Annotated in this window: 47 protein-coding genes, 1 pseudogene and 1 riboswitch (1 of these 49 running past the window's edge); of the genes and pseudogenes, 39 read left to right on the forward strand and 9 right to left on the reverse strand. The window is 37.7% G+C overall.

Features of this window, described 5'->3' with window-relative positions; translation table 11 throughout:
• Positions 1 to 221 precede the first annotated feature (221 nt).
• The gene (locus LI954_RS11965) at positions 222 to 938 is read left to right on the forward strand and encodes a Fic family protein (protein WP_202068414.1); all 717 of its coding nucleotides are present in this window, start codon (positions 222 to 224) and stop codon (positions 936 to 938) included.
• A gap of 438 nt (positions 939 to 1,376) precedes the next feature.
• On the opposite strand, the gene LI954_RS16235 is transcribed toward LI954_RS11965, so the two are convergent.
• Positions 1,377 to 1,802: a restriction endonuclease subunit S gene (locus LI954_RS16235; RefSeq protein WP_324254760.1), complete on the reverse strand. Its 426-nt coding sequence runs from the start codon at positions 1,800 to 1,802 to the stop codon at positions 1,377 to 1,379.
• Positions 1,803 to 2,327: 525 nt separating this feature from the next.
• Between LI954_RS16235 and LI954_RS11975 the strand changes: the two genes are divergently transcribed.
• The 7 genes from LI954_RS11975 to LI954_RS12005 all read left to right on the forward strand — a co-directional run bounded on the left by LI954_RS11975 (position 2,328) and on the right by LI954_RS12005 (position 10,156).
• Positions 2,328 to 3,932 carry a hypothetical protein gene (locus LI954_RS11975; protein ID WP_229444588.1) on the forward strand — a complete coding sequence of 535 codons (1,605 nt, stop codon included), beginning with the start codon at positions 2,328 to 2,330 and terminating at the stop codon, positions 3,930 to 3,932.
• A gap of 212 nt (positions 3,933 to 4,144) precedes the next feature.
• Positions 4,145 to 4,474 (forward strand): nucleotide pyrophosphohydrolase, encoded by a 330-nt coding sequence (locus tag LI954_RS11980; protein WP_229444589.1) that lies wholly within the window; start codon positions 4,145 to 4,147, stop codon positions 4,472 to 4,474.
• 1,152 nt (positions 4,475 to 5,626) lie between these two features.
• Positions 5,627 to 5,863 carry a hypothetical protein gene (locus tag LI954_RS11985; RefSeq protein WP_202068420.1) on the forward strand — a complete coding sequence of 79 codons (237 nt, stop codon included), beginning with the start codon at positions 5,627 to 5,629 and terminating at the stop codon, positions 5,861 to 5,863.
• 97 nt (positions 5,864 to 5,960) lie between these two features.
• Positions 5,961 to 6,668, forward strand: coding sequence for a hypothetical protein (locus LI954_RS11990; protein ID WP_229444590.1), 708 nt, complete (start codon positions 5,961 to 5,963; stop codon positions 6,666 to 6,668).
• A gap of 271 nt (positions 6,669 to 6,939) precedes the next feature.
• A complete protein-coding gene (locus LI954_RS11995) occupies positions 6,940 to 7,917 on the forward strand; it encodes a DUF975 family protein (protein WP_229444591.1) in 978 nt (325 codons plus the stop codon).
• Positions 7,918 to 8,469: 552 nt separating this feature from the next.
• The gene (locus LI954_RS12000; RefSeq protein WP_229444592.1) at positions 8,470 to 8,856 is read left to right on the forward strand and encodes a hypothetical protein; all 387 of its coding nucleotides are present in this window, start codon (positions 8,470 to 8,472) and stop codon (positions 8,854 to 8,856) included.
• A gap of 337 nt (positions 8,857 to 9,193) precedes the next feature.
• Positions 9,194 to 10,156 (forward strand): LCP family protein, encoded by a 963-nt coding sequence (locus LI954_RS12005; RefSeq protein ID WP_229444593.1) that lies wholly within the window; start codon positions 9,194 to 9,196, stop codon positions 10,154 to 10,156.
• Positions 10,157 to 10,232: 76 nt separating this feature from the next.
• Here LI954_RS12005 and LI954_RS12010 read toward each other — a convergent pair whose 3' ends face one another.
• Positions 10,233 to 10,931 carry a TIGR00266 family protein gene (locus LI954_RS12010; protein ID WP_202068425.1) on the reverse strand — a complete coding sequence of 233 codons (699 nt, stop codon included), beginning with the start codon at positions 10,929 to 10,931 and terminating at the stop codon, positions 10,233 to 10,235.
• A 195-nt stretch (positions 10,932 to 11,126) separates the two neighbouring features.
• Here LI954_RS12010 and LI954_RS12015 point away from each other — a divergent pair, with 195 nt between their 5' ends.
• The 24 genes from LI954_RS12015 (at position 11,127) to LI954_RS12130 (ending at position 45,050) form a co-directional block, all read left to right on the forward strand.
• A complete protein-coding gene (locus LI954_RS12015; protein WP_229441981.1) occupies positions 11,127 to 12,017 on the forward strand; it encodes an ABC transporter ATP-binding protein in 891 nt (296 codons plus the stop codon).
• A gap of 607 nt (positions 12,018 to 12,624) precedes the next feature.
• The gene (locus tag LI954_RS12020) at positions 12,625 to 15,978 is read left to right on the forward strand and encodes an RICIN domain-containing protein (protein ID WP_229444594.1); all 3,354 of its coding nucleotides are present in this window, start codon (positions 12,625 to 12,627) and stop codon (positions 15,976 to 15,978) included.
• Positions 15,979 to 16,028: 50 nt separating this feature from the next.
• Positions 16,029 to 16,406: a hypothetical protein gene (locus LI954_RS12025; protein ID WP_229444595.1), complete on the forward strand. Its 378-nt coding sequence runs from the start codon at positions 16,029 to 16,031 to the stop codon at positions 16,404 to 16,406.
• Between the two features lie 683 nt (positions 16,407 to 17,089).
• Positions 17,090 to 18,943, forward strand: a complete 1,854-nt coding sequence (locus tag LI954_RS12030) for an LTA synthase family protein (RefSeq protein ID WP_420705983.1) — start codon at positions 17,090 to 17,092, stop codon at positions 18,941 to 18,943.
• 64 nt (positions 18,944 to 19,007) lie between these two features.
• On the forward strand, positions 19,008 to 19,769 hold the full coding sequence (locus LI954_RS12035) for a tRNA lysidine(34) synthetase (RefSeq protein WP_229444596.1): 762 nt from the start codon (positions 19,008 to 19,010) through the stop codon (positions 19,767 to 19,769).
• Positions 19,770 to 20,452: 683 nt separating this feature from the next.
• Positions 20,453 to 23,164 carry a cation-translocating P-type ATPase gene (locus LI954_RS12040; protein WP_229444597.1) on the forward strand — a complete coding sequence of 904 codons (2,712 nt, stop codon included), beginning with the start codon at positions 20,453 to 20,455 and terminating at the stop codon, positions 23,162 to 23,164.
• Between the two features lie 229 nt (positions 23,165 to 23,393).
• A complete protein-coding gene (tkt, locus tag LI954_RS12045; RefSeq protein ID WP_229444598.1) occupies positions 23,394 to 25,385 on the forward strand; it encodes a transketolase in 1,992 nt (663 codons plus the stop codon).
• Between the two features lie 327 nt (positions 25,386 to 25,712).
• A complete protein-coding gene (locus LI954_RS12050) occupies positions 25,713 to 28,313 on the forward strand; it encodes a sigma-54-dependent transcriptional regulator (RefSeq protein WP_229444599.1) in 2,601 nt (866 codons plus the stop codon).
• A gap of 168 nt (positions 28,314 to 28,481) precedes the next feature.
• Complete coding sequence (locus LI954_RS12055) at positions 28,482 to 29,558, forward strand: alcohol dehydrogenase catalytic domain-containing protein (RefSeq protein WP_202068436.1); 1,077 nt, start codon at positions 28,482 to 28,484, stop codon at positions 29,556 to 29,558.
• A 15-nt stretch (positions 29,559 to 29,573) separates the two neighbouring features.
• Entirely contained in the window at positions 29,574 to 30,335 is a 762-nt protein-coding gene (locus LI954_RS12060) for a DeoR/GlpR family DNA-binding transcription regulator (protein ID WP_229441975.1), read from the forward strand.
• A 426-nt stretch (positions 30,336 to 30,761) separates the two neighbouring features.
• The gene (locus tag LI954_RS12065; protein WP_229441974.1) at positions 30,762 to 31,187 is read left to right on the forward strand and encodes a PTS sugar transporter subunit IIA; all 426 of its coding nucleotides are present in this window, start codon (positions 30,762 to 30,764) and stop codon (positions 31,185 to 31,187) included.
• A gap of 14 nt (positions 31,188 to 31,201) precedes the next feature.
• Entirely contained in the window at positions 31,202 to 31,675 is a 474-nt protein-coding gene (locus LI954_RS12070) for a PTS sugar transporter subunit IIB (protein WP_229444600.1), read from the forward strand.
• Positions 31,676 to 31,703: 28 nt separating this feature from the next.
• Positions 31,704 to 32,474 carry a PTS mannose/fructose/sorbose/N-acetylgalactosamine transporter subunit IIC gene (locus tag LI954_RS12075; protein WP_202068444.1) on the forward strand — a complete coding sequence of 257 codons (771 nt, stop codon included), beginning with the start codon at positions 31,704 to 31,706 and terminating at the stop codon, positions 32,472 to 32,474.
• Positions 32,474 to 33,334 carry a PTS system mannose/fructose/sorbose family transporter subunit IID gene (locus LI954_RS12080; protein ID WP_229444601.1) on the forward strand — a complete coding sequence of 287 codons (861 nt, stop codon included), beginning with the start codon at positions 32,474 to 32,476 and terminating at the stop codon, positions 33,332 to 33,334. Before LI954_RS12075 ends, LI954_RS12080 begins: the two co-directional genes overlap by 1 nt.
• A 22-nt stretch (positions 33,335 to 33,356) precedes the next feature.
• Positions 33,357 to 33,800, forward strand: coding sequence for a ribose 5-phosphate isomerase B (gene rpiB / locus LI954_RS12085; protein WP_229442065.1), 444 nt, complete (start codon positions 33,357 to 33,359; stop codon positions 33,798 to 33,800).
• A 382-nt stretch (positions 33,801 to 34,182) separates the two neighbouring features.
• Positions 34,183 to 34,257, forward strand: a riboswitch (Fluoride riboswitch).
• Between the two features lie 129 nt (positions 34,258 to 34,386).
• Positions 34,387 to 35,562 (forward strand): cation:proton antiporter, encoded by a 1,176-nt coding sequence (locus LI954_RS12090; RefSeq protein ID WP_229444602.1) that lies wholly within the window; start codon positions 34,387 to 34,389, stop codon positions 35,560 to 35,562.
• A gap of 927 nt (positions 35,563 to 36,489) precedes the next feature.
• A complete protein-coding gene (vanR, locus tag LI954_RS12095) occupies positions 36,490 to 37,170 on the forward strand; it encodes a VanR-ABDEGLN family response regulator transcription factor (RefSeq protein ID WP_229444603.1) in 681 nt (226 codons plus the stop codon).
• The gene (locus tag LI954_RS12100; RefSeq protein ID WP_229444604.1) at positions 37,163 to 38,269 is read left to right on the forward strand and encodes a sensor histidine kinase; all 1,107 of its coding nucleotides are present in this window, start codon (positions 37,163 to 37,165) and stop codon (positions 38,267 to 38,269) included. Before vanR ends, LI954_RS12100 begins: the two co-directional genes overlap by 8 nt.
• Before the next feature lie 85 nt (positions 38,270 to 38,354).
• A complete protein-coding gene (locus LI954_RS12105) occupies positions 38,355 to 39,293 on the forward strand; it encodes a D-alanyl-D-alanine carboxypeptidase family protein (RefSeq protein WP_229444605.1) in 939 nt (312 codons plus the stop codon).
• Positions 39,294 to 39,726: 433 nt separating this feature from the next.
• Positions 39,727 to 40,770, forward strand: a complete 1,044-nt coding sequence (locus LI954_RS12110; RefSeq protein WP_202068451.1) for a D-alanine--D-alanine ligase family protein — start codon at positions 39,727 to 39,729, stop codon at positions 40,768 to 40,770.
• Positions 40,767 to 41,354, forward strand: coding sequence for a D-alanyl-D-alanine carboxypeptidase family protein (locus LI954_RS12115; protein WP_229444606.1), 588 nt, complete (start codon positions 40,767 to 40,769; stop codon positions 41,352 to 41,354). Before LI954_RS12110 ends, LI954_RS12115 begins: the two co-directional genes overlap by 4 nt.
• Positions 41,347 to 43,476 (forward strand): alanine racemase, encoded by a 2,130-nt coding sequence (alr, locus tag LI954_RS12120; protein ID WP_229444607.1) that lies wholly within the window; start codon positions 41,347 to 41,349, stop codon positions 43,474 to 43,476. The genes LI954_RS12115 and alr overlap by 8 nt, the downstream gene beginning before the upstream one ends.
• A gap of 326 nt (positions 43,477 to 43,802) precedes the next feature.
• Positions 43,803 to 44,393, forward strand: coding sequence for an ATP-dependent Clp protease proteolytic subunit (locus tag LI954_RS12125; RefSeq protein WP_202068456.1), 591 nt, complete (start codon positions 43,803 to 43,805; stop codon positions 44,391 to 44,393).
• Positions 44,394 to 44,615: 222 nt separating this feature from the next.
• Positions 44,616 to 45,050, forward strand: coding sequence for a hypothetical protein (locus LI954_RS12130; RefSeq protein WP_202068457.1), 435 nt, complete (start codon positions 44,616 to 44,618; stop codon positions 45,048 to 45,050).
• Between the two features lie 165 nt (positions 45,051 to 45,215).
• On the opposite strand, the gene LI954_RS12135 is transcribed toward LI954_RS12130, so the two are convergent.
• The 4 genes and pseudogenes from LI954_RS12135 to LI954_RS12145 form a co-directional block, all read right to left on the reverse strand.
• Positions 45,216 to 46,112 carry an ROK family protein gene (locus LI954_RS12135; protein WP_229442783.1) on the reverse strand — a complete coding sequence of 299 codons (897 nt, stop codon included), beginning with the start codon at positions 46,110 to 46,112 and terminating at the stop codon, positions 45,216 to 45,218.
• A 465-nt stretch (positions 46,113 to 46,577) separates the two neighbouring features.
• On the reverse strand, positions 46,578 to 47,345 hold the full coding sequence (locus LI954_RS12140; RefSeq protein ID WP_229444608.1) for a hypothetical protein: 768 nt from the start codon (positions 47,343 to 47,345) through the stop codon (positions 46,578 to 46,580).
• A 114-nt stretch (positions 47,346 to 47,459) separates the two neighbouring features.
• Positions 47,460 to 47,681, reverse strand: a pseudogene (locus LI954_RS16375) (DNA methyltransferase); the annotation flags it as partial.
• Positions 47,682 to 48,442: 761 nt separating this feature from the next.
• Complete coding sequence (locus LI954_RS12145) at positions 48,443 to 50,260, reverse strand: cache domain-containing protein (RefSeq protein WP_202069255.1); 1,818 nt, start codon at positions 50,258 to 50,260, stop codon at positions 48,443 to 48,445.
• Between the two features lie 49 nt (positions 50,261 to 50,309).
• Here LI954_RS12145 and LI954_RS12150 point away from each other — a divergent pair, with 49 nt between their 5' ends.
• Positions 50,310 to 51,020: a response regulator transcription factor gene (locus LI954_RS12150; protein WP_202069256.1), complete on the forward strand. Its 711-nt coding sequence runs from the start codon at positions 50,310 to 50,312 to the stop codon at positions 51,018 to 51,020.
• On the opposite strand, the gene citG is transcribed toward LI954_RS12150, so the two are convergent.
• The 3 genes from citG to LI954_RS12165 all read right to left on the reverse strand — a co-directional run bounded on the left by citG (position 51,017) and on the right by LI954_RS12165 (position 54,069).
• The gene (gene citG, locus LI954_RS12155; protein WP_420705945.1) at positions 51,017 to 51,886 is read right to left on the reverse strand and encodes a triphosphoribosyl-dephospho-CoA synthase CitG; all 870 of its coding nucleotides are present in this window, start codon (positions 51,884 to 51,886) and stop codon (positions 51,017 to 51,019) included. The two genes, LI954_RS12150 and citG, sit on opposite strands and share 4 nt — an antisense overlap.
• Positions 51,882 to 52,577 (reverse strand): GntR family transcriptional regulator, encoded by a 696-nt coding sequence (locus LI954_RS12160; protein WP_202069257.1) that lies wholly within the window; start codon positions 52,575 to 52,577, stop codon positions 51,882 to 51,884. Before LI954_RS12160 ends, citG begins: the two co-directional genes overlap by 5 nt.
• Before the next feature lie 145 nt (positions 52,578 to 52,722).
• A complete protein-coding gene (locus tag LI954_RS12165) occupies positions 52,723 to 54,069 on the reverse strand; it encodes a CitMHS family transporter (RefSeq protein WP_229444609.1) in 1,347 nt (448 codons plus the stop codon).
• Positions 54,070 to 54,480: 411 nt separating this feature from the next.
• On the opposite strand from LI954_RS12165, the gene LI954_RS12170 reads away from it, so the two are divergent.
• The 6 genes in view from LI954_RS12170 to citD are tightly spaced (at most 47 nt apart) and all read left to right on the forward strand, a layout consistent with a single transcriptional unit that may run on beyond the window.
• On the forward strand, positions 54,481 to 54,801 hold the full coding sequence (locus LI954_RS12170; RefSeq protein ID WP_229442725.1) for a hypothetical protein: 321 nt from the start codon (positions 54,481 to 54,483) through the stop codon (positions 54,799 to 54,801).
• Between the two features lie 19 nt (positions 54,802 to 54,820).
• A complete protein-coding gene (locus tag LI954_RS12175) occupies positions 54,821 to 55,210 on the forward strand; it encodes an acetyl-CoA carboxylase biotin carboxyl carrier protein subunit (RefSeq protein WP_229442726.1) in 390 nt (129 codons plus the stop codon).
• A gap of 47 nt (positions 55,211 to 55,257) precedes the next feature.
• A complete protein-coding gene (locus LI954_RS12180) occupies positions 55,258 to 56,373 on the forward strand; it encodes a sodium ion-translocating decarboxylase subunit beta (RefSeq protein ID WP_229444610.1) in 1,116 nt (371 codons plus the stop codon).
• A gap of 15 nt (positions 56,374 to 56,388) precedes the next feature.
• Positions 56,389 to 56,514, forward strand: coding sequence for an OadG-related small transporter subunit (locus LI954_RS16115; RefSeq protein WP_267491487.1), 126 nt, complete (start codon positions 56,389 to 56,391; stop codon positions 56,512 to 56,514).
• Between the two features lie 13 nt (positions 56,515 to 56,527).
• Positions 56,528 to 57,538 carry a [citrate (pro-3S)-lyase] ligase gene (gene citC / locus LI954_RS12185; protein WP_202069263.1) on the forward strand — a complete coding sequence of 337 codons (1,011 nt, stop codon included), beginning with the start codon at positions 56,528 to 56,530 and terminating at the stop codon, positions 57,536 to 57,538.
• Positions 57,535 to 57,671, forward strand: partial view of a citrate lyase acyl carrier protein gene (gene citD / locus LI954_RS12190; RefSeq protein WP_229442728.1) — the beginning only. Its footprint extends 172 nt past the window's final position; the window shows 137 of its 309 coding nt (coding positions 1-137); it begins with the start codon at positions 57,535 to 57,537; the stop codon falls past the right edge of the window. The genes citC and citD overlap by 4 nt, the downstream gene beginning before the upstream one ends.

The raw sequence follows: 57,671 nt of genomic DNA on the forward strand, positions 1-57,671 counted from the left end.
TACCAGACTGTCCTGATCAGACTACCACACACCAACTCACAATCAAATCAACAACGGAACGTAGAGATAACAGACATTTTTCACTTATTTCGAAAAGTGGCTAACTTGTTCTTGAAATTTGGGAAAAAGTATTAGTTAACCAATCAAAAAAGAAAAGTATACTTTGAAAAGCAGAATGTAGTACTAAATAAGAAATAGAGGAATTTTAGGAGGCGGCAAAAGTGAACTTAAGAGCACGATTGACACAGGAAAAAGGTGGAAATTTTTCTGGGGGTCTGTATTATTGGACACAGATTTTATTTGCCTATAATTCCAATCATATGGAAGGAAGTCAGCTTTCAGAGTCACAAACCAAACAAATTTTTGATAGTGGAACTTTTTTCCCTGATGGCAGTAAACCAATAAAAACAGATGATATTTTGGAAACATTAAATCATTTTAAAGCGTTTGATTATATTTTAGTACATGTAAACGAATCATTAACTCATGATTTTGTTAAGCATTTACATAGACTGTTAAAGCAGAATACCAGCCAGGAAGGCAGTGAATTATTCAGCACTGGCGAGTATAAGAGATTTAATAATCAAATAGGAAGCTTAAATGCTGCTCAAACGACCTCAGTAGAAGATGTTGAGAAAGAAATGACGACTTATTTTAAAAAGTACAAAGATATCAAAGATGAAGGAAAATCAATAGCCAAATTTCATTATGATTTTGAAAAAATTCATCCTTTTTCTGATGGAAATGGTCGAATAGGGCGTTTATTATTGTATAAAGAACTTTTAAGGATAGATGGAATACCACTGGTTGTTCGGGATGAAAATCGAGCTTATTATATAAGAGGGCTGCAAGAGTATGAAACAAATCAAGGATATTTGATAGATACGTTATTAAATGAACAGGACTATTACAGGGAATTGATTGAACGATTTAATTGATGTAGGTGAATAAATAGCTGCTTCATAAGATGTCTAAACAAATAAGTAAGGTAAGATTGTATTATTGAGGCTATTGAGTGATTAAGAGAGTAAACAAACTTACTTTCAGAAAAGAAGAGTACAGGAATGAAGAGTGAAAAAGATGCTGAACAGAAAAAAGCTGACTAGTCACTAAGCAGTCCAATATAACTATCCTATAACCCAAAACAACTGGTAATGTGCCAGTTGTTTTTTTGAAATAATAGTTTTTAAAAAATATTCTATTTGGTATCAATTTATGTTATCTATTACAAGGGGAAATTGATACTTTTAATTATCATAAATAAACGATTAGTACCCTGTTTGGAAATATTTTAAAATGAAATAATAGATTCCAAATTCGATCAATTAAACACAAAAGGAAGTTGTTAGAAATTACTTACTCATGATACAATCATGCTATAAATACTCATACTGATGAAGAACGACAGTATTATCAAGTTGTTTAAAGAATTTATCAATTTTATTCTGCTCTTCAATTTTCGGCATCAGTAGCTCTAAGCTATTCAAAATAGTTTGACTAACATTAAAACGGGTACTACCGCCTGCCTTTTTTTCTATTTGTTTTCTGTTGATAGAATTTAATGAAAGTTCAACGAAATGTGGATTAAACTCATTTATCTTCTTCCCTCGAATAGAAAATCCACTATATAAAGCATATTCTTCCTCTAAATAGGCTTTAGCCCATCTTACTTCTTCTGGAACTTCAGATGACCTAACGAAGACTAAAGCTCCATACTCAATTTTATTTTTTGCTTCAATTTTTGCATCAACTTGAACAGAATTTCGAATATATTCATACTTTATAGGCTGATCATCAAGGATATATCATCTTATGACCTTTACCATAATTCTCTTTTGGGGCATTAATACCATTTGAAAATGGCATCAGGCTAGATGACTCATGCAGTTCCCATGCGTTGAAAAATTTTTTTCTGAATAACAAAATCATATAAAAAATCAATTGCCAGAAATAAAGACGGTAATGGAATTCAGTAATTAATTCTTTTCTGTAGGATATTAAATGGGATTAATCCATCTTAAAAAAACTCCACGACACCTTATTCAAATAACTTGTTTTTTTATTACAAATGATAGTTGCTCCAGAAAAATATTAGTCCTGCCCGGTCCTCTTCCCAAAGAGTCCGCCGGCAGGCTTTTTATGTTTCAAGAAAGTTTCTCATTTGTTTAGAAAAAAATGAAAATTCGAGAGATTTTTCTAATGAAATATTGTTATAATATAATTTGAGAAAAGTGGGGAAATGGGAGAGAGAAATAAATCTGGAAGACAAGGACTGCTGTGATTCAAACATCGGAAGGTATAGATATTATAAAAAGGATGCGTGACTTATGAGGAAGGTATGGAAGCTGCATAAAAAACTGATTCTTTCCGGGACAGTGATTACCGGATTAACACTGGCTGCGGTGAGCGGACTCTGGCTTTTTAAATCTGAAGAGAGTGAGAGCCGATCTGGCAGAAATAGTCAGGGAGCAATGGAAACCAAGATAAAGGCATCTGATCAGGAGCTGAAGGATGAATTTCTTGTGTATCATTCAGATGGTTTTATGGGATTGATGGATGAAAATGGAGAAATCGTTCTTGATGCTGAGACAGAAAGAGTAAAAATAATTGAAAGTCTTCCAAACAGCAGCTGGTTTAAGTGTTCCAGAGGGGATTACACAGGATTTTATTTTAATACAAAAAATGAATGGCGAATAAGGACAGAAGAATTTTCGATGGGTGAAACCTCTTTTGTGGAATCGAATTACAGCTCTTATTATAATAGGGAAACTGGAAATTATGGACTTATTAGTAAAGATGGAAAGAATATCATTGAGCCTGGAAGACTCAGCGGACTCGAAACGTTAACAAGTAAGAATAATTATTTTATGACGGCTTCATTTGCTGATGGAAAGCAGGGGGTTTTTAATATAGAAGGCGAACTGTTAGGCAAAAAGTTTGATGATGTGGTTTTGCTTGATACATTTAACGAGCATATAAATGTAGTAGCTGCTCGTATAAATAAAGAGGAGTTTGGTATTTTCCACTCTGAGGAAGGATTAATCCTATCGCCCGAAGAAGTAAAAAAAGAAGGAATAAATTTTATTAATTCATATGGGGCTGCACCGGTTGCTCTCTATTCGACTGTTGAGGGAATGGATGGAATAATTGATCGAGAAGGGAAAATTGTCAGAGATGAAGAAGGAAATAAACTTCTGTTTCATTATATAAGCAATTTCAGCTCCAACGGTTATGCTTCCGCTCGAACACTGGAAGATGAAGCGGTGATTATTGATGAGACTGGTAAAATAGCAGCCAGCAGCTTAAAATTTAGCGAGAAAGAAATTCATAATATTTATGGATTTAACCTGGATGGGAAAGCGATAGCAGTATTTTTAAATGATGGGAAAGAAACATATGGTATGATTGATGAAAAGCTGACGATTCTCTCAACCATAAAGAATAAAGAAATATCTAAACCAAGTTATCTGGGCCAGGATCTGCTGTCAGTCAGAAAAAATTATAATGATGAATCGCCAGCCTTAATCACTTCAACGGGGAAAGAGCTTCTTTCACAGGAGGAGGCCGCAGAAGAAGAGATTATTGAGATCGGTCCTTTTACTAAGAATGGACTTTCCGTTGTTGCCAATGAAGAATATGACGAAGGGCTGCTTGATAAAAAGGGGAAGATACTTTTCCCAATTGAAGACGGAATAGTTATTAGTATTAATCAGATCAAAAATATTTTTGTAATTGAACGCCTAAATGAAAACAATAATACATCAGAGGTTATTTACACCAATATTGATGGTGCACTTCTATACAAAGGGTCAGAAGATGAGCAGCTGTTGATAGGAGAACGCCGGGTGATGATCGTTCATTCAAACGGTGAAACAGAAGTGTTTGACGAAAATGGCAGGACAATGGGTATTGTAAAAGTTGAAGCAGATTAAGAGAGATTAAACAAAGAGGCAGTAGTGAACTAAAGGGTTGGTGCTGCCTCTTTGAACGGCTGTGCAATAAAATCTTGGAGAATATCCACCTCAGCCGCTATTCTTATTTCTTTATGCCAAAGAAAATTACCGACAGTATTTGAAAAATAGAGTAAAATAAATAAAGAATTGTTTTTGGAACTTTAATCATAAATGATAGGAGAGGATGAATCATGGAAGATTTAATCAATGAAATAAATCATTTTAGAGATGAAAGAGACTGGCGTCAGTTTCATCATCCAAAGGATTTAGCGATATCAATCAGTTTGGAAGCTTCTGAATTATTGGAAAATTTTCAATGGTTGACTGATGGTGAGGCGCTTCAGGAAAATACAGAAAATATCCGACAAGAGCTGGCAGATGTGTTGATTTACAGTTTGATGCTGGCTTCTGATTTAAATCTGGATGTAAAAGAAATTATCCGAAGCAAGATGAAGCTGAATGCAATAAAATATCCTGTGGAGAAAAGTAAAGGAACTAAAGAGAAATATACAGAATTATAGACAAAAAGCACCTTGAACAGACGATTTACTGAAAAGTTAGTCGATCCGTACAGGGTGCTTTCAATTATTGAGTTACTGATACTGCAACTCAACCTGATTTCAGAAGAAGTAAAAAGAAAAGGTTGTCTCAAGAAACGGTCCAGCCAAACTTCTAAATGTGAAAGTTTAGTCTCAAATTGGAGTGAACAAAGAAATACTGACTGGAAATTCTCTGTAAAGTTCGGTACAATAGAGAAGCCAGTGCTTAAGTGCTGGTTAGGGCAAACTTGTTTAGAGGGTTGTGGCTGTCTAAACAGGGTTTCAAAGATTGGTTGGCGCCGATCTTTGAGATGCCCTTTTTTTATTTTACCTCTTTTTGAAAAAAGGCAGGATAGAAAGAAAAAACGATACTGGAAATATCCCAATATCGTTTACAATAGTTTTATTAAAAGCAATCACACTTCCCCCCTATTACAGGTGCACCTAAAAAAGCACAGGGTAATGGAGAACTGCAGGCTAATTGGTATACAATTCAGGCAGCGGATTACTGATACTATTGGCAACAGGTCGGGCAATTGTGGTTGTCTCAACATTCTTATGAAATGGTTGGCGCCAAATCAAAAGAGCCAATGTTACTATTAAATTATACTTTCTATCCTACCCTATTAGTATAAACGAACTAAATAAAAACGCAAGACAAAAAGTGAGAAAAATGAAAATGGTGAGGAAAGGGAAATAAAGTATAAGTAACTATTTTTTTTATTTTCCTTTAGTTCTTTTTTTTTGAAAAAGAGTCGACTTTGATGAATATAGATCTTCAATAAAGATTGTGATAATCGCTTGTTTCTGCGAATAGTTAAAGTGATGTTGAACAAATCATTGTGCCATATTTTTCTGATTAAATGGAATAGAACAGCCTGTTATTTTAGGGGAATCTGTAATTTCATATTCAAAATAGCCCTTTTTTCTCACGACTTTTATCCTTTTTGTAAAATTTTGATAAGATAATACAGTTTTTAGTGTTATTATTTTCTTATATTATGTATATCTTTGCTGCTTGGATATAGCAAGAGAAGAATAAGGGTAAATATTTTTAAAAGAGAAGCATAGAACCAAAAGAATAAATTATACATATAGGATGCTTCCTCTTTATAATTTGGAGTGATTATGTTCATGAGAGAAAAACAGGCAGAGCTGATCGTAGAGAATTCTTTAGCAGTATTAGAGCTTCTGGATAGAGAGTATTTTATAAATAGGGATGAGGTTACCACGATAAATGGCAATCAATGTGCACAGGAATCCGTCAATATTGCATTAAAAACAGCAAAAGAGATTCATTTGATTACAAGTAAATCTATTTTTCATTTAAGAGAGTTGGAATTGAGAGCGAATTGGAATGACACGTATTAGGATAAATACTGGTTGGTCGGTTTAATTAGTGCAGGATTAATCTGTTAAAAGTATCGCTGTGCGTTATCCAGGACGACAGAAATTTTAGGAGAGAGCTATGGTTATAGAAATGAATTTAACACTGGCAAGATTGCAGGTTGAAAGTATACGGGAAATGTGTCGGAGCCAATTACAGGTTTACGAACAGTTACAAAAAACAATTAAGCATTTAAGTATAACAATTAGTCGGGAGTCGCCGATGTATGATTCGACACAAAAGTATTTTGTTGCTGTCCTTTTACCTTTAGTCAAAGGAGCGGCTTTGCTAAGTGAACTGATTGTAGAGGCGAATGTGCGATTTATTGAAGAATATCTGGAAAATATAGACGATTGCAGCTTGAACTCAGCTGAGCTGGAAGAACAAATCAAATTATGGGAGCTGCAAATTACGACAAGTCAAATGAGGCTGAGAGCTTTGGCTGATTCTTCTATGGATCCACGAAATAAAGCTTTTCAGATCAGTGAAAATATGATGATTTTAGGAACCTATGGAGGAATTAAGGCAGAGTTGAAACAAAAGCTTGATCAGCTGATAAGTTTTCATAACAGCTCTTCAGCGATCTTTGATAAGGTTAATCAGCTAAATAGTATCTTAGAGCAAGGTTGCAGACAAGCTGACAGCTGTTGGAATGAGCGTGACAGACAATTTGTTCTTCCTCCTCAGGCAGAACTGCTTTGGGCGGCAAAGCTGGAGTATTGCTACTATATAAGAAAAAAACAAAGAATTGAAGACTCCGACGCTGTTCCGATTATCAATAAATTATAATAATGACTGAGGACTTTGCAAGTAGTTTTATTAAGAAAATATGCTGGGTCCTGATTAAGGAAGGCTTATAAGCTTATGAAGCAGCCCTTTTTGAGAGGATTGGATACAAAATGAATGAGCGTCATTAACTGCTTTATGAAAACTAAAATCAGCTTTTTCTGTTGTGCATTTCTCCGATATTCGATATAGTAAAGTTAGGTCCATCCAACAATAGAATGCCTATATTGGATGGGCTCAGAAATTGGTTGTTGAAAAGAAAAGGGGAAATAAAATGATTAGCAGCGAGATAAAAAAGAAAGCCAAACAATTATTGCATAAGAATTATGGACATTGGAGCACGCTTGTGGTAATTCCTTTTGTTTTATTGGGGATTTATTTCTTCTTTATAATGATTTTTTCCATCGCAGCGGCTACAATCAGCAGTCATACCTATTATGATGACAGCAATGTTTATCGTTCGTGGCAGGATGGCGGAACAAATAATAATACATACGGTGATTATTGGGATGGCTATGATGATGGTTATAATGATGGCTGGGACGATGGTTGGGATGAAGGCTGGGATGAAGGCTGGGATGCATATCATGAAGATGACTATTATTATGATGATGAAGAAAGTCCGCTGAATATCCATGTTCCATTGAGTACATCGACAGCAACTTTGTCAAATGAAAGCAGCATGTATCGTTCTTATCATAATTATGGGGACAGATCAGGCTTCATTGGAAGGTTCTTTGTTTTTCTAGTATGGCTATTGATTATGATTGTCATGGTCTTGTATCAGGGAATGATTAAATGGGCAGCTGTTGATAATATTGAAGGAGAACCATTTAGTTTAAAGCTAACCTTTAATAAATTCTTTAATGAAAATCGAAGTCGTGTAGTCAAAGCAAACTTGCTGGTATGGCTCTACACATTTCTGTGGGCGCTGTTATTCTATATTCCAGGAATTGTGAAACGAGTTTCCTACAGCATGACAAATTATCTGCTGCGAAAAGATGAAAAGTTGACGGCACAGGAAGCTATCGCGTTGAGTATGGAGTTAATGAAGGGATATAAGATGGAATATTTTATGTTTACTCTGTCATTCGCTCTTTGGTATTTCTCCGCTTTCTTTAGTATAGGTATTTCATTATTCCATATTATTCCATACTTCAGTGTTTCAGAGGCGTTGTTCTTTGATCAGCTGATTGCCGAAAAACACCATTTGTTCAGTCATGAACTGGAAGCAGGATTTACAGATTTCTAAAGAGTATAAATAATAAAATGATTCTGGGGAGAGCTTGATTTACCACTCAGAATCGTTTTTTTTTGAAAGATGGTATAGTTAGCAGAATGAAAAGGGGGCGGCTACTCGTCGCATGTCTTATGGTTATGTAAGAATTTGCTTCTGCGCTTCTCCGAATGCTTGTCACATGTCTTAGGGTCATACAAGACATGCCAACACTTTTCTAAATAGATGAGCTGCATTTATATTGATGTGGGACGTGTAGATACAAGGATTTTCTGTAGTAAAAAGTCAGTTAGCAGAATTGCCAGTTTTACTGTTACAGGAACATCAAGTGGAATGGTATGCGCAGCTCTGATGGGGATAAATTTGTCAAAAATTTATTCTATATAAAAGGACAGCTGTATGCGAACTGATGATCTCATAAATGTGCAGATATTCACTTTTAAATAGGAGATGGCTAATCACAGAGGTACATAAAGTGGAGTATCATTTATTCGGTTTTTAGGAGATGCGGTATAGTTCCCTTTCTGCACAAATAGTATTTAATTATGTATGAAAGGTGTGTAATAAATGAAACTGAATATAAAAGCATTAAAGAATAAATTCAAACAGGGAAATGTCATTCTTTTTTTAGTGAGTGAGGTGCTGATAAATCTGCTGCTTTTTTATCCGCTTGTATTTGCTGTGTCATTGGCAGAAGCGTCTGTTGGATTTTCCATTTTTAAGCTAATCATTTATCTTCCGTTTATCAGTTCAGCTTCCGGCTTGCTGGTGCTACTGATGACAAAGCCTCGCTGGATAAAACTTTTCTCAGGGTTATTTTTTCTGTCAAAAATCTTGTTGCTGATCTATATCTTCCTAAAGCTTTTTCAAAGCTGGTATGGCTGGCTGCTGCTCTTCTTTATTCTTGTAAGTTTTGGAATTATCGTGAGATTTTTGAAAAAAAAGGTTCATTAAGAATACAGGGATGTATTAAGAATGAATATCAATTATGGAGCTGATCCTCTTCAGATCGGCTTTTTTTGTATTTGTATGAACGGTAAATTTTATTGATATAAATTAATAATAATTGTTATTTTATCTAAATATTTTTCGTGTGAAAAACAGATGAAATTTTAACTATTATTTTATTGACTTCATTTTTTGATGTGGGTATAGTAAGAAAGTGAAAAAAAATAGAGAAATAATAAATATAATTGGGGATTTCTTACGAATATACTTAGTTGTACAGCCGTATAGTAAAAAGGACTTATTTTAGAACAATGGCTGAAAAACACTGGAAAGGGTTTAACCAATGAAAAGAAAAGCTAGAATGAGTATCATTATTTTTTTGTCGGCTGTCTTTATTTTGGATGCACTAGGCTGCTATGCAGCACTTACTTTTTTTAGCGCCAAAGAAAATGCAGAAGCAACAAAGAATAATGACTTTACAGGGGATGATTTACAGAATGATAAAGAGCTGACAATCATGCTGATTGGAACAGACACACGAGATGTTGACGTAGATGACGATGTATATGGTGGTCGTTCAGATACGTTGATGATTGCGCACTACGACACTACCAGTAAGCAGCCGAAGCTAATCTCGATAATGCGTGACAGCTATGTGAATATTCCGGGATACGGCTATGACAAGATTAACTCAGCTTATGCATATGGTGGAGCAAAGGTGATAAAAGAAGTGATAAATGAAAGCTTTGATCTTCCAATAAACTATTATGCAGTGATTGATTTCAGTCAGTTTAGCGGATTGATTGATGAGCTTTATCCAAAAGGGGTATCTATTGATGCTGAGAAAGATATTAATCTGGACGGTGTTGATATATACCAGGGTGAGCAGGTGATGGATGGTCAGACATTGCTTCAATACGCCCGTTTTAGAATGGATGAAGAAGGCGACTTTGGTCGTGTGCGTCGCCAGCAGCAGGTAATGGTTGCTTTAGCGGATCAGTCTAAGGATTTGGTTCCTTTACTAAAACTGCCAAAAGCAGCTGGAAAAGCAGCCGGCAAGCTTGATACAAATGTTCCGACGGATTTGATTATTGATTTGGCGAAGAATTTTCTGATTGGCAGAGTCAAACCATTGGAAATTTTATCAGTGCCTGTTGAAGGAAGCTGGAATTTTAACAATTATACTTCTTCAGGAAGTGTGATTGAAATTGATGAAGCCATGAATGCACAGGCAATAAAAGAATTCTTAAATGGTACTCAGACTGCTGAAAACACTGATCAGCAGATCGCTGACAGTAGACAATAGGAAGTAGTAAAAATAAATAAAAGACCCTTGACGGAGCTTTTTGAAAGTCGTCAAAGGGTCTTTTTGCATCAAACGATTATTTACCGGAAGTAATGAATGGAGAAAGCATTCCAGCCAGAGCTTCAACATTTCTTGTTTGAATAAGAACAGTTCCCCTGCCATGGAATTCATTAACCAGACCTTCACCTGTTGTGAAGCCGAACATACCGGAAGCCGCTTTAATATTGTATTCCAACGACTCAGACCAAGCTACTACGTGCTGGTTATCGATAATAAATGGTTGGCTGCCGTCAAGCTGAAGTTCTACAATGTCACCGTATGCATTAATTAAAAGTGTTCCTTTTCCTGATGTTTCCATAACGAAGAATCCACCGGTGCCACCGAAGAATGCGGTACTTATTTTTTGACGTTTCATTTGATACGAAACTGTTGAGTCGGCTGCCAGAAAAGCACCGTCATTTAAACGCCAATGTTCCAAACCAACATCCAGCTTTTTGATTGCTCCCGGAGTTCCCGGAGCCAAAGCGATTATGGCGTGATCACTCAAGCCTTTTGCCTGTGTAATAAAAAAGCTTTCGCTGCTTGCCATGGAACGCCCTAACGCACGAATTGCTCCGCCCAGACCTGATTGGCCATTGCTGTTCATTTTTCCTTCTAAATTAATTTGCCCATTGTGATAAACCATTGCACCACGTTCTAATTGAATCATTTCTCCATTTTTTAAAGAAATTTCAACCAACGGAAACAACGTGTTTTCTGTCATTTTAAATTCCAACAGTAATCTCCTCCTCGAATATCCTTAATTAAAATTTAACTATTTTTAATAACACATGTGCAAATAATTATAACTTTATTCCAAGATAATTCAAAGAAAATTCTAATTTAGAATCAGGAAATTCATAATAACTCAACAGATTCAAGATAAACTATAAGAGGATGTTGGGAGAAAATGAGGTAGGGAGTGAAAGTAATGAATGAAATACTAAAATTAACCGGTCTTTCCAAAAGCTATGGAACGCAGGAAATTCTTGATGAAATCAATTTTGTGATTGATACACCTGAGATTATTGCGCTTGTCGCACCAAATGGTACCGGAAAAACAACCCTGTTGAATTTAATTGCGGATATTGAGGATTATGATGAAGGAGAAGTGAGAATTTGTGGACGACCAAATTATGACTATCGGATTTTTTATGATATGTCATATCTTCAGGATCCGACAATCCTGTACCAGCATTTAACTGGCTGGGACCATATGGAATTTATTCGGCGGGAATATAAAAAGACAAAAGAAGAAATGACGGCTCTTGTAGAAGAACTTGGCATGACCGATTATATGGAGAAAAAAGTAAAAAATTATTCCTTGGGTATGAAACAGCACTTGCTTCTGGGAATTGCCTTAATGAATGATCCCAAGCTGCTTCTTATGGATGAACCCTTGAACGGTTTGGACCCAGGCAGTATTTTGCAGGTTAGAGAAATCTTAAGTAAGCTCCATAAAAAAGGGATAACCATAATCTTATCTTCTCACAATCTGGAGGAGATAGGAAAGATTACGGAAAACATCCTGTTTTTACATGAAGGAAAGCTTATCCCTAAGGAAAAAATAGATATTGATGAAATGGAGTATGAGTTTATTCTGTCAAATCAGGAACTTGCAGGTAGTTTTCTGGAGAATATCAATGTATCTTATCAAAGCTGTTCGCCTTATAAAATAAGGGGCTATTTTTACTCAGAACAGCTTCTGGCATTTCAGGCGTTTTGTGAGGAGCAGCATATTACGATCTTTGAACAGAGGATGGCAAAAGAGACACTGGAAATGATCTACTTTACCCTATTTTCAAATATGCAGGCAGTTTAAGCTGATAAAACTTGAATGAATAAAGTGGAAAAGAAATTCTAAAAATGTATTGCTGTTGATCATTATTTTTATTCTTTTGGGATTCATTTAGCTGATCGATAGGACAGAATCCGATGTATGGACAAGACTGATTTAATGAGCTGAAAGCAAATGTAGACAAAATTCAACAGCCCTGGAGATACGCAAGTCCGGCAGAGAGACACAACCTTCCTCAGTATTTTGGTGAGGGTGGGAAGCATAAAAATTAGAAAAAAGCGGAAATTTTGTGTAGTTATTTCCCTTGAATACTTTATAATTTTTTAAGGCTGTTCTTCATTTCGTGAAGAATAGTTTTTTTTTTTGAAAAACAGCTAATCAGAAGTGAATGTAAATAACTAACAGGATGGGTTATAGTAATCTTTAGCAATCAATTATATATATTGAATTATATGTCAAATGAATGGAGAAATAACGAGAAGGAACTTTACAGGTCGATTGCTCAGCGGTTTTTAAAAGCATTTATTTTTCTATGAAACAAATTTGTTGATAAAATTATATCGATAATGAGCATGAACTAAGGTAAACTATTTAAGAAGGAAAGTGTTATATAAAATTTAGGAGGACAAAAATGAAATTCTCAGGAAAATTGTTTTGTTTGGGTGGGGCAAGTCTGTTGCTTGCTAGTAATTTATTATTTCCAATAACTGTATTCAGTGAGGAAATACAAAATTTCAGTATAGTAGAAAACAGTTCAAATTCAATAGTGGACAACATCGATCAGAAAAGCTCCTCTCATGCTATTGAGGAAGCAGCAGATTCAGGTGTTTCTGAGCAGTCGGCGACAAAAAGCAGCATTGAAAATTCAATCAATGCTCAGCCAGAAACTGCGAGTTCTTCTACGGAGGACTCAATACAAGTTGAACCGGCGGATATCACTAACTTTTTAAATAAGGAAATCAAATTGATTCCTTTGGAAAAGCCTGAGAAACGATTGGCTTCAGATGAAGAAGGTGAGTTGATTCTTGAGGGTATCAGTGAAAGCAGACAACAAAATTTTAATATCGAACCTTCTGCTGACGGTTGGTTTACGGTTCAAAATGAAGCTACACAAAAATATTTAAGCATAGAAAAACGATCTGAAAATGAACAAACAATAGTAACGTACTCAGATACAGCGAATACAAATGAACAAAAATGGCTGTTTGTAGATGGCGAAAATGGTGAATATTTAATCCAGTCAAAGTCAGAACAATACCTGGAAACATCTGAAACAGGAACAATTGAACTGGCAGAGAAGACAGAAGAAAACAGTCAAAAATGGAAAGTTGAAGTAAGCGAACCTGCAGCTACAGAAGTAACTGCATTTTCTGCAGCTGCACCTGCTGAGATTGCTGTTGCAAATGGTACCTATCAGTTGCAGAGCAGCGGCTTAGGGATGTACCTTTCCATTGGTGATTTAAATAAAAGTTTGAAAAAACAGCTGATCATTTCTTCAGAAATGTACAGCAAATCCAGTGAATTCAAAATTACAAAGTCTTCCGATGGCTGGTATACAATTACGAATGCATACTCTTCTTTAGTTTTGGATGTTGCGGGAGCTTCAAAAAAAGCGCAGGCGGTTGTTCAACAGTATTCAGGCAACCAGTCGGATGCGCAAAAGTTTAAATTTTTAGATGCAGGTAACGGGGATGTTTTCATCAAATCAAAGCTTGGTACTGTCATTGAACGGACAGCAGGTCGACAAGCGGAGGGCACACTCATTCAGACATACACGCTGAATTATTCAGCAGCACAAAAATGGAAAGTTGCTGCTAAAGTGACGCCAAATGAAGTAAGTGTTGCAAATGGTGTTTATAATTTATCAAGTGCCGGGTTGAATAAGAATATGACTTTGGCAACTAATTCTACAGGAAACGGTGTCGGTTTGATTATCAATCATGTGGATTTTGACAATAAACAGCAGTTTAACGTGATAAAAGAATCCGATGGCTGGTATACGATTACGAATGAGTATTCAAAAAAAGTTTTGGATGTGAATGCGGCAAATTCGGGTAATAAAGCGAAGGTTCAGCAATATGCTTCGAACAAATCCGATGCACAAAAATTTAAGTTTATTAATGCAGGCAGTGGGAATGTGTACATTCTTTCAAAATTGGGAACTGTTTTGGAGAGAAGCGGAGGCGGAACAGAGAATCGAACACCTATTCAAACATATCGCCTGAATAAAACGGCTGCGCAAAAGTGGAAGCTGACAGCCCCACTGGAAGTTTCATTGATCAACATTGAAAATGGCGAGTATCAGATTAAAGGTGCAGGTACCAGCAAAGTGTTTTCAATTGGTGAACTGAATCGTTCAAATTCGAAGACTGTCCAGCTTAGGGATTCAACATACGGAAAAATTGATGCGTTTATTTTTACTAAGCAATCGGATGGCTGGTACCAAATAAAAAATAAATTTTCGGGGAAAGTACTAGACATTCAAAACGGGTCAGATAAAAACGGTACGAATATTCAACAATATACAAGCAATAATTCTGAGGCACAGAAGTTTCGCTTTATTGATGCAGGTGATGGCTGTGTTTATATTAAATCTAAATTAGGGCCGGTGCTGGAAAGACCGGGAGCATCTGTATCAGAAGGACTGGTTATTAAGACGTATGTCTGGAACAAAACGGCAGCGCAAAAATGGAAAATTGAAAAACAGGGAACCCCTAATGTTGTCAAGCCAACAAGTGGAAATAGATACTTTATAGAGGCAGGAACAAGCTCAAACTCTGTACTTGATGTTTCAGCGGGCAGTACAGCAAATGGCGCCAAAGTTCAACTTTGGACTGAAAACAAAGTGAATCAACAGAAATTTATTCCTCAGGATTTGGGGAATGGCTGGTATAAACTGGAAAATGTGAAATCTAAAAAGGTCCTTGATATTTCTGGCGGCAGCAGTGATGCAAAAGTTTCAGTTCAGCAATATTCATGGAATTCGTCTGATGCACAGCAATTTCGATTTATCAATGCCGGGAGCGGCTATGTCTATATTCAAAGCAAATTGGGCAGCTACCTGGATATTATTGGAGGCTCAACGAAAGACGGAACGAAGCTTCAGACATATAGCTTGAACAAAACAACCGCTCAAAAATTCAAGCTTCAAAATATCAGTTCGGCGAATGCACTCCGGACAACAGTATTGAGTAAAGATAAAGCACGTGTTACGGTATTCAATCCAAACAGTGGAAAAGCAGACGGTATAAAATTTCCTACGTGGAGCAGAGAGAATGGTCAGGATGATATCAAATGGCTGAACGGAACGAAAAATTCAGATGGATCATGGTCGGTCACGGTGAATTCTGCTGACTTTAAACACGCAGGTCATTTTGATACACACGTCTATGTTAAATCCGGCGGTACGGATGTTTATGTGGGTAAAACCAGTTATAAACTGGAAAAAGTTAGAACAGAGCAGGACAATATTAATGACCGCCTGGCAAAACCGCCGTACTATTATTCACAGCTGGACAGCAGATGGAGCAGACTGACTTTTGGAACTTCAAAATTCGGACCTTCCGGATGTGTACCGACCAGTATGGCAATGGTCTTGAAGGGTTCTTATGGAATGAATGTAACACCTGTTGACACAGCAAACCGGGTATTCAGTTATGGGGGCTTCAATCAGCAGTATTTTGGCTCATCCGGTACTGACTTGGTTAGAGGAATGAGAGCCTATGGACGAACCATTACAAATATAAACAGCCTAAGCGAGCTGAATGATTATCTGTCAAAAGGTTATCCGGTTATTATGCTGGTAGATGTTGGTATTGGGCATGCGATTGTGACTCATGGTTATTCCAACGGTAAAACAAATGTTTATGATCCTTATGGCAGACAATTTTATAATGGCTGGGTTTCAACCAGTCAACTTTGGAATACACCATCCAAAGATTCAATTGACTGGTCTGCGGGAAGACCGTACTTTGTTATTAAATAGAGTAAGGATAAAGTTGACAGGATATAAGAATGAAGGAGGGTATTAGTATTATGAAAAAAATCTTAACATTGGCTCTTACTGTTTTATTTATCGGAACTTTATCAGCCTGCAATAAATCGAAGACTAAGGAAACAAATACTACGGCAGAATCATCTGCACAATCCAATGAAACAAGTTCTTCTATAAGCAACGACTCTGTCAGCAGCGACCAGCAAAATACCTCAGAGCCGGCAACCACGATTTCTTCAGTTGATGATGTCAGAAAAGTTACGCCTGAAGAAGATGTTTCCACGTTAAGAAGACAACTGTATGAAGCAGGAATTAACTCAAGTGGTATGACCGATTCTAAAATCGAAGAATACGCAAAGCAGGCGAAAGAAAAAGATATTGATTTTGTTACTTATGTGGAAGAAAATATTTTAAACTAGTGTGTTGACCGAATTAAAAACAAGTTATGCTTCCAATCCAAGAAATGTGCAGCCAGTACGGGAGCAACTCGGAAGAAAATGCCGATTATATCCCTAACTGGAGTCAAACTAGGTGTAAAACAGTGCAACATTTAACTAAGCTCGCTTCTTTCAAGGAATACTTATTGAAGCTGCTCGTTCTTGCCATTGAAGCATACATGTTAACATTTTTTACCATTGAATATCATTTATAAACGATCTTTTATTATAATTTATAATTTGGTCAGAGCACTAGGACGTGTCTGAAAACTCAACCGGGAAATATTTTGATGATTTTTAATAGAACTCATTGTCATAAATACTCATTTATGAACCACATAAGCTGTTTTTTTCCTTGATTTCAACAAAAATTACTGAAAAATTCGAATGCCGCTACCTTTTCAGACACGCCCTAATAATGATTTGTAAATTATTGAGAATGAAGAGAGTGGAACAGAAATAAAAGATTCAAACTCTCTTCATCTATCTGTTTTTTACGTGAAAAATCATTTTTTGTATGTGAGTCATACGTAGAGATCATAGAAAGAAGAAAAATAGTTTTGGTTTCGTTTAAGACAAAAATAGAATCTTTACTTTTTAAGAATGAACACATAGAATAATAGAGTGTCTATTTTACTTAAAGGAGATTGTTTGTGCATACATATATAAAGAAAATAAAAGACTTTTTTGGAAAAATGAAATGGAAAGAAGGACTGCTGATTGTTGGCATACCGCTAATGATTCTAATCAGCAACTTATATTTACAGATGTGTCAAAATGACCTGTCTTTTGACTTGGCTTTTAAATTTGCTTTTTCATGGCATACAGAAAAATTCCTTTTAGGATGCCTGGTTCTTGGAACATTCCTGCTGTTTTTAGTAGCTTTATCTGGGTCGATAGGCTTTGGCAGCTTGTTGTATGTCATTATTATCGGAGTGCTGGGCTTTGCTGATTATCAGAAGATGTTTTATCGGCTTGAACCCATCTATCCCGATGATTTAAAAATGATAACCGAATTTGGACTGCTAAGGGAAATGATTGGAACGGTACTTTTTGTGGTGATTATTGGAATCAGTTTGGCTGGCTTGGGGTTATTCGGTTGGGCCATCTATAAAAGCTTTTCCAAGCCAAAGAAAACACAGATCATCAGAGGAGCTTTGTTGATTTGTTCTGTTGGATTAATGTTCTATTTCAGTGATTTTAACAATCCAAATAATCTGCTTAGAAAAGCATATAACAGATCAGCCTTCTGGATTCCTTACAGTCAGAAAATGAACTATTATAATACCGGATTTATTGGCGGCTTTCTCTACAATCTAAAAGTTACTGCTATGGAAGAGCCGGAAAATTATTCAAAAGAGATTATTGAAGAAATAGTCGAAACATACACTGCAGAAGCAGAGAAAAAGAATCAGGAAGCTGTTGAGGAAAAACCAAATATTATTTTTATAATGAGTGAAAGCTTTTCTGATCCGCTGGCACTCGAAGGAATTACTGCTGATAAGAACCCGCTGGCAGAATATAAGTCAATTGCTGAGCAGACTTACAGTGGTCAAATGCTTTCTCAAAATTATGGCGGAGGTACAGCGAATATCGAATTTGAAGCATTAACCGGCTTGTCCATGGAGCTTTTCAATGCGCAAATGACAACGCCATACACCATGCTTTTGCCAAATATGAAGGAGTTTCCTTCGATCGTTTCTTTCTTAAAAGAAGAGGATTATGCAACGACAGCAATTCATCCTTACAATACCTCGATGTATAAACGGAAAGATGTTTACACTATGCTTGGTTTTGATGAATTTATTTATGAAGACACAATGGAACATACTGACAAGATTGAAAATAATTCGTATATTTCAGACGCAGCAGCTTATAAGGAAATCATGGGTTTGTTGTCAGGGACGTCTGATCCGCAATTTATTCATTTGGTTACCATGCAGACGCACATGCCATACAGCGATAAGTATACAACCTTGAACTACTCTTCTCAAAGTACTGAAAATAAGTACAGCATCGACAGCTATATGCAGGATATTGCATACAGCAGCGAAGCACTGAAAGATTTTATTGAAGAGCTGAACCAGCTGGATCGGCGAACACTCGTTGTATTTTGGGGAGATCATCTGCCTAGTATTTATTCAGAGGAACTTCAGGCTGCCAACGAAGCAGATGCTAAAATGCACAGAACAGAATTTCTCATGTATGATACAGCCCATCAGCTATCTGAAAAAACAACACATGATGCAATCACGAGTCCATACTACTTTGCACCATCCTTGCTTGAGCAGAGCAATTTGAAAACATCCGGCTTCTATCAGCTGCTGTTAAATGTTCAGGAAGCAATCCCTGCATTTGAAAAAGGAATTTACTATGTTGGTGATCAGTGGAGTAAGGAAATGAAGCTCAGCAATGAGCAGGAAGCCTATTATGAAGCTTACCAGCTGGTTCAGTATGATTTGGTATCAGGAGAAAAATACAGCTTGAAAACAGATTTTTATAATTCAGCTTTTGAGTAGACGAGATGCCCGGTCATAATTCTGCGTTTTTCTCAATAGAATGATAGGTAAGAGGAGTACTAAAATGAGCTTTAAGAAAAAAGACAACTCAATTTATTATAACCCGATTCGCCGTGCGGTCTTAAATTATCAAATGATTCAGCCTGGAGAGAGAGTTGCAATTGGAATGAGCGGCGGGAAAGACAGCACCAGTCTGTTTTACTTTTTAGATACTATCTCGAAGCAGGAACGGTTGGGCTTTTCGTTTGAAATTGTGCCAATTTCTTTGGATATGGGATTTGATATGGATATTCGCCCAATGCAGGACTTTGTGGAGAAGCTGGGCTATTCACTTGATGTTGTACCGACCAATATTGCCAAAGTGGTCTTTGACATCAGGGAAGAGCGTTCCCCCTGTTCTTTGTGTGCAAAGCTGAGAAGAGGGATTCTGTATAATCGTGCTAAAGAGCTGGGCTGTAATAAAGTGGCGCTAGGACATCATTTGGATGATGCAATTGAAACGTATTTCATGAACTTTCTCTTTCATGGAACGATGGAAAGCTTTGAGCCGAAGAGCTATTTGACAAAAACAGCGGTTACCTTAATTCGTCCGTTGCTTTATCTTCATGAAACGGATATTGTCAAGTTTGTGAAGCGAGAAGAGCTGCCGGTGATATTCAATCCCTGTCCAGTTGATAAAAAGACAAAGCGGGAAGAAATAAAGCGTTTGGTTACAGGGCTTTCAGAAAAGTATCCGGATATTCGCGAGAAATTCATCATGGGAATGGAACAGGGAGCGCAAGAAAATTTCTGGATAAAAAGTCTGAAATTCAAGGATGAAGGGTAGGGAATCAGGCGGTTTAACGCGAAGAAAATTGAGATTGGTAAAATCTTGAAAAAACGAATAACTGTGCGGCTGTTTCTTTATTTTAAGGTCGTGACAAAGCTGCTCCGTGCTCCTGCGGTTACTCGTCGCAGTTAAGATCGTGCAAGTGCTCCTGCGGTTACTCGTCGCAGTTAAGATCGTGTAAGTGCTCCTGCGGTTACTCATCGTATGTCTGAGGGGCATATAAGAACTTGTTCCTATGCTTCTTACGAATGCTCGGATCATACAAAGACTGGAACGCTTTTTATTCGGTTTTAAGACTTCTAGATATACTAATTCCACAGTCCAGAGAAAATTAAGTCATTTTATTTGAGTGAATTACTGACCTCATGAAAAAAGAAAGCATGAAAATTTACTTTTAGACTTGAAAAACGGATCGCTGTCAGTCATAATATTAGAAACGGTAATTTTTAAAAACAGTTGTTGTTTTTAGAGATTATTCTTTCATGAGGGAGTAACTGGCAGCTGAAGAGCTGTGGCAGCATCACCAACACTGGAATTCGTTCCCTGGTGTTGTCTTAAACAGTGAGACTTATGTGTGTACTTAATTTTTAAGTAGCATGCAGAAGTCTATTTTTTTATGTTTTGTAAAAAATTAGGTAAAATAGACTGGAAAGCAGCTGCAATGTTCAAGGAGGAAGAAAATGTCAGAACAGAGAAGAGTACAATTATCAGAAGCATTTTATACGCAATCGGAGGAAATAGTGCTGGAGAAAATGACCACCAGTGTTGATGGTCTTTCCGAAGAAGAGGCGAGAAAGAGACTAACTGAATACGGAAAAAATGCATTAGAGGAAGGCAAGAAGAAATCAATTTTTGTTAAATTTTTGGAACAATTCAAAGATTTTATGATTATCGTATTACTTGCTGCAGCGGTAATCTCGGCTTTATTTTCTCATGAGATTGTTGACTCGGTAATTATTTTACTAGTGGTGGTTCTGAATGCTGTTTTTGGTGTTGTTCAGGAAGCTAAGGCGGAAGAAGCGATCGAAGCGCTAAAAGAAATGTCTTCGCCAAATGCCAATGTTCGTCGTGATGGGCATGCTCTTTCCGTTAAAAGTGATGAACTGGTTCCAGGCGATATTGTATTGCTTGATGCTGGAGATGTGGTTCCGGCGGATCTTCGATTACTGGAAGCAGCAAGTCTGAAAATTGAAGAGGCTGCGTTAACCGGGGAATCCGTACCTGTTGAGAAAAAAGCCGGCACATTGGAGCAGTCGGCACAGGAAATTGGAATAGGTGATCGTTTGAACATGGCTTATTCCAACAGTAACGTAACTTATGGTCGTGGTGTAGGAGTTGTTGTCGGTACAGGAATGAATACGGAAGTTGGGAAGATTGCCGGGATGCTTGCTGGTGAAAAGGAACAGGAAACACCGCTCAAGCAGAACTTAAACCAGCTGGGAAAAGTTCTGACTGTTGCAATTCTGATTATTGCAGTGATTATGTTTGCTGTCGGATTAGCAAACGGCAGAGATTGGGTGGACATGCTGCTGACGTCTATTTCGCTGGCAGTAGCTGCCATACCGGAGGGGCTGCCAGCTATTGTAACGATCATTCTGGCGCTAGGCACACAGAAAATGGCAAAGAAAAATGCGATTGTCCGCAAACTGCCTGCGGTGGAAACTTTGGGCAGTACAGACATTATTTGTTCGGATAAAACCGGGACATTGACATTAAATCAAATGACTGTTGAAGTGCTGTATGCGAATAATTATTTGGCACCCGCTTCACAGGCTGTTTCGTCCGATAATATGGCATTAAAGATTATGACCTTTGCTAATGATACAAAAATTTCTCAAGACGGTACACTCATTGGAGATCCAACGGAGACTGCACTGGTACAGTTTGGACTGGATCACAGCTTTAATGTTACGGAGAAAGTAATGGCTGAACCACGTGTGGCTGAAATTCCATTTGATTCCGATCGGAAATTGATGACGACGGTTCATCAACTTGAAAACGGCAAATACTTGATTGCTGTGAAAGGCGCACCGGATGAACTGCTGAAACGCTGCAGTCAGATCGAAATAAATGGTCAAACAGCGGTTATTAGTGAGAATGACCGTAAGGAAATACTTTTAAACAATACGAAAATGGCGAAGCAGGCACTTCGCGTTCTGGGAATGGCTTATAATTATGCTGATACAGTACCATCTGAAATGACTTCTGAATCAGTGGAAAAAGACTTGATTTTTGCTGGTTTGGTTGGAATGATTGATCCGGAACGGAAAGAAGCTGCAGCGGCAGTGAAGGTTGCCAAAGAAGCAGGTATTCGTCCTATTATGATTACAGGAGATCACCGTGAAACAGCTGAAGCAATTGCTGCAAGACTTGGTATTATTAAAGAAGGGGATGACGCTGCGGTAATTACCGGAGCGGAGCTGAATAATCTTTCTGATGAGGTGTTTGCAAGTACTGTCGGTAAGTATTCTGTCTATGCTCGTGTTTCACCTGAACACAAGGTTCGTATTGTCAAAGCATGGCAAAATGAAGGGAAAGTAGTCGCCATGACTGGTGATGGGGTTAATGATGCACCTGCGTTAAAAGCTGCAGATATCGGTATTGGAATGGGCATTACAGGTACGGAGGTTTCCAAAGGAGCATCTGATATGGTGCTGGCAGATGATAACTTCTCAACGATTATCGTTGCGGTGGAAGAGGGACGTAAAGTCTTCTCCAATATTCAAAAAACGATTCAATACTTGTTATCCGCGAACCTTGCAGAGGTATTGACGCTGTTCATTGCCACCATGTTGAATTGGGATACATTACTGCCTGTTCACTTATTATGGATTAATCTGGTAACAGATACTTTCCCTGCAATTGCATTAGGTGTTGAGCCGGCAGAAAGTGATGTTATGAAGCAGGTGCCAAGAGGAAAGAATTCCAATTTCTTTTCAGGCGGTGTACTGAGCAGTGTGATTTATCAGGGAGTACTCCAAGGCGGACTGATTCTGTTTGTGTATCATCTGGCCATCACGAATCCTGCTCACACTGCAATAAATATGCCGAATTTATCTGCACAGGCACTATATGACCTGCAGCATGGCGATGCATTAACAATGGCATTTGCTACATTAGGGCTGATTCAACTGCTTCATGCATTTAATGTGAAATCAATCCATGAGTCTATTTTTACAGTTGGTTTGTTCAAGAACAAGACCTTTAACTGGGCGTTGTTAATTTCTGCGCTGCTGCTAACCGCAACGATCGTGGTTCCGGGCTTTAATGACCTGTTCAGAGTAACTACGCTTGATCCCTATCAGTGGATGATTGTGGTATTGGCATCTGTGTCAATTATTCCGATTGTTGAGATTGTTAAATTGGTTCAGAGACGAACAGGCAAGGCATAATTTCTTAAAAATCAGGATATCAGTACTTTAAAAAAGAAGAAAAGGAAAATTTTTTTCCAGTTCATTAGATTGAGTATAAGACAAAGCCGTTTGAAGGTGGTCTTATACTCTTTTTCTTTAATTCATATTGCCTTTACAACAGAATTGAAACATGCTAAACTCGTAAATGAGCAATAACGAGTTGTTTTTTACGAATTCAAGCTCTTAAGAGCAGAAAGAGGCTGTAAGAATGATAAAAGAAATAGAGAACAGAGCTGTTGCAGGGATTAGGAGTTTGGCAATTGATATTGTGGAGAAAGCAAACTCGGGACATCCGGGAATGCCGATGGGCGCAGCACCAATGGCTTATACTTTATGGGCAAAGCAAATGAAGTATGCTCCCACTGTTCCAAATTGGATTAATCGGGATCGATTCATTTTAGCTGCTGGACATGGTTCTGCGCTGCTTTATTCGTTAATGTACTTGTTTGGTTATGAAGAGATGACTGTTGAGGAGCTGAAACAGTTTAGACAGCTGGGCAGTAAAACACCTGGACATCCTGAATATCTGCATACAGCCGGAATTGATGCTACAAGCGGACCTTTGGGACAGGGAATTGCCATGTCTGTGGGGATGGCTATTGCTGAGGCGCATCTATCAGAAACTTATAACAAGAAAGAGCTGAATCTCATTGACCATTATACCTATGCGTTATGCGGTGATGGGGATTTAATGGAAGGAGTTACCAGCGAAGCTTCTTCTCTGGCAGGTCATTTGAAACTTGGAAAGCTGATTGTTCTTTATGACAGCAACGATATTTCTTTGGACGGTAAATTGAGCCAATCCTTTTCTGAGGATGTTCAAAAAAGGTATGAATCCTATGGCTGGCAGGTCCTAAGAGTTGAGAACGGTAATGACATTGAGTCCATTGATGAGAAGATTAAAGAAGCCAAAGCGAATCTTGAACAGCCGACTCTAATTGAAATCAGAACAACAATCGGATTCGGCTCACCAAATAAAGCCGGAGCTTCCAGTTCCCATGGCGCACCTTTGGGGGCAGAAGAAGCTGCTAAAACAAAAGAAAACTACGGCTGGTCAGAAGAGCCATTTGTTATTCCAGAAGATATTCTTGAACATACACGCGCTCAGATTGCAACTGGGAAAAAACTTGTTGAAGAATGGAATCGGAAACTTGAAGAATATCAGGAAAAATATCCAAAAGAAGCGAAAGAATTTGAGCAGGCAATCAACTTTTCTCATGATCTGTCACAGCTCTCCTATCCGGACTATGAAGCAGGACAAACGCTGGCGACTCGAGTCTCCTCCGGGAAAGTGCTGAATCAGCTTGCAGTGCAGATTCCATCGATGATTGGCGGTTCTGCTGATTTATCCAGCTCAAATAAGACCTATCTGGCTAATACAGGGGACTTCAGCTCGTTTAATTACCGAAACCGCAATATCTGGTTTGGTGTTCGGGAATTTGGAATGGCAGCAATTTCCAATGGGATGCAGCTACATGGCGGATTGCAGGCATTTTGCTCCACATTTTTTGTCTTTTCCGATTATCTTCGTCCGGCAATTAGGATGTCAGCTTTGATGAAGTTGCCTGTGACATATATCTTTACCCATGACAGTATTGCGGTCGGAGAAGATGGACCAACGCACGAACCGATTGAGCACTTGGCAGCATTACGTGCAATGCCGGATGTAGATCTGATTCGACCAGCTGAAGGAAAAGAAGTGATTGCAGCATGGAAAGCTTGTCTTTCCAACAGAGAAGAACCAACGATTTTGGCATTAACCCGTCAGGATTTACCAACACTTTCTTCTGATCAGAAAGTCATTGATGCAGGGGTGTCCAAGGGAGCCTATATTGTTTCTGAAGCAGGAAATGACAGAATAGACGGGTTGCTGCTTGCGACAGGCTCGGAGGTTCATCTGGTAATTGAAGCACAGAAAAAACTGGAAGAAGAAGGGATCTTTGTCCGGGTAGTTTCAATGCCCAGCTGGAACCGGTTTGAAAAGCAAAGTAAAGAATATAAAGAGTCTGTTCTTCCTGAAAAAATCACCAAACGTTTGGCTGTTGAAATGGGCAGCAAATTTGGCTGGAGAGAATACATTGGCAGAGAAGGCGAGGTGCTGTCCATCGACCGTTATGGAGCTAGTGCCCCAGCAGAGCTGCTTATGGAGTCATTTGGCTTTACAGTGGAAAATGTTGTGAATAAATATCGATCTTTGTGAAAAAATAAAACTTGAATTTCTTTATTTTAATGTTATACTCTCTCTTTTTCAGCTTAATTGTATGGGTCTGAAAAAGGGGAGGGTTTATTTAATAAACTCATAAAATAACACTATGATATTTTTTTTGAGGGGAAAACCTTTGAAAAACCATAATTATTGACTAATTAGAAACTATTTTATAACAAGTGAACGATTCGAAAAAAAGTTTGTTCTTTTATTGAATTACTAAATGAATTATGGTCTCATAGAGATAAGAGCGGATGTGAAAATATCTGATTTTATCACAAATTGTAAGCGTTTACCGTTCCGTTGAAAGGAGTTGTTTTGATGGAGAAAAGAATTGATCATATTTTGGGAGCGTTGGAGGAATGCTGTGTACTGATTAATGATGAACAAATTGACAGCTTGGAGGTAGGCTTTACTGCTTCGGATCTATCAGAGAAAACTGGCTACTCAAGAAATAATGTCAGCAGAGAGCTGAAACAGCTGGTTCTTGAAAATAGAGCCATTAGAATTGGCGGAAGACCGGTTCTTTTTCTAAGTCGTAAATTACCTGGATTAAAAAGCTACAGCAGTGAACAGCTAGCTGGAAATACATTTTCATCATTGCCTGAATTCATTGAATCGGTACGGAACGGCAAGGAATTGGAAAAGCTTGCTGATAATGAAAAAGAGAATGCGTTTTTAGATTTGATTGGCTCAGACAAAAGCATGCAAACACAGGTAAAACAAGCTATTGCCGGAATACTTTACCCGCCGTCTGGCTTGAATACTCTGCTGATTGGTGAGACGGGTGTAGGAAAAACAACCTTTGCTAATGCAATGTATCGTTTTGCGGTAGCAAATGAGAAATTTACAGAGGATGCGCCTTATATTTTATTCAATTGCGCAGACTATTCTGGTAATCCTCAGCTGCTGTTATCCCATCTGTTCGGTCATGTCAAAGGAGCTTTTACCGGAGCAGAGGAAGAAAAGCGGGGCCTTGTTTCTCAAGCAAACGGCGGTATTCTGTTTCTTGATGAAATTCATCGTTTGCCGCCTGAAGGGCAGGAAATGCTGTTTTCATTAATGGATCGGGGAGAATACCGCAGACTGGGCGAGTCTGCCACACATCAGAAAGCCGATGTACTGATTATTGCAGCTACAACAGAAGATCCAGATGAAGCCATTTTAAAGACTTTTTTGCGGAGAATTCCCAACGTTATCAAAATTCCATCACTGAAAGAGCGCTCAATGGAAGAAAGACTGGAACTGATTTATCTGTATTTTAAAAGTGAAGCCAAAGCGATTAATCGGCAGATTACTGTCTCAACAGATGTGATAAATTTTTTATTGTTTTATGACTGTGTTAATAATCTTGGTCAGCTGATTAATGATATTAAGTTGACAACAGCAAGTGCTTTTTCTGAGAGTCTGGTAAGCGGAACAGAGTGTTTAAACATTGAAGTGGGGAATTTGCCAAAGCATCATTTTAATTTCTTTCTGATTCTGGAAGAACAGAGAAAGCATTATTTCGACTGGAATGGAAAAGAAGCATTTGATTTTTATCCTGATGATGCACCCAGCTCAATTGAAGAATTGGTTACTAATTTTCAACAGGAATCTGCATTTTATAAAGAATTGGAGAAAAATTCCAAGAAGTATTTTGAAAAAGGAATTGCTGCTGAAGAAATACGCAGGTATGTTGATACAGAAACGATGAAATACTTTGGCAATGCAGAAAATGGAAGAATTTACCAGAGAGAAAATGAACAGGAAAAACCAATTTATAAAATTATTCCGGAAGAGGAATACCATTTTCTGTTCAGGGTGATTGAAGAAACGCTGTCTCAGCAGAAGATATATTTGAATAATCAGGCGATGATCGGTTTGATGATGCACCTGAAAAATGTTATCAGCAAAATTCAGGGCGGGAGCTATAACAGTCACTCGCGCAGTGAAGTGAAGCAAAGTAAGGCACTGTCCTATCAAATTATGGCAGAAAAAATTATTCATCAGATCAGTCAGCATTATCATATTTCTGTGCCGGCATATGAAATAAGTATGATTGCGCTTTTTCTCAACTCACTTGATCTGAAAAATGAGGGAAAACGCGTAGGGATCTTGGTTATTGCTCATGGAAATTATGCAGCGAAAGACATGGCTGCTGTTGCAAATAAACTGCTGCAGGTCAAGCATTGTCATGCTATTTGTATGCCGCTGGAAGCAAGTGTCAGTGAGGTTTTGGAGCAAAGTATTGAGATGGTTCGTCAAATTGATGAAGGTAAAGGAGTTCTGCTGCTGGTCGATATGGGGTCGCTGACAACTTTTGGTGAAATAATCACAGAGGAAACAGGGAGTTTGACCAGAACACTGAGCTGTGTAAGTACTCCTTATGTCCTTGAAGCTACCCGCTTAGCTTTAAGTAATTCGTATGATATTGATGAAATTCTCAATGTTCTGCAGGATAATGGAAAAGAATACAGCTATGTTGCGTCAAGTCGACATGGACTGCCGGAGGTTGATACTCAAAAACCAAAAATAAAAGAGAAAATTTTTCATCTGATTGAAGAAACAACGACATTCATCAATGTTGATAAAGTCAGTAAACTGTTGGAGGATGCGTATCAAAAAATTCTTGAACAAGCTAAGATTCAACATACAGATTCGTTGTATATCAAATATATATTTCATACAGTAACAATGCTGGAACGGGCTATTCAAAAGAATACACTGAGGTATTATAATTTTGATGAAAAAATTAGTGAATTTGAATCCATCTATGAAGTTATTGAGAAAGAATTTCAGGTTATTGAGGCTTCTTTTGGTATTCAGATAGGCAAGGATGAAATTGCCTATGTAGCAGAAATTTTCTATTTTTCAAATATCAATGATGATCAGGCGGGTAAAAAGAAAAATGAATTACTTCTGAAAAAATTTATTAACTGAATTTAAAAGAGCAAAAACAAATGAGCGACTGCTTGTTTTTGCTCTTTTTTTGAGGTTTTTTTCTGCACAGAGTTTAAACGAGGGTTTACAAGCTTTGGGAAAGGTGATAAACTCGTAATCGAGCTAGAAACGAGTTGTTTCGAGCGATAAAATTTGGAGGGAAGCATTATGAAAAGCACTGTAGAATCTGTTATGTATCGATTGATCCAGCCGGGTGTTATTGAAGAGGTCAGTACGGAATGGAACATTCCAAAGGGATGGGCTGCTGTAAAACCTAAACTCGCCAGTATATGTCATGCAGATCTGAGATATTTTTCTGGAAAACGTCGACCTGAAGCGCTGGCAAAAAAATTACCGATGGCTTTGCTGCATGAAGGAATTGCAGTTGTTGAAGAATCGAATGCGCCAGAATTTTCAGCAGGTGACCGAGTCGTGATTGTACCTAACATTCCCGGTGCTGTTCTTCATCCGGAAATTGAACAAAAGTCAGAAGTGCCGGTTAACTATACAAAAGGGAATTCATTTTTGGGAAGCGGCTATGATGGTATTGCGCAAAGTATGCTGGTTCATCCGGCAGAATGTCTTGTGAAAATACCTGATGAAATTCCAGACGAAGTTGCGGTTCTCGCAGAGCTGTCAACTGTTTCCTTTCATGCTATTAGCCACATACGCTCAAAACTACTCGATAAAACAAAGAAAATTGCATTGTTTGGCGACGGTCCTGTAGGCTATTTCACCGCTTCTATGATAAGATATATGTATGAAGTTGAGAAAGAACGTTTTGTTGTTTTTGGTGCAGACGAGCAGAAACTCGCAGAATTTGACTTTGCGCAGACAGAAAACGTGACAACCTATGATTTTGAAAACAGCGAGATGTGTTTTGATATATTGCTGGAATGTACAGGCGGCGCCTTCAGTGAGAATGCACTAAATCAGGCGATTGATATTGCTGATTCCTGTGCGGATGTTATTCTGATGGGAGTGACCGAAGCCCGGGTTCCAATTAACACCAGAGACATTCTGGAAAAGGGGCTTACATTGCATGGCAGCAGCCGCTCATCTACAGCAGATTTTCAGGCAGTGATTGAAGGAATGAAGAATCTGTCCTATCAGGAGGCGCTAAAAAGGATTCTTCCTGTCAAAATGGATGATGTATCCAATGGAGCTGAGTTCAAAGAGGTGATGGATCGAGTTGCTGCAAATCATGGATGGAAAAAAACAGTTATCAACTTCAAATGGGAATAGACAGGGGTCGGTAATGTGTTAACAGATGAAAGAAGATACAAGATACTTGAATTAATCAAAGAGAAGCAGTTCGTTTCAGTCAATGATCTGGCAGATGCGTTTTCTGTTCACGAAACAACCATTCGAAGAGATTTGGATGATTTGGAGGAAAAGGGACTGGTTGCCCGTATTCATGGAGGTGTGATTCCGTCAGATGTAAAAAAAGATGAATCTCCTTTTGATGAGCGGCAGACAGAGAATATTGATGAAAAGGAACGAATTGGGCGTTATGCAGCAAGCTTAATCAAGGATTACGACAGTATCATTCTAGATTCAGGTACAACGACATTACAGATTGCCAGACATTTGACAAATCAGAAAAATTTAACTGTGATCACAAATGATATTAATATAGCGACAGTTTTAAGAAATAACCGGGAAGTAAAAACCATTGTAACGGGCGGCGTTGTTCACCATAACAGCTATATGCTGAATGGGATGTTGACAGATGCTGCACTTAAAAATTTATTTGTCAATAAGGCATTTATTGCGACCCCAGCATTTGATCTGACAACAGGGCTGAATCATTTTGATGAATATTTGATTCCGGCAAAGAAAGAGATGCTTGTATCCGCTCAAAATGTTATTGTTGTAGCGGATCATACAAAGCTGGGAAGAAAAGCGCTGCATGCATTTTGGCCGATTGAAGAAATGGATCTTTTGATTACAGATACAGAGGCTGATTCTGAAAGTATTGCGCTGCTTCAGTCGAAAGGCTTAAAGATTGAACAGACTTAAACAGAATGATTTGCTGAATAAAGACTTCGAATGTAATATGAAAGGGTAAGTGGAAAGGCGTCTGAGCAAAGTGCTCAGACGTTTTTTATAGTTTTGCGAGTGTGCCGAAAATGTGTTCTTTTGGCGAAGTGTGCTGAAAAAGATATATTTAGTATGAACGAGCAGAAGTGAGTGCTTCTTTTTAGGTGTTTTTTGTGCTGGAAGTTTAAAAAGTGTGCTATTTCAGCTTTTTTCAAGGATAAAAGAGTTATTTTTTCTTGTAATACTAGTACTGAGGAAGAAAATATAGCAGACGGAAATATAGCAGTATCAGGGCTTCTTTTTTCAAAAGCAGACTAATCACGAAAAGAAGCAAGAGTAATAAGCTGGCACAGAAAAGTTGGCATGCCTGTTGCTTATAAAGAAGGTGAAAGGAAGTGATGGGGCATGACAGGAATATTGATTGTAACGCACGGAAAAATGGCAGATGGCATCATGGACAGTCTGGAACTGATTATGGGAAAGCAGCAGAATTATCATACCTTAAGCTTGTGCCACGGAGATGATATTAATTTATTTGCTGATCAAATTCAGGAACAGATAAAAAAATTAGATAAAGGAAATGGTGTTCTGGTGATGGCTGATCTTTTCTCAGCCAGTCCATACAATCAAACGGCAATGAGCTTCAAAAAATTGGAGGGACATAATTATCGCCTAATTTCGGGAGTCAATCTTCCAATGGTCATTGAAGCATTTAACCAGCGGATGCTGGGGATAGTATTGGATAATATGTATAAAAATGTGATGCAGGCAGGTAAAGAGGGTATCAAAGAGTTTTTTGAAGAACTGACGTCAGTACAGGCGAAAAAGTAGAGAGGAAGATAAGAATGGCAAAAATCGTGTTAGCAAGAATTGATGATCGGTTAATACATGGACAGGTAATGACAGCATGGCTGCAGTATACAGGAGGAAACCATATCGTTATTGTTGATGAACCGACTGCAGCAGACGAGTTTACTAAATCAATCATTTCTATGGCTGTACCTGGAGGTATTGATTTATCAATTGCAGACATTGAAGATGGAGCAGAGCTGTTAAAAAATGCTCCGGCAAATGACAAAATTATCATTTTGACAAAAGGACCGGAAGCGTATCTTCAGCTGATTGAAAAAGGTGTTGCTTTGGAGAAGATCATTATCGGCGGAATGGGTGTAAATAAAAACAGGAGCAAGTTTTATAAAAATATTTCTGCCTCAGATAATGAAAGAGAAACATTCAGAAAGATTGTTGATCATGGCGTGGAAATGAGTATTCACATCATTCCAGACGAAAAAGCTGTATCAGTAAAAGGGCTTTTATAATTAGCAAGGAGATAGGAGGAAAAGTGTTATGCAAATTAATATTGTACAGGCAATTTTGATTGGTCTTGTGTATTACTTGGGCGTTAACGGCACACCTTGGATTACATTGGTTGGAACGCACGGCTGGATGAGACCACTTGTAAATGGAACAATTGTCGGACTGATTCTGGGTGATCCGGTTCAGGGCTGTATTATTGGAGCAGCAATTAATTTACCGTATTTAGCATTTATTTCAGCCGGAGGAACCGTGGCGATGGACCCGGCATTAGCAGGTACACTGGGCACAGCACTGGCTATGGCTGCCAATGTTGAACCTTCAGTAGCTGTGACACTGGCAGTACCTCTTGGTTTATTGGGTACTTTAGTCTGGGTGGCTCACATGACTGTCGATATTACCTTTGTCCATTTGGCAGATAAAGCGGCGGAAGAAGGAAACATTGACCGGATTAACATGCTTCATATTGTTCCGCCCCAATTATTCTTACTGGTAATCACAGTGATTCCGGTTGCGTTGGCTTCTTATTTAGGTGCAGATGCAGTTGCAGGTGTGGTGGATCAGCTGGGAGGAAAACCGTTGGAAGTTCTTTCTACAATCGGAGGAATTCTTCCCGCTTTGGGGATTGCGATGAACCTTCGTTCGATGAATGGAAAAGGTACATTGATTTTCTTCCTGCTGGGCTTCATGTTTTCAATTTATTCAGGACTGCCAACACTGCCGATTTCGGTATTTGCTGCAGTGATTGCCTATGTATTTACTGAACTTTATCTTAAGAAAAATGGGAACGGGAGGACTGTCTAATGGAGGAAAATGTAGTAGAACAATATACACCAGAGAAAAAACTGACCAAACGTGAAGTCGTTTCTGCGTTTTGGCGTTGGACTTTCTTTTCTCATGCAAATTACAACTATGAAAGACTACAGGCAACAGGAGTGGTTCATGCCTTATCTCCAGTATTGAAAAAGCTTTATGGCAAGGATTCTGATGAAATGAAATCTGCGCTTGAAAGACATATGCAGTTTTTTAATACTGAGCCGTCATTTGGCGGACCGATCTTGTCTATGACAATAGCGATGGAGGAACAAAAAGCGAATGGAGCAGAAATTGGCGATGCAACGATTAATGGGCTGAAAACTGGGCTGATGGGACCACTTGCCGGTATTGGAGATACGCTTTGGCAGGGAACATTGATTCCAATTCTGCTTTCATTTACATTAGCGTTTGGTGCAGAAGGAAATATCTTATTAGGACCTGTTGCGTTTTTCGTTCTCCATTTGGGCATCATGACAAGTATTGCCTATTTTCTATGGATGAAAGGATACGAAACAGGAAAAGACGGGATTCAAAAAATGCTTTCCGGCTCATTGCTGCCATATGTGATGACCTTTGCTCAGACTTTAGGAGCAATTGTTATTGGTTCACTGGCTGCTTCTTTTGTAAAAGTTGGAACGGATACTTCTATCAAATTAAGTGGGGACAAGGTTCTGTCAATGCAGACGGATGTATTGGATACGTTGCTGTTGGGGCTGCTTCCTCTGGGGGCAACAATGCTGACCTATATTTTGCTTAAGAAAAAAATGAAGCCGACAACCGTTCTTCTGATTTTGATTGTCGGCGGAGGAATTCTGGCTGCTTTAGGAATATTGACGAACGTTTACTAATAAGAGAAGAGAAGGTAAAATGATGAAAGTATATCTGGCGTGCGACCACGGCGGTGTGGAATATAAAAATGCAGTTAAATCATATTTGAAGCAAGAAGGAGTAATTGTTGAGGATCTTGGTGTTGATCAGCATGAAAGTGTTGATTATCCGGACTATGCAGAAAAAGTCTGTTCTCGAGTTTTGGATAAAGAAGATGCTAAAGGAATTTTAATTTGCGGTACAGGTATCGGTATGAGTATTGCGGCAAATAAAATTAGGGGGATTCGGGCAGCTCTGGTCAGCGACTGTTTTTCAGCAAAAGCAACACGGGAGCATAACGATACAAATGTTCTTTGTCTGGGACAGCGTGTCATTGGTGAAGGACTTGCATTGATGATTGTTGATGTATGGCTTAATACAGAATTTGCGGGAGAAAGGCATCAGACAAGAATAGATAAAATAAATAGGCTTGAAAAAAATAAATAGTATTGGAATGCAGAAAAGATTACTCAGGAATGAATCATTCTTTTCTGTACTCTTTTAGTGCTGAAATTAGGATGAGATTGAAAACAAATAAATACAAAGTGGGACCCATAAATACAAGGATTTTCTGTAGTAAACATCCATTTAGCAGAATGGTATGCAGATGACAATCATTGAATGTTTAAACGGAGACTGCTGAATATCCTCCATATTTCTTGGTTTAGAATTATAACTTATTTTTAATGTGGTCAATATACAGAGGCTATTTTTATCCGCAAATTTTAAGACGAGAAGCCAGAAGAACGATCTGCTTTCTTTAGACTTTTCTTCTTTTGGTAAATTCAAAACTACAAAATATTGACAATCCAAAGGAGTTCGCTATAATGAAAAAATAGGGAATGAGGTTCTCCCTTGGTTTCGACCTAAACCGCTTATTTAAGCTGATGACTTCTGCTTTGCAGAAGCCACCAGTCTATCTTTTTTCTATTTGAAGTTCGAATAGTAGATACTCCGTTGATGACTGCAAAGCAGTGCTCAACGGTTTTTTTGTGGAGACTTTAAGAATGAATGGAAAATGGAGGAAGAAGAAATGTTAGCAAGTTTGGCGTATATGTTTTTGATTGGTATGATGTTAGGGGCAGTTTTTCAGCGAATGAGATTGCCGAGTTTAATTGGAATGCTACTGACAGGTATCATTTTAGGTCCTTACGTGTTAAATCTGTTAGATGAGTCAATTTTGTCGATTTCAGCAGATTTAAGAGAAGTAGCTTTAATTACAATTTTAATGCGAGCTGGGCTGTCGTTAGATATTTCAGATTTAAAAATGATTGGTCGTCCAGCAGTATTAATGAGTTTTTTTCCCGCAATTTTTGAAATGAGTGGGACAGTGTTAGTTGCCAGATTGCTTTTTAATCTGCCTTTATTAGATGCAGGTATTTTAGCAGCAGTTGTGGCCTCAGCATCGCCGGCTGTGATTGTTCCGCGAATGATAAAACTAATTGAAACAGGCTATGGTACGGATAAAAAGATTCCACAGTTGGTATTAGCTAGTGATTCAGTCGATGATATGTTTAACATTGTTGTCTTTACATCGTTACTTGGCTTAACCAATGGTGAGGTAGTTTCTGCTTTTAAATTTTCAGAGATTCCGATTTCAATTGCAACTGGCGTGTTGGTTGGGATTATCGTCGGCTGGTGCTTAGTGTTGGGGTTTAAAAACTTTCATTTACGTGATTCAATAAAAGTTATTATTTTATTAAGTGTGGCATTTTTATTAGTCACTGTTGAAGAGGTGTTAGTGATTCCATTTTCTGGCTTATTAACAGTTATGGTGATTGGTATTGTGCTATTAGCGAAATTACCTAATGTGGCAAACCGAATTTCGATAAAATTTTCCAAAGTTTGGGTGGCAGCTGAAGTCTTATTATTTGTTCTCGTTGGGGCAAGTGTAAATATTACTTATGTCTCAGCAGAAAGTGCTAAAACACTTCTTCTGTTGGTATTGGTCTTATTATTCCGAGCTGTAGGGATTTTATTAAGTTTAATCGACACTGGACTTAATTGGAAAGAGCGTTTGTTCTGTATTTTTGCAGGTATTCCAAAGGCGACTGTTCAGGCAGCAATTGGTGGTATTCCTTTAGCCATGGGCTTGCCAAATGGGGGCATTATTTTAGCGATAGCAGTAATCTCAATCTTATTCTGTGCACCAGTCGGAGCGTTGATTCTTGATTCTACGTATAAAAAATTATTGAATCATACAGAGTAAACTAGATAAATCATTATCGTTTATACGCAAACCAGTGTTATATCCGCACGTCAATTCACTATATTGCTGTTAAACAAGAGCAGTCTGGTAAAAGAAAGCTCTCTTATCAAGAAAGGATAGGATTTATCTTTGAGTTAGTGAAAAAAGAAAGGATCGGATGGTCAATAATTTCTGCAGTGTCAAAGGTAAATCGGGAAGTAGCAGGTGTATGATAAGGATAGGTATAGCTGATTTTGTCAGTTCCACTTATATAAAAAGTTGTAGTGGAATGATAGGTGTGGCGACAATAAATTGAATTTGCAAAAATTCACTCATTACTAAGAGCTAGCTAATACTAAGACCACCTCTGCGAGGAATTGTCATTCATTTAATCGTCACACTAAATAGACTGACAATTCAAGGCAACGTAATAAGAGACTATAAACTTAGCTACCCGAATTCTTGACCATGACAATTCTCACAGCTGCGTTTTATAGAAGAATATTCTCTGAACATAATGCGAGTGTTTTGACAAAATTAAAATTTTGGATAGAGGTATTTGAGTTTATCTCTGGTTGTCTCAGTTATAAATTGTCAATCAGTTTCTTTTTTATGTGATTTCTAGAAACTTACCAAGCACTGAGAAGTTGATTCAACTGACTTTAAATTTTTATATTTTCCTAAAAGGGTATTGAACTGATCTTAAATGTAATTTTTAACATCTGTGATTGCAGTTCTTATTTTTAAATGAAGCTTAAATCAAATAATTGTTTTTTTGGACATAGGCATAATTTCTATTTTAAGAAAAAAATCAATGATTTTTTTTTAAAGGAATCTGAATTTTTACCATCTTTCAAATCAATATAATTCTGAAGAAATCTTAAGTATTTCCATCTTTAGTTGCCGACAGTATTTTGCTACACTGAAGATGGGAAAGGTGTGGAAAGAATGACAACGATTTTATTGGTTGAAGATGAGAAGGAAATTGCTGACTTGGTCAGCTACTATTTAAAAAATGAAAATTACACAGTCATCAGCTGTGCCACAGGTACACAAGCCTTGGAAGAGCTGGATAAACAGAACATTCATTTGGCGATTTTAGATGTCATGCTTCCTGATCTGGATGGGTTTGAAATCTGTCGGAAAATAAGAGAAACACAGACTTATCCGATTATTATGCTGACAGCAAAGGGAGAAGAAATAGATAAAATTACGGGGCTGACAATCGGTGCGGATGATTATATGACGAAGCCATTCAAGCCGCTGGAGCTGATTGCCCGTGTGAAAGCACAGTTGCGGAGGGTGACGACCTATAATGGCGGCACAGACTCTGTAATGAGTATTCGTGGGTTGTTTATTGATTTGGATAGACGGAAAGTCCTTTTAGATGATGAAGAAATCTATTTGACGCCGCTGGAATTTTCCATTTTAAAGCTGCTTTGTGAAAATAAAGGGCAGGCAGTCAGCTCGGAGGGAATATTTCAAACAATTTGGGGTGAAAAGTATTATACTAGCTCAAACAATACGATTATGGTGCATATTCGCCATCTCAGAGAAAAGATGAAGGATTCTGTAGAGAAACCGAAATATATAAAAACAGTCTGGGGAGTGGGGTATAAAATTGAGTAAAATAGAAAATCGTAAATTACTGTTTAGAATCAGTCTGATCAGTCTGGCTATTCTGATGCTGTTTTTTCTCTTTATTCAAAGCAGCTTCAGCCAGATCTTTAGAACTCTTTTTTATGAATATCTTGTCTACAATCGCAGTTATCAGCAGGACGGCATGATCTATAATGAGACGATGGTAAACCTGAGTGCGCTTAAGCTGCTTTTAACAGCGGCATTTATTTTCCTGGTCATTCTTGTTGCCGTACTCAGCTATTTAATTTCCAGACGGGCAGTGACTATGGAAGTAAAAAAACTGTCAGAAAAGATTCCTAAGTTTTTAAAAACAGAGAATGTATCTACAACCGGTGATCTGTCATTGGACAATGAATTGTTGAAAATTAAGGCAGAGAACATGAAAAATGAAGAACTGCTGAAACGTGAAACACAGCGAACGAAGGATATGATTACCTATTTGGCTCATGATTTAAAGACACCGCTGGCTTCAGTCATTGGGTATTTGAATTTACTGATTGATTCTCCTGAATTAACAACTGCTCAACGAGCAAAGTATCAGCAGATTACTTTGGATAAAGCCGGCCGCCTGGAAGAGCTGATAAACGAATTTTTTGATATTACAAGGTTCAGTCTGCAGGAAATCCATTTGTATAAAACGAGGATGGATTTGGTACTGCTCAGTCAGCAGATGATCGAAGAGTTTTATCCCTTGCTGAGCGACAAGAATCAGGAAATCAGCTTTGAAGGACCTGAAAGCTTATCAATAGAAGCTGATAGTGAACAGCTGGCACGTGTATTTAATAATTTGTTGAAGAATGCATTGACCTATGGAAATCCGGATTCAGTGATTCAAATGGAATTGCGTGAAGCGGAATTTACAATTAAGCTGCTAATCAAAAATGAAGGACCGACAATTCCAAAACGACAGCTGGAAATGATTTTTGATAAATTTTACCGGCTGGATCATGCCCGCTCTGCAAAAACAGGCGGCGCCGGGCTGGGGCTGGCAATTGCGAAAGAAATTGTAGCAGCGCATGGCGGGAAAATATCAGCTGGCAGTGAGAACAGCATTACAACATTTGAAGTCATTTTACCCAAGTCTTAAGAAAGCTTAAGATGAACCTAAGTATAAATTAAAATCTGCTCTCTCTTTTATTGGTTTAATGGAACCATAAAGGAGAGAGTTTTTTATGTACAAAAAAAGAAGTAGAAAGCTGGGTTTCTGGATTTTTCTTTTAAGCGTTATCGGGTTATTAGTGAAAGCCGACGTTCTTACTATAAATCATTTACCATTTCTTCAGTCTCATATAAAAGAAGTCTATTCACAAAACAAAGAAGGAATCGAAGGAATTACTGCGAAGCAGATTCTTTTAAAAGAACGCGGAGGAGCAGTTTTATATGATAGAAGCAGTCAGCAGAAAACCTCGATTGCTTCATTGACTAAAATTATGACAGCTATATGTCTGATAGAGGCTTTTCCAGATACACACCAGCAAGTAATTATTCCATCAGATATTTTCCCGTATATTTGGGAGGAGGAATTGGCAACAGCCGGATTCCAGCAGAATGAAGTTGTTTCTCTGGAGGCTGTTCTCTATGGAATTATGCTGCCTTCCGGGGCTGAAGCCGCCCTTGCCGGAGCAATCTATGCTGCAGGAACAGAGCAGGCTTTTGTTGAATGGATGAATCAAAAGGCGAAAGAGTTGGGAATGAACCAGACACAGTTTTCAAATGTAACCGGTGTGGACAGCACAAGTCATTTTTCAACGGCTTCGGACTTGGTGAAGCTGGTTGAGTATGCACTTGAAAATCCAACATTTTATCGATTGTTTACCACCTTGACGTATCGTACGCTATCAACGGCTTTACAACCGGAAGGACTTCAATTGAATAGTACCTTATTGATGACTGGAGAAGCATTAGGTTGGGAGCAGGGGGAGATTATTGGCGGAAAGACAGGCTATACACTTGATGCTGGACAATGTCTGGCCAGTCTTGCAGTTGTGAACGGAAAAGAATACATTATGATTTTACTTGGTGCAGAAGGAAGTCCAGGTAGCGATCAGTTAAATATTCGTGAAAGCCGATTTATCTATCAGAAGTTTACTAGGGCGTGTCTGAAAAGTTAGTGGCATTCGAATTTTTCAGTGATTTTTGTTGAAATCAAGGAAGAAAACACAGCTTATGTGGATCATAAGCGAGTATTTATGACGATGAGTTCGATAAAAATCATCAAACTATTCACCGCTTGAATTTTCAGACATATCCTAATTAAAGAGGACAACTCAAAAGAATCTATGAAAAACTGACCTGATTAAATAATCAGAGCACGTGACAAAGAGCTGCCATCGTTGAGCACTTCAGCAATAAAAGTGCAGCAAAGAAATATGCTGGAACAACTATTGAAGCTCAATACTGCTCATTGTAACGTGTTCGCTTCGCCGCCTAAGATAACATAAAAAGGAGGAGAACAATAACAGGTTATAACCCTTTTCATATCAAGGATTTGGAGGGAGAGATGAATATATTTTGAGTTGCTTTAAAGAACAGGGAGGAAGAACAATGAAAACAATTGCAGTATTATTTGGAGGGAAATCATCAGAATACGAGGTATCGCTGCAATCTGCAACAGCAGTTTTAGATGCATTGGATCAGGAAAGATATGAAGTCATTAAAATCGGCATAACAAAAAGCGGAGAGTGGTATCAGTATATCGGCGATAATGAATCAATTTCGGCGGATTGCTGGCTGGAAGAAAACTGCCGACAGCTGACTCCGGCAATTGGCGAAAGCTGGAAAGGATTTACTTTACTGGAAAATCAGGAACCGCTGCCTGTGGATGTTCTTTTTCCTGTGATGCATGGTGAATTTGTGGAGGATGGACGAATTCAGGGAGTCTTTGAATGGATGGAGGTTCCTTATGTTGGCTGCGGAGTTGCTTCCTCTGCTGTATGTATGAATAAAAAGCTGACACATCGCTTTGCCAACAGTATTGGAATAAAAACAGCGCCATCAATACAATGTTCGCTTGCAGAACTGGATATGAATGCTATAAAGAAATTCATTCGTAAAGAAGGCTTTCCCCTGTTTATCAAGCCATTGAGAGGCGGTTCATCGAAAGGGATCAGTAAGCTGAATGAACTGGAAGAGCTTTCCAAAGCGATTGCTTCAGTAAAAGAAATTGATACTCATTTTATTTTGGAAAAGGGAGTGAATGGCTTTGAGGTTGGCTGTGGAATCCTTGGGAATGAACAGCTGGTTATTGGTGAAGTTGATGAGATTGAACTGGCAAGCGGCTTCTTCGATTATACAGAAAAGTATCAGTTGATTTCGTCGACGATTCACATGCCTGCTCGTATCAACGAAACGTTAAAAGGTGAAATTAAATTTCAGGCAGAAAGATTATATCGACTATTGGGGTGTCGAGGCTTGGCACGTATTGATTTTTTTCTTACACACAACGGTGAAATTTTGTTAAATGAAATCAATACATTACCGGGATTTACGGAACATTCACGTTATCCAAGTATGCTGATGAATATGGGGCTGTCCTATAGAGAAATTGTTGAACGCCTGATTCAACTGGCTGAGGAGGGAGGAAAATGAGAAATAAACTAACTATCGATTTTCCGATTTTGGTAAATAGTGAGAACCAACTGCAGCCGGATTTCCTTCCTGCTGACCTGGTGCAGGCTCCTTTTTCTCAAGGAAATAAATGGATGGAGACAACTGCAGCCGCGCAGCTGGAAAAGCTCATCCGCTTTATTGGCGGCGAAAAAGATATCATAGTAACTAGTGCATACCGAAGCTTTGCGGAACAGGAAAAACTGTATAACTATTCCCTGCGTGTTCGTGGAAAGGCGTATACTGAGCTGTATGTAGCCAGACCTGGATGCAGTGAGCATCAGACAGGATTAGCAGTAGATTTAGGCTTGTCTGATAGTCAAAATGATGAGATATGTCCGACGTTTAACGGCAAAGAAATCAGTACTCGATTTTTAGAAAGAATGTCCGAGTTTGGCTTCATCCTTCGGTATCCAGAAGGCAAAAGCCGGATAACAGGTATTGCTTATGAGCCTTGGCATTTTAGATACGTCGGCTGTTCTTATAGCCGGTTTATCGCGCAACATGACTGGACTTTGGAGGAGTATTATAACTTTTTTAAGCAGTGGAGAGAAAAAGATGACTAAGAAAAATACAAAGACAATAAATATGTCCAGCCGATCTTCCGGAATTGACCAGTTTCGATTGATTGCAGCAGTTATGGTTGTTGTTATCCATACATTTCCATTCGGCTCTTTTGCGCCTTATTTAGATGATGTTATTACACTGACGTTGTTCCGAATTGCTGTGCCTTTTTTCTTTATGATCACCGGCTATTATGTATTGGGTCCCTATGCTGAAACACCCGATTATGCTAAAGCCTGGAAAATTAAAAAGACATTGCGTCAGCTCCTGAAGCTTTATTTATTCGCCTGTCTGCTCTATCTGCCGCTGTCGTTTTATAATGGGACCTTACGTCTGTCAATCTCTGTTTCTGATATGGCAAAGCTGCTGCTGTTTGACAGTCCATTTTATCATTTATGGTATTTTCCGGCAGTTATCGTCGGCATGCTGATTTGTCGCCTACTGTTAAAGCACCTTCCTTACTCAAAAGTACTGATCCTTGTATTCAGCCTTTATCTAATTGGACTTGGCGGGGACAGTTACTATTTTCTGATACAGAATACGGCGCTTTTAAAAAAATTCTACGATTTTCTCTTTCAGCTTTTTGATTATACCCGAAATGGTCTGTTTTTTTCTCCGTTGTTTCTGGTATTGGGGGCAGGTATTTATCTGAAGAAAGGGGAAAAGCGTACATTCTCCAGTTTGAAAATGATTATTGGGCTGTTGCTATTGTTCATTGAGGGACTGCTGCTGCATAGGGGAACCGAGCTGAAGCATGACAGTATGTACTTGTTTCTGCCTCTGACGATGTATTTTCTTTTTCAGTATTTGCTGTGGTGGAAGCCGAGACATTCATTTGTCCATGCTTTGGACTATTCATTATGGCTGTATATTCTGCATCCAATTAGTATTATTATTCTTTATTTTGCGGGGAAAATTATCCCAATGTTTCAGAACAGTCTGATTCAGTTTCTATTAATTCTGCTTCTGACGATGGGACTTTGTACGTTTACGTTTTCCATATTGACTCGTTTAAGACAACAAAAACCGGGAAAAATTCATCGTGCCGGCAAAGTGATAAACCTGACCGCGCTGGGCAGAAATTTGCGATCTGTCGAACAACGACTCGCCAAAGGTACAAAAATAATGGCTGTTTTGAAGGCAGATGCGTATGGTCATGGAGCTGTATCCTGCGGTCTCTATTTGGAAAAACAGGAGGTAAATTTCTTTGCTGTTGCAACTTTGGGAGAAGGCATTGAGCTGCGGAAAAACGGAATTCAAGGTGATATCTTAATTTTGGGCTACACAGACCCTGTGCTGCTTCGACAAGTTGCCTATTATGATTTGATTCAGTCTGTTTTTGATCTGGAGTATGCACACCAGTTAAATCAAACAGAGATAAAGGTTCGTTGTCATTTGGAAGTAAACACAGGAATGAATCGTCTGGGCTTCACCCCAAACCTTGAAGAGCTGTTGTCTGTGTATAGAATGGAAAATCTGCAATGGGAAGGTATTTTTTCCCATCTTGGTTCTTCAGATACACTGGATGAAAAAGCAGAAAAACGAACAGCTGCACAAATTCAGCGATATGATCAGCTGCTTGAAGAGTTAAAGCAATGCGGGATTGATTATGGTGTGACACATCTTCAGAGCAGTTATGGTGTAATGAACTATCCAGAGCTATCCTACGATTATGTACGGGTGGGAATCCTTTTATATGGTGTGCTCAGCCAGCAGGATCAGGAGATGAGAAACAAAATTAAATTAGAACCTGTATTGTCTGTCCATGCTGTGCTGATATCTGCCAAATGGGTTTCAGCTGGAGAATATCTGGGCTATGGAACAGAGACAGCTGCTGTAAAAGAAATGAGGGTTGGTGTAGTCTCTATTGGTTATGCAGATGGTATTTCCAGAGAACTTTCCAACTCAGGTTTTTCATTGAGCTATCTTGATTATGAAATCCCGCAAGTTGGTCGGATCTGCATGGATATGCTCCTGGCAGATATTACAGATGTACCGGAGATTAAATTAGGAACACAAATAACTGTACTTGAAAATAGTGAAGCTGCAGCAGGACAGGCACAAACTATTACAAATGAAGTACTGAGCAGAATGGGCTGTCGGCTGGAAAGCATGAATAGATAAAGGGTATTAAAAAGAAAGTTCAAATTTTTTCTGGAATTTCCCTAATATCTAAAATATTTTTTTGTATTCGATGGAAAAAACAAATTATTCGATTCACTATTTTTTCTTTTTATATAGAATTAAGAGGTTAGGGATAAATAAATATTAAATTATTTGAAGAAAAATTTCTTTAAAAGTCTTCTTTTGGTCAGGTAAAGGTCAGTTTCATGCGATTCCTTTAAAATAGGTACTTCATAGTTTGAACAATCCTGACTTTTTGGTAGAATAGAAGAGTGAGAGAAGTGGGCGAAGCTTCGTTCACTACTGAAAAGCAGGAGGTAGGATTCATGTATCGTTTAGAAGAAGAAGAAAAAGATACGACACCAAAAAATGATCAAAGTATGATCATGAAAAAATTATGGGAAGAACGCACCATTTTAATTTACGGAGAGGTCACTCAGGATTTAGCACGTGAAGTTTCTTCACAGCTGCTTCTATTGGCAGCAATGGGCGATGAGCCGATTAAGATTTTTGTAAATAGTCCAGGCGGGCACGTTGAATCAGGAGATACCATTCATGATATGATTCAATTTGTCAAACCAGATGTATATGTGATTGGAACAGGATGGGTTGCGAGTGCCGGGGTCACAATTTTTCTGGCAGCTGATGCCAAGAACAGATTCTGTCTGCCGAATACACGTTTCATGATTCATCAGCCAGCCGGCGGTGTTCAGGGACAGGGAACTGAAATACAGATTGAAGCCAAAGAAATCGTTCGTATGAGAGAACGAGTTAATCGGATGATCGCAGAAGCAACAGGTCAAACGTATGAACAGGTAGCGAAAGATACAGACCGCAACTTCTGGATGTCCGCAGAAGAAGCCAAGGAATATGGCATGATTTCAAAAATAATCAAAACAAGTGATGAAGTGCTTTAAGAAATAGTAGTAATTGAAATAGAATCAGTCTCTCAATTGAGGGGCTGATTTTTCTTAGCTTGGACAATAGGAAAAAATCTGCAAAACGCCTCAGCTAATAATCTTGCGGCTCACCTTCTCACTTGAAAAGCCTTGTTTATACCGAAAGCTCTAATCCGGGCTTGTCAGTACGGAAGGAAAACGGTAAAATAAGTTGATAATAAAAGAAAGTAGGAAAATAAGTTGAAACCAAATATTGGCTATTATATTCAGGTAATTAATGATATTGTACAAGAAACAGAAAAAGTGGGAGAAGAAATGAACGGGCACTACGAAGAGCTTCGTCAGGCCATTGATGACAAGAAAGAAGCAGATATTTCTAAAGAAAAGCTTGCTGAAGTTCAGGGGATTTTTAACGAAGGTACGGAAAAGTACGAAGTATTCTTAAAGCAAATATTGGGACTTCGTCCACCGGTAAAAGTAATCGGCATTCATAAAAAACTGGAGCGCTGCTACACAGAGTATGTAGCAGGCTGTAAAGAGATGGTTCTTTCATTAGATCCTGAAAAGGGATTGGACACAGCATTGTTTAATGCTTCAGAAGAGAAGCAGGATAAAGCAACAGATGATATTTCTTTTTGTATTACCAAAATGAGTAATCTATTGTTAAAAAAATAAAGATAATTTTAGTAAAATTGAATCAGGTTGAAGTGTTATTACTGGACATTTATTTTAAAATATTGTATTATTTAACCATACCAACAACAACCTTTTTATTTTTCATTTTACTCTTATTGAGTAATACTCCTTTTCCATCGGCTCACCAAAGCCGATGGTTTTTTTCTATATTTTATCATTTTGATTTATTTGGCTGTAAACAAGATAGAATGCTCCGATCAGTCCTGCATCATTTTGATGATGACAACGCTCTACTGGTGTTTCAAATAAATTCCATTCAGGATACTCTTTCAGAGGTTTTTCGATAAGAGGAATTAGCTGAGGGTTTTGACTGACACCTCCACCAATCAAGACTTTCTCAGGATTCATTGTAACAATGATGTTGTAGACAAGCATGGAAATATACTCTCCCCAAAGCTTCAGTACATCCTTTTTCTGGGGAGTGTTTCCTTTAAAAATTTCTTCTCCGGTAACTGGTGTGGCCGAAGTAATTCCTAAACGCTTGCGATACAAATTTAATAATCCCTGAGTAGAAGCATATTTTGCAATGATTTCTTTTTTTCCATTTCGATCAGGAATCAACATCATACCAAATTCTCCGGCACTGAAACCAGCACCTTTAATCAATTTTCGATTATTGATAACACCCCCGCCAATACCAGTTCCCAAGGTCATCACAACAAAATCATTATGCATCTGTCCTTTACCCGAATGCATTTCGGCCAAAGCTGCACAGTTTCCATCATTTTCAATGAAGATAGGGTACTTGTAACCGGTTTTCTCCGTTAAAAGCTGAATAAACGGTCTCCCCTTTAAAGGTTTAATCGCACCGGAAACAATAGGAATCCCATTTTCACTGTCAATTACTCCAGGAAAACTGAAGCCGATTCCTTTAATCATATATCTACGTTCATACATCGTAATGATCTTTTCAATAAACGAAAAAAACTGCTCCTCTGTATCGATTTCAGAAGGCTGTTTGTCCTGATCAATAATGGTGCCGTTCATATCAAACAAGCCATATTTTATAAAGATGCCGCCGACATCAAAACTAATAATCATGTATTGTTCCCTTTCTGTCATTTAATTTTAAAAGAGATAGTGCAAGTGAAATTGAGTTTTGCCGGATATGATAGCAAATAGAAACTATCCTGAAAGAATCCCCTAAAAATACATTTTTAGTTTATCTTTACGGAATGTAACCATGTTTAATGCTTATCGCACGAATCCTAAAAAATAGTTCAATGTCCAATAAGCAAACATAAATTTTCTGTTAAGATATACCAGCCGCTCAATTTCATAAGTATAACATAACTGAATGGATGTGTGGAATTGTTGCTGAAAAGGGAACTAGGACAAAAGAATGAAGAAAAATCGGGTGGATGTTACTGGTAGAACCCGAGAGAGTATTCTTTTGACATGCTAAATAGTAAATACATAAAAAGAGAAGTTTATGTTGAGTTAAACTTCTCTTTTTAAATAGGTAGGAATCAAAATTATTTTTTATCGTAGTATTAGTTGAATATTTTATTCTAAGTAGTTCATGTACATAATATCTGATAAGTAGTTCTTCACTTTATTTCTTTGAGATGCATTTTTTAAAAGAGTAGTATTTATAAATGGTGTTAAGCCGTATAGTGTTACTCCTATTATAAATAATAATACCAAAATTAAAAGTACTATTAATATAATCAATTGGACAAACTGTATTATCAGTTCAGGACTTTCCACTAACTGTTTAGCTATATCCAATGATTTAATTGTCTCTGTAGAGAGTGAACCAAAAATGAAAGCAATTGGGGCTATTATAAATATACTTCCAAAACCTTTAGCGATATCTACAAAGAATTTAGTATTGTATTTACTTGTTTCATTTTTTGCATCTATTTCATTAATTAATTGTTCTATTTTTTGTTTGTTATCAATTCCAATATTTTTTAATTCATCATTTAATGCGGTCAACATACTATGGTCGTAGGTAGTATTATCGCTTATAGCTATAACTAAAAATTTACTTTCATCGTCAGAAATTTTTTCAGCAATATAATTTTTTTCTTTATTTTTTGTTATTTTTTCAACTTCTCTACTTTTCAAATCCATTTGTTGTTTTATGGCACATAAAAGACCAAGCGACGAACCTAACATTATTGAGCCAATGGCTTTGTAGTAAAAAAAAGCAAGGATACTTAGAAAAAATGGAATTAGTATCAAGTAATAAACTATTTTTAACCAATTTCCTTTTTTGTACTCCAAGTTATCAATTATTGAGGAAACTTTATAATATGTTTTTGTCATTTAAAATACTCCTTTTTATTATTTAGAAAGTCAATAATATTCATTTTATAAGATTTGAACCTGGTTTGGAATATTAAAATGTCATTTGATTAAATAATACTCCAAGATTCCAACTTATTTATCTAATATCTTCTTTAATTTTTTGAACGTAGCTAAGTCTTTCTCATAACCGATGAAGTTTCTTCTCAATTTGGACACAACGTTGGCAGAAACTCCACTACCTAAAAAGAGGTCAATCACTAAATCATGAGGCTGTGAATGCCTAGTAATCAAGTCTTCAATTAAATATTTTGGTCTCTGACAAACATGAACACGCTGATTATTTGTTACTCTGGCGTATTTATAAACTCCGTCATGTTATTTCTCAAAAGGCTCTATTAATACATGGGATTGATGAAAGCAAAAATACTTTTGTCAGTTCCAGGTTCATTTTTAGATAAAAAAACATATCGTTCTCTGATAAAATTAAGTCACTACACAAAATCCAACAGGAAGGAACGATATGCTATACTTCATGATATCAAAAAAATACTGCGAATCATAGATAAAAATTTGACGATTTTAGCTGTGGCAGTATAAAAGATAAAAGGAATGCAGACACGCGTCATTACAAAAAAGTTGATTATTGAAAGTGTTTCACTCTCAATGATCCATATCCGTATTTCTCTCATCAATCCGATTTGACAATGAGCCGGGTTATACCCGTGGCGCAAACCACCTGTTGGATGGGTGGTTATAATTTAATAAAAAAGGTAAAATATAGGTATGAGAAAGAAATAGGGGGGATGTGTATAAAATAGGACGAATAAAGAAGAATATAGGAGTCCAATTGGTAAATAATAACTAAATAAAAAGTAAAAAAACAGCTGAGCAGATATTTAGTACATAGATGTCCCAGTAAAAGTCTTACTGTTTTTTTAGTGTGTTTTTAATTAATCAGCCGTATTTTTGTTTATAATAAAAGTGTATAGAAAAAATAGAATACTTGCTCAAGAATGCAGGCGATTTCTGTTTTTTAGAAGAAAATAAAGAAATTTTTTTACAATATATTAAAAAACATCTATTTCAAAGAGCAGGCATTGAAATAGATGAATCAATCAGTTGGATAAAAGGAAATCCTCTGCTAATGGAATGCCAATAATAAATGTGGTTCCGGTATCAGTATTTTTAACTTCTAACAGCCAGTCATTTTTCTTGATAATAGAAGAAACAATAAAGAGTCCCAGACCTGTGCCGTCAGTACCTGTTTTAGTGGTGAAAAATGGTGTAAACATTTTTTCTTCAATTTCTTTAGGAATGCCAGGTCCATTGTCTATTACATTGATTTGAGCAAACTGCTTTTCACGATAAGCCAGCGAGTGGTTTTGGAAATTTTCCAACTGTGTTCCTGATGCCATTGAAAGCTGAACTTCAATTAATGCATTTGCCATCTGCGCTTGGTAAGCGTTAGTAATAAGGTTATATAAAATAACTTGAAGATCGTTTTTTTCAAAAAATGAATTTCCTGCCGGCTTAGCATTATAAAGGAGTGTAACGGATTTTGGTACAAGAATTTTCATGGTTTCAATCGCTTCTAAAACAACCTTATCAATAGAATAGACTCCTTTAGCTGCCGTACTTGATTTGGTAAAGCGCAGAACATTTGCCGATAGCTTTTGACCTTTTTCAGCTGCTTGGTAGACTTCACTTAGCTCTGTAATAAGTGTATTATTTGATTGGTATTCTTCGATTAATAGTTGAAGATTTCCAATCATTGGAGTAAGGAAATTGTTCATATCATGGACAATGGTAGTCGTTAAAAGCCCCACAGTTTCTAATTTTGATTTTTGCAGCATATTTTTTTCTAACTCATGCCTTTCCTTTAGAAATTCTTGGCGTTCGACAAGCTGAAGGTTTTCTAAGTAGATCTTATTTTGCCGGTTGTAATTACTGAAGCTTACACCTAAAAGAATGACAATGGCTAATAGAATCGCCAGTAATCCCAAAATGATCAAATTTTCCTGAAGCACCATGCCATTGCGTTCGTAAAAATCAGACGAGCTGGCGACAATCCATCTGGCTTCTCCAATAGTAATCCATTCATAGGCAGATATTTTCAGTACTTTTTTCGGATCAGCTTTTGTCCACCAGTAGGAGCTATAACTCAGTGTTCCTTTTTCATTGGCAAGCTGCACTTTTTCTAAGTCCTCTAAATCTGAGTAATCAAGATCAGGGAATTTTTTTCGCCGGTCTTCAACAATATCCAAACCAATTTGCTCTGTTGAAGGGTGCATGATCACTTTCATTTCTTCATTTTTGATCATTGTATACCCGTTTTGATTTTCAGTTGTATCAATTTCCTGCTGGTACAGCTCTTCTAAATTGATGGGTAAGACTAGAATTGATTGAAGCACCTGATTTTTATCATAGACAGGTCGATAGAGATTGACATAGGATGTATTTTTAATAAAATAAGCTTCGCCATTTTGCTTGATACTTCCTTGGATTGCTTCTTGGTAAAGTGGATCTTTATCTACATAAATTGTTGTAATTTTTTCATTTGTAAACTGGTCTGAATGTATATCTCTGCTGGAAAGAAGTGTTCCTTCAGGAGAGATCAAAAATAAGCCAGCCGCAGCAGAAGTTTTATAAAGAAGATTCTTTTGGACTTGAGGATCATCAATCAGCTCATGGTAGTTGGTTTCATTAAAAATATTTGAGGCATAATCTTCCAAGGCTAAGGTATATGCTTTGATTTCCAGCCTTAATATTTTAATCGCAGAGTCATTGATTTTAGCCAGCTGGTTTTCTCCCATTTCCAGGGCATGTTTTTGTGTTTGCCGATAACTATTTGCAGTAATCAGTATGCCAAGGATAGTTAAACAAATGACAAAGGTAATCCCTAGACTTAGTAGTTTATTTGATGGTTTATTCATAAGGCAGAGCTCCCTTTAAAAATAGATAAAACATGAAGGAGGAAAGAACGTGAGAAACGAAAAGATTCTTGTTGTCGATGATGATCCGGCGATTCGACGACTAATCTGGAAGTCATTACAATCTACTGGGATATTAATTTATCAAAGTGATTCAGTTGAAAAAACGGTAGACATTATGACCAGAGTAAAATTTGATTTATATTTATTAGATATCTGTTTAGAATATGAAAATGACGGGTATCATCTTGCTCAAATTATTCGAGAAGAAAATCCGCTTGTGCCAATCATTTTTCTTAGCGGGAAGAAAAATGAAGAAGATATTATTGCTGGTCTGGAAATGGGCGCTGATTATTATATGACCAAACCTTTTTTACCGAGCTTATTAAAAGCCCAAGTCATTGCCACACTTGATCGAGGACAAGTACTTAAAGAGCATCGTAGTCAATCCAGGGAAAGTAAAATTGTCGTCGGTGATTTTTGCTTTGATAAAGCACGTTATCAGCTATTTAAAAGAGACGAGCAGATCAAGCTTTCATCAAAAGAAATAAAATTAATGCAGTTTTTTATGGAAAACCCTGATCAGGTCTTTTCAAAAGAACAAATTTATCACAGCGTTTGGGATGACAGTGAGCTGGACGCAAATACAGTCATGGTCTTTATCAATCATTTAAGAAACAAAATTGAAGACGACCCTAAAAATGCGCGATATATCAAAACCGTTTGGGGTTTAGGATACACGTTTTTGCCACATGGGAATTAAAGCAGTCCTTCCAACTGTGCAAAGTAAATCCCCAAGGCTAAAAGATCCGCAGAACCGCCAGGGCTTAAATGTCTCTGAGTTAATAGCATATCATATTGACGGAGTTCATCAAGTAGTTCTTTATTATCAAGAGCTGCTTGATGAATTTTTTTACTCTCTGCCTTTACCGTTTTCCAGGCTTCAAAGCCGCCTCGATGCAATAAATTGCTATCTTCAATTTCGCTCATTAAGAAAATAAGGGCACGTAATAAAGTTTCTTCAAGAGTTGGTGTTTCCAGTTTTCGCAGGTAGGGAAGAAGTTTTTGAGACAGGCTTGGATAACCGGCTGCCGCTTCTCCTCGAATTCCTGTTATTCCGTAGGTCAGATACAATTTTTCTCCATAGGTTAGTGAAGGTTTGCTTTCTAAATCAACAAAATCTTCTAAAACTAAGTGTTGTGTCATTTGACTGGATAAAGCTAAAATTGCTTCACTATCTTTTGCTGACAACGGTAAACGAAAGTTTTCTTTATTTTGAAGATAAAAGCCTGTTGCACCTAAAATTACAGCAAAGGAAAAATTTGCGCCCTTATGAGTATTTACGTTGTTTGTTGCCTGTAGCATCTTCTCCTCAGCAGAAGCGCCTGTTTTTCTAAGTTTTTTAAATAATGCGGCAGGCTCCCCTTGGTGGGAAATCCCTATAGCTACATACTGTTCCAGGAAAGGCCGAAGACTTACAATGCTGTCCATAAATGTAAAGACATCCATATCTGTATGGGCTCCGGTAGTTAAAGGATCAACTAAGCCGGGTTTTGGACTTAAGGTTACTTCATAAAGCAGAGCTTTCTGGGCATAATCTGCAAGATGCTGGGGAAAAAAGGCATTAATCAATTTTTCTGCGCTCCATTTCTGCCAAGATGAACTGCAAGGAGCGATCTAAGTGTTCATGTGTAATTAAGGTAATTTGTTCCACATTTTTTGTTTTCATGCCTCGATAAATAAGCCAGTGTTCTTCAAGCGCTTTGTCTCGTCGTTTGGAGGAACGAATGGCGATATCCCGAAAATAGACGAGATAGGCTTGAAGGTCCAGAACGATGGACTTCAGACGAAGCATTTGGCTTTTTTCGTAGATGAACGCATTAAAATCAGAAAAATTTTGTAAGAGCAGTTCTATTTCATCAGCTTTGTTGTAAGCTTCACCTTGTTCCAACAATTCTTTTAACTTTTCAAAATCTTGTTCGGTCATTTGGTTCATGGCTTTGATTGTAGCCAGTCTGTCCAGTGATTTGCGAATGTCATAAATTTCATAGGCATCTTTTATCCGAATCCCTTTTGCGACGACGCCAACTTTGGGAACATGTTCAACAAGCTTTTCTGTTACTAATTGCCTCATAGCCAAACGAATGGGGGTTCTGCTGATATTTAGTTCTTCTGCAAAAACTTTTTCATTAATCCGAGTATCCGCAGGGATGTCGCCTAGAATAATCGTTTTTCGGAAAGCCTCATAGATTAAAACATTTAATGTTTTATTTTGTGTTAAATCTAAATTCTTACGTACAGCTTCAACAACGTTACTCATTTTTTTCTCCTCATTTCTCATAGTGCAACTGAAATATATACCAGTATAAGAGATTTTGCAAGGGTTTTCAGAAGACACTCATTTAATGTTAATAAAATAGGGACGAGACCGTAAATACGACCCGTCCCATAAAATGCGGTATTGATTATTGTGGAATGAAAAGCGGCATATGACCTAATAGAATAATCGTTACGATGAAGATAATGAAAATTCCTAATGCATATTTTGCAGATTCTTTTTGCCATTGCCCCATATCCAGTCCAGTCAAGCGTAGAAGTAAATAAATGAACGCAACTAGAGGACTTAGTAAATGGAAAGCTTGTCCCATTAGTGAAGCAAGGGCCATTTGCATATCTGTAAATCCATAAGCCTGACCTGCTTCAGCCAGTACAGGGAGAACACCGAAGTAGAAGCCGTCATTTGAGATAAAGAAGGTACCCGGCGCAGAGATGAGTGCAATAACCAAGCCCCAGAACCCAGCCAACTGTTTAGGAATAATTTGAGTGAAGCTGTTTGCTAAAGCTTCAGCCATTCCTGAACCTTGGAATAAGCCCATGAATACACCTGCTGCGAATACTAAGATAACTACTTGAACAGCATCCCCGCCATTTGCCCCAATTCGTGAAGACTGATCTTTTAGAATAGGGTAGTTTACCATTAATGCAATACAAGTTCCGACTAAGAATAACAGCAGCGGAGGAAGAGCAATTGAGTCAATAAATGAGCTGGCAACCAGCCAGGCAATTAAACCAATTGTTAAGATACCATTGAAAATGAAGTTTTTTGGACGGCGAATTTCTAATGTTTCAGGATCTGTGACCGTTGTCATTTCTTCAATTTCTTCATCAGTTAATTCAGTGATTCCCAAGCGTGCACGCTCTTGTTTACCCATACGGCGAGCAACGAAGAAGATAACGTATAAAATAGAGATGATCATTCCTGGAGCTAAGTAGGTAAGGATATCTGCATCAACGTTTAAAACGGCCATAGCTCGTGCAGTCGGTCCTCCCCAAGGAAGCAAGTTCATGATCGTATTTTGTAAAATAATCAAAACACCAAGGTTCATCATTTTCATGTTTAATTTTTTATAAATAGGAATGAATGCAGAACAACAGATTAAAGTAGTCGTAGTTCCGTCACCGTTTAATGAAACTGTAGCCGCTACAATAGCTGTAGCCATTAAGACCTTCATTGGGTCCCCTTTGGCAAAGTGAATCATTTTCTTTGTAATTGGATCAAACAAGCCTGCATCCAGCATAATAGAGAAATATAAGATGGCAAACAGCAACATGATCCCCGTATTAGAAGTTGTTTTGATTCCTTCTATTACAAAATCTCCGATATTTCCTTCCTTTGATACGCCTGCGACCATTGCAACTAAGGTGAATACTAAGGGAATCACAACCAAAGAAGTAAATGGTGACATTTTCTTTTTCATGATTACAAACATGAAGATAATAATCATGGCATAAGATAAAATCGTTAATAACATTTTTTTCTTCCTTTCTACAAATCAATTAATAAGTTCCGTTATTGTAAGCGGTGTCAATCATGATCAATAAAAAAGCCAATTGCTGTAAATCTTTAAATTGAGAGACTGTTGATTTAACTCCGCCCGACGAATATAGAATAAGCAATATTGTGTGTTTAAGATAGATCGTTTTTGAAAAAAGAACAGGAAAAAAACAATTTGGTCTAGTTAATCTTAGGGAATGCTTAACAATATATTAAAAAAGTCTTAACAACCTTGGAACGTTGATTTAAAGCTGTTTGTTGGCGTTTTCTTGTTTTTTTGTCAAAATATGAACAGAAAAAAAACAATAATCTTTCATTTTGAACTACCGAATTGGTCCATTATTACTATAATGTGAATGAGAACGAAAAAATTGAAAGGAGTAACTGCATGGGGATATTTGCACGATTGTTTCATAGAGAGCAACAACCTCCTGAATTACCAACATCGGTTTCTGAAACAACTATCAAAGAAGTGGAAGAATGGGAAGCGGTTCCCCCATATATAGAAGCAAGTGCGGAAGATTATGAGTTGGTGAGTTTGATTGTGACAGCTATTGCTACAGGAGATCAGCCGGAGAGTCAATTTGTTGTTAAGAAGATCCTACAACGGAACCCGGAAGCAAAGCTTGTCTCCTTAATCGCCACAAGCATTGCAGCGGGAACGAATGAGAGTAGTCAATTTGTTATCCGAAAAATTGTAAAAAAATAGAACCTTTGGAGGAAAAATGATGTTACGAAAATTTAAAATTTCAATTGATGGAAAAGAGTACTTGGTAGAAATGGAAGAAATTGGAGGGGTACCTCAACCGACAGCACCTGCTCAAGCAGCTCCGGCAGCACCAACACCAGCGGCACCCGCTCCAGCTGAAGAAGCGGCACCGGCTGTTCAAACAACACAAGCAGGAGCAGATGCGATGCCATCACCTATGCCTGGAACTATTTTGAAAATTTTGGTAAATGTTGGTGACACTGTTCAAGAAAATCAGCCCCTTATGATTTTAGAGGCAATGAAGATGGAAAATGAAATCGTAGCAGGCAAAGCAGGAACCGTTACAGGGATTCATGTGAGTCAAGGAGATATGGTTAACCCAGGTGAATCTCTAATTACCATTCACTGAGAAAGACAGCTTGAAATAAATTTATTTTAAAAGAGGAAGTGACGTTAGTGGAAACACTTATTGAAGGGTTTTTAGGAATGGGTCAAGAGCCAGGACGAATTGTCATGATGGTAATTGGCGGTGTTCTGATGTATTTAGGAATTAAAAAAGAATATGAACCAACGCTTTTGGTTCCTATGGGATTGGGAACGATTTTAGTCAACTTTCCAAACTCTGGTGTATTAAGTGCTGGAGGAGAGGCAGGTCCTTTTCAAGTATTATTTGACATGGGTATCTCAACAGAACTATTCCCACTGCTCTTATTCATCGGTATTGGTGCAATGATTGATTTTGGTCCATTATTGCAAAATCCATTTTTACTATTATTTGGTGCAGCAGCACAGTTTGGAATTTTCTTTACGATTATTGTTGCGGTCTTATTAGGCTTTGAGTTAAATGATGCTGCGTCAATCGGTATTATCGGTGCGGCTGACGGACCGACTTCTATTTTTGTAGCGAATACATTGAATTCAAAATACATGGGTGCAATTATGGTGGCGGCATACTCATACATGGCGCTGGTACCTATTATTCAGCCAGTAGCTATTAAAGCTGTGACAACCAAAAAAGAACGTCGTATTCGTATGAGTTATCGTGCTGGAGAAGTTTCACAAACTGCAAAAATTTTATTCCCAATCGTGATTTCTGTTGTGGCAGGACTTATTGCGCCAGTCTCACTTCCACTAGTAGGCTTTTTGATGTTTGGAAATCTATTAAGGGAATGTGGCGTGTTGGAACGGTTATCAATTACTGCCCAAAATGAGCTGGTTAATATCATTAGTATCTTACTAGGACTATCTATTTCTGTAAAAATGCAATACGAAGAATTTTTACAAGTAGATACATTGATGGTTATTGGCTTAGGTTTAGTGGCATTTATTATGGATTCTATAGGTGGCGTACTATTTGCAAAACTGCTGAACCTGTTTAGAAAAGAAAAAATCAATCCAATGATTGGTGCTGCAGGGATTTCAGCGTTCCCAATGTCCAGCCGAGTGATTCAAAAAATGGCAACAGATGAAGATCCGCAGAATTTTATTCTAATGCACGCAGCAGGAGCGAATGTATCTGGACAGATTGCATCAGTAATTGCAGGCGGCTTATTACTTGCGTTACTTGTTTAAGAAAGGAGAGTCAGTATGTCAGCAGATTTAGCGAAAGCACTTGAATTGCTTGTATTGGGCTGGGGTGGCGTGTTCGGAGTTATTCTAATTATCTACCTTGCATCTATGTTATTAAGTAAGCTATTTCCGATTAAGAAATAAGAAGAGGTTTTTTATGTACGTAATAAAAAGACTATGGCTAAAAAAAGATAAAAAGACCTATGAACAATGGGCAAATCTGATGAATAAAGCGAATTTGAATAAAGATGAAGAACTTGACTATACTGTTGGAATTTATATAGATGATACATTAGCGGCTACAGGTTCTTATTATCACAATATTCTAAAGTGTCTAGTTGTTTGCAAAGACTATCAGGAAGAAAACCTGTTAACTGAAATCGTTCAGCATCTCATTAACCGCTTATCAGAAGAAGGAGAGCATCATTATTTCGTTTATACGAAACCAAGTAATAAACCTGTCTTTCGTTCGTTGGGCTTTCAAACCATTATCGAAACTGCCGATATTCTTTTTATGGAACAAGGATTCCCTGATTTCCAGAGCTATCTTTTGATGTTAAAAAAACATAAGAAGACTGGTTCTGGAAGCGGGATCGTTATGAATGCAAATCCTTTTACAAAAGGGCATCAGTATCTTATCGAAATGGCTTCAAAGCAGAGTAATCAAGTATATGTGTTTGTTCTGTCAGAAGATCGGTCAGAATTTTCATCTCAAGACCGATTAGAGATGGTCAAGCAAGGCGTTGCACATTTAACGAACGTTACCGTTTTGCCAACAAATGATTATCTAGTTTCTTCGGCTACCTTTCCCTCTTATTTTTTAAAGGATGATGCGGTAGAAAGTGTTGCAAGAATGCAGGCAGCAGTTGATGCTCAGCTGTTTAAAGAAAAGATTGCTCCTGTATTAGATATTCAAACACGGTTTGTTGGAGAAGAACCTTATTCAAAAGTGACGGATATTTATAATCAGTCGATGAAAGCTGTTTTTGATGGTTCTTTGGAGTTAGTTGTTCTACCAAGACTGAGTGTCAATGGAGAGATCATTAGTGCAACAAAAGTGAGAGAAGCTTTGCATACTCATGACAGCAAACGATTAATTGAATTTTTACCACCACCAACCGATAGCTATATAAAAAAACAAAAAAATACTAGAGGTGAAAGAACGTGAAAATTACCCAAAGTGCAATGGCAGGAACTGTTGAATCCAGCGATATTATGATTACAGTTGAGCCGATTGAAGAAAAAGAGATTCAAATTTCTTTGGAGAGCAGTGTGGAAAAACAATTTGGGCAACAAATCAG

The organism is Enterococcus sp. CWB-B31 (genome assembly GCF_020567645.1).
GTDB lineage: Bacteria > Bacillota > Bacilli > Lactobacillales > Enterococcaceae > Enterococcus_L.

Coding starts and splice junctions, on each gene's coding strand:
- LI954_RS11975 (WP_229444588.1), top strand. CDS start 2,328: ATGAGGAAGGTATGGAAGCTGCATAAAAAACTGATTCTTTCCGGGACA.
- LI954_RS11980 (WP_229444589.1), top strand. CDS start 4,145: ATGGAAGATTTAATCAATGAAATAAATCATTTTAGAGATGAAAGAGAC.
- LI954_RS11985 (WP_202068420.1), top strand. CDS start 5,627: ATGAGAGAAAAACAGGCAGAGCTGATCGTAGAGAATTCTTTAGCAGTA.
- LI954_RS11990 (WP_229444590.1), top strand. CDS start 5,961: ATGGTTATAGAAATGAATTTAACACTGGCAAGATTGCAGGTTGAAAGT.
- LI954_RS11995 (WP_229444591.1), top strand. CDS start 6,940: ATGATTAGCAGCGAGATAAAAAAGAAAGCCAAACAATTATTGCATAAG.
- LI954_RS12000 (WP_229444592.1), top strand. CDS start 8,470: ATGAAACTGAATATAAAAGCATTAAAGAATAAATTCAAACAGGGAAAT.
- LI954_RS12005 (WP_229444593.1), top strand. CDS start 9,194: ATGAAAAGAAAAGCTAGAATGAGTATCATTATTTTTTTGTCGGCTGTC.
- LI954_RS12015 (WP_229441981.1), top strand. CDS start 11,127: ATGAATGAAATACTAAAATTAACCGGTCTTTCCAAAAGCTATGGAACG.
- LI954_RS12020 (WP_229444594.1), top strand. CDS start 12,625: ATGAAATTCTCAGGAAAATTGTTTTGTTTGGGTGGGGCAAGTCTGTTG.
- LI954_RS12025 (WP_229444595.1), top strand. CDS start 16,029: ATGAAAAAAATCTTAACATTGGCTCTTACTGTTTTATTTATCGGAACT.
- LI954_RS12035 (WP_229444596.1), top strand. CDS start 19,008: ATGAGCTTTAAGAAAAAAGACAACTCAATTTATTATAACCCGATTCGC.
- LI954_RS12040 (WP_229444597.1), top strand. CDS start 20,453: ATGTCAGAACAGAGAAGAGTACAATTATCAGAAGCATTTTATACGCAA.
- tkt (WP_229444598.1), top strand. CDS start 23,394: ATGATAAAAGAAATAGAGAACAGAGCTGTTGCAGGGATTAGGAGTTTG.
- LI954_RS12050 (WP_229444599.1), top strand. CDS start 25,713: ATGGAGAAAAGAATTGATCATATTTTGGGAGCGTTGGAGGAATGCTGT.
- LI954_RS12055 (WP_202068436.1), top strand. CDS start 28,482: ATGAAAAGCACTGTAGAATCTGTTATGTATCGATTGATCCAGCCGGGT.
- LI954_RS12065 (WP_229441974.1), top strand. CDS start 30,762: ATGACAGGAATATTGATTGTAACGCACGGAAAAATGGCAGATGGCATC.
- LI954_RS12070 (WP_229444600.1), top strand. CDS start 31,202: ATGGCAAAAATCGTGTTAGCAAGAATTGATGATCGGTTAATACATGGA.
- LI954_RS12075 (WP_202068444.1), top strand. CDS start 31,704: ATGCAAATTAATATTGTACAGGCAATTTTGATTGGTCTTGTGTATTAC.
- LI954_RS12080 (WP_229444601.1), top strand. CDS start 32,474: ATGGAGGAAAATGTAGTAGAACAATATACACCAGAGAAAAAACTGACC.
- rpiB (WP_229442065.1), top strand. CDS start 33,357: ATGAAAGTATATCTGGCGTGCGACCACGGCGGTGTGGAATATAAAAAT.
- LI954_RS12090 (WP_229444602.1), top strand. CDS start 34,387: ATGTTAGCAAGTTTGGCGTATATGTTTTTGATTGGTATGATGTTAGGG.
- vanR (WP_229444603.1), top strand. CDS start 36,490: ATGACAACGATTTTATTGGTTGAAGATGAGAAGGAAATTGCTGACTTG.
- LI954_RS12105 (WP_229444605.1), top strand. CDS start 38,355: ATGTACAAAAAAAGAAGTAGAAAGCTGGGTTTCTGGATTTTTCTTTTA.
- LI954_RS12110 (WP_202068451.1), top strand. CDS start 39,727: ATGAAAACAATTGCAGTATTATTTGGAGGGAAATCATCAGAATACGAG.
- LI954_RS12115 (WP_229444606.1), top strand. CDS start 40,767: ATGAGAAATAAACTAACTATCGATTTTCCGATTTTGGTAAATAGTGAG.
- alr (WP_229444607.1), top strand. CDS start 41,347: ATGACTAAGAAAAATACAAAGACAATAAATATGTCCAGCCGATCTTCC.
- LI954_RS12125 (WP_202068456.1), top strand. CDS start 43,803: ATGTATCGTTTAGAAGAAGAAGAAAAAGATACGACACCAAAAAATGAT.
- LI954_RS12135 (WP_229442783.1), bottom strand. CDS start 46,112: ATGATTATTAGTTTTGATGTCGGCGGCATCTTTATAAAATATGGCTTG.
- LI954_RS12140 (WP_229444608.1), bottom strand. CDS start 47,345: ATGACAAAAACATATTATAAAGTTTCCTCAATAATTGATAACTTGGAG.
- LI954_RS12145 (WP_202069255.1), bottom strand. CDS start 50,260: ATGAATAAACCATCAAATAAACTACTAAGTCTAGGGATTACCTTTGTC.
- LI954_RS12160 (WP_202069257.1), bottom strand. CDS start 52,577: ATGAGTAACGTTGTTGAAGCTGTACGTAAGAATTTAGATTTAACACAA.
- LI954_RS12165 (WP_229444609.1), bottom strand. CDS start 54,069: ATGTTATTAACGATTTTATCTTATGCCATGATTATTATCTTCATGTTT.
- LI954_RS12170 (WP_229442725.1), top strand. CDS start 54,481: ATGGGGATATTTGCACGATTGTTTCATAGAGAGCAACAACCTCCTGAA.
- LI954_RS12175 (WP_229442726.1), top strand. CDS start 54,821: ATGTTACGAAAATTTAAAATTTCAATTGATGGAAAAGAGTACTTGGTA.
- LI954_RS16115 (WP_267491487.1), top strand. CDS start 56,389: ATGTCAGCAGATTTAGCGAAAGCACTTGAATTGCTTGTATTGGGCTGG.
- citC (WP_202069263.1), top strand. CDS start 56,528: ATGTACGTAATAAAAAGACTATGGCTAAAAAAAGATAAAAAGACCTAT.